Origin of the sequence: Paenirhodobacter ferrireducens, from assembly GCF_004022265.1 — a bacterium.
Classification (GTDB): domain Bacteria; phylum Pseudomonadota; class Alphaproteobacteria; order Rhodobacterales; family Rhodobacteraceae; genus Rhodobacter; species Rhodobacter ferrireducens.
On the sequence record NZ_SAVB01000024.1, the window covers coordinates 54474 to 98414 of the forward strand.

At 68.4% G+C, this 43941-nt stretch carries 47 protein-coding genes and 1 pseudogene (1 of these 48 cut by a window edge); 20 read left to right on the top strand and 28 right to left on the bottom strand.

All coding sequences use genetic code 11. The annotated features are described in order from the left end of the window. The 5 genes in view from EOW65_RS16395 to EOW65_RS16415 are tightly spaced (at most 59 nt apart) and all read right to left on the bottom strand, a layout consistent with a single transcriptional unit that may run on beyond the window. On the bottom strand, positions 1-80 hold the start of the coding sequence (locus EOW65_RS16395) for a hypothetical protein (protein ID WP_128151278.1). Its footprint begins 2119 nt before the window's first position; 80 of the gene's 2199 nt are visible here — the first part of the coding sequence; it begins with the start codon at positions 78-80; its stop codon lies beyond the left edge, outside the window. Continuing rightward, the gene (gene motA, locus EOW65_RS16400) at positions 77-946 is read right to left on the bottom strand and encodes a flagellar motor stator protein MotA (RefSeq protein WP_128151280.1); all 870 of its coding nucleotides are present in this window, start codon (positions 944-946) and stop codon (positions 77-79) included. Before motA ends, EOW65_RS16395 begins: the two co-directional genes overlap by 4 nt. A gap of 59 nt (positions 947-1005) precedes the next feature. After that, positions 1006-1590: a MotE family protein gene (locus tag EOW65_RS16405; RefSeq protein WP_128151282.1), complete on the bottom strand. Its 585-nt coding sequence runs from the start codon at positions 1588-1590 to the stop codon at positions 1006-1008. Beyond that, the gene (locus EOW65_RS16410) at positions 1587-1946 is read right to left on the bottom strand and encodes a hypothetical protein (RefSeq protein WP_128151284.1); all 360 of its coding nucleotides are present in this window, start codon (positions 1944-1946) and stop codon (positions 1587-1589) included. The genes EOW65_RS16405 and EOW65_RS16410 overlap by 4 nt, the downstream gene beginning before the upstream one ends. A 10-nt stretch (positions 1947-1956) precedes the next feature. Further along, positions 1957-2436 (bottom strand): flagellar basal body-associated FliL family protein, encoded by a 480-nt coding sequence (locus EOW65_RS16415; RefSeq protein ID WP_128151286.1) that lies wholly within the window; start codon positions 2434-2436, stop codon positions 1957-1959. Positions 2437-2558: 122 nt separating this feature from the next. Here EOW65_RS16415 and fliF point away from each other — a divergent pair, with 122 nt between their 5' ends. From fliF to fliP, 4 genes are read left to right on the top strand one after another with little or no spacing between them, the layout of a single operon-like run. Then, a complete protein-coding gene (gene fliF / locus EOW65_RS16420; RefSeq protein WP_128151288.1) occupies positions 2559-4196 on the top strand; it encodes a flagellar basal-body MS-ring/collar protein FliF in 1638 nt (545 codons plus the stop codon). Beyond that, on the top strand, positions 4196-4789 hold the full coding sequence (locus EOW65_RS16425; protein WP_128151290.1) for a flagellar biosynthesis protein: 594 nt from the start codon (positions 4196-4198) through the stop codon (positions 4787-4789). Before fliF ends, EOW65_RS16425 begins: the two co-directional genes overlap by 1 nt. Further along, positions 4782-5060 carry a FliM/FliN family flagellar motor switch protein gene (locus EOW65_RS16430; protein ID WP_113901536.1) on the top strand — a complete coding sequence of 93 codons (279 nt, stop codon included), beginning with the start codon at positions 4782-4784 and terminating at the stop codon, positions 5058-5060. Before EOW65_RS16425 ends, EOW65_RS16430 begins: the two co-directional genes overlap by 8 nt. A gap of 3 nt (positions 5061-5063) precedes the next feature. Then, positions 5064-5789: a flagellar type III secretion system pore protein FliP gene (fliP, locus tag EOW65_RS16435; RefSeq protein ID WP_128151292.1), complete on the top strand. Its 726-nt coding sequence runs from the start codon at positions 5064-5066 to the stop codon at positions 5787-5789. A 32-nt stretch (positions 5790-5821) separates the two neighbouring features. On the opposite strand, the gene msrA is transcribed toward fliP, so the two are convergent. From msrA to EOW65_RS16450, 3 genes are all read right to left on the bottom strand, one after another. Beyond that, positions 5822-6325 (bottom strand): peptide-methionine (S)-S-oxide reductase MsrA, encoded by a 504-nt coding sequence (gene msrA, locus EOW65_RS16440; protein WP_206364089.1) that lies wholly within the window; start codon positions 6323-6325, stop codon positions 5822-5824. Then, on the bottom strand, positions 6325-6768 hold the full coding sequence (msrB, locus tag EOW65_RS16445; protein WP_113901533.1) for a peptide-methionine (R)-S-oxide reductase MsrB: 444 nt from the start codon (positions 6766-6768) through the stop codon (positions 6325-6327). Before msrB ends, msrA begins: the two co-directional genes overlap by 1 nt. Positions 6769-6839: 71 nt before the next feature. Beyond that, on the bottom strand, positions 6840-10298 hold the full coding sequence (locus tag EOW65_RS16450; RefSeq protein ID WP_128151296.1) for a chromosome segregation SMC family protein: 3459 nt from the start codon (positions 10296-10298) through the stop codon (positions 6840-6842). A 185-nt stretch (positions 10299-10483) separates the two neighbouring features. Here EOW65_RS16450 and EOW65_RS16455 point away from each other — a divergent pair, with 185 nt between their 5' ends. Both EOW65_RS16455 and EOW65_RS16460 read left to right on the top strand, forming a co-directional pair. Next, positions 10484-10840 carry a CidA/LrgA family protein gene (locus tag EOW65_RS16455; RefSeq protein ID WP_128151298.1) on the top strand — a complete coding sequence of 119 codons (357 nt, stop codon included), beginning with the start codon at positions 10484-10486 and terminating at the stop codon, positions 10838-10840. Then, positions 10833-11549 (top strand): LrgB family protein, encoded by a 717-nt coding sequence (locus EOW65_RS16460; RefSeq protein WP_128151300.1) that lies wholly within the window; start codon positions 10833-10835, stop codon positions 11547-11549. The genes EOW65_RS16455 and EOW65_RS16460 overlap by 8 nt, the downstream gene beginning before the upstream one ends. Here the strand turns inward: EOW65_RS16460 and EOW65_RS16465 are convergent. From EOW65_RS16465 to ispH, 3 genes are all read right to left on the bottom strand, one after another. Beyond that, positions 11546-12220 (bottom strand): trimeric intracellular cation channel family protein, encoded by a 675-nt coding sequence (locus tag EOW65_RS16465; protein ID WP_128151302.1) that lies wholly within the window; start codon positions 12218-12220, stop codon positions 11546-11548. The genes EOW65_RS16460 and EOW65_RS16465 overlap by 4 nt on opposite strands. 38 nt (positions 12221-12258) lie before the next feature. After that, entirely contained in the window at positions 12259-12717 is a 459-nt protein-coding gene (gene rnhA / locus EOW65_RS16470) for a ribonuclease HI (protein WP_128151304.1), read from the bottom strand. 75 nt (positions 12718-12792) lie between these two features. Beyond that, complete coding sequence (ispH, locus tag EOW65_RS16475) at positions 12793-13737, bottom strand: 4-hydroxy-3-methylbut-2-enyl diphosphate reductase (protein ID WP_128151305.1); 945 nt, start codon at positions 13735-13737, stop codon at positions 12793-12795. A gap of 211 nt (positions 13738-13948) precedes the next feature. Between ispH and EOW65_RS16480 the strand changes: the two genes are divergently transcribed. Together EOW65_RS16480 and EOW65_RS16485 are read left to right on the top strand one after the other, a co-directional pair. Then, positions 13949-15592: an acyl-CoA dehydrogenase family protein gene (locus tag EOW65_RS16480; protein WP_128151307.1), complete on the top strand. Its 1644-nt coding sequence runs from the start codon at positions 13949-13951 to the stop codon at positions 15590-15592. A gap of 96 nt (positions 15593-15688) precedes the next feature. Then, positions 15689-16192, top strand: a complete 504-nt coding sequence (locus tag EOW65_RS16485) for a GNAT family N-acetyltransferase (RefSeq protein WP_128151309.1) — start codon at positions 15689-15691, stop codon at positions 16190-16192. Here EOW65_RS16485 and recO read toward each other — a convergent pair. From recO to folK, 11 genes are all read right to left on the bottom strand, one after another. Next, positions 16183-16905, bottom strand: a complete 723-nt coding sequence (gene recO / locus EOW65_RS16490) for a DNA repair protein RecO (protein ID WP_128151311.1) — start codon at positions 16903-16905, stop codon at positions 16183-16185. The genes EOW65_RS16485 and recO overlap by 10 nt on opposite strands. 114 nt (positions 16906-17019) lie before the next feature. Beyond that, the gene (locus tag EOW65_RS16495) at positions 17020-17355 is read right to left on the bottom strand and encodes a DUF1491 family protein (RefSeq protein WP_128151313.1); all 336 of its coding nucleotides are present in this window, start codon (positions 17353-17355) and stop codon (positions 17020-17022) included. Beyond that, positions 17356-18285: a GTPase Era gene (era, locus tag EOW65_RS16500; RefSeq protein WP_128151315.1), complete on the bottom strand. Its 930-nt coding sequence runs from the start codon at positions 18283-18285 to the stop codon at positions 17356-17358. It abuts the gene before it with no gap. Next, positions 18282-18938 carry a ribonuclease III gene (rnc, locus tag EOW65_RS16505; protein WP_380711126.1) on the bottom strand — a complete coding sequence of 219 codons (657 nt, stop codon included), beginning with the start codon at positions 18936-18938 and terminating at the stop codon, positions 18282-18284. The genes era and rnc overlap by 4 nt, the downstream gene beginning before the upstream one ends. Before the next feature lie 39 nt (positions 18939-18977). After that, positions 18978-19760 carry a signal peptidase I gene (gene lepB / locus EOW65_RS16510; protein ID WP_128151317.1) on the bottom strand — a complete coding sequence of 261 codons (783 nt, stop codon included), beginning with the start codon at positions 19758-19760 and terminating at the stop codon, positions 18978-18980. A 55-nt stretch (positions 19761-19815) separates the two neighbouring features. Next, positions 19816-20217 carry a holo-ACP synthase gene (gene acpS, locus EOW65_RS16515; protein WP_128151349.1) on the bottom strand — a complete coding sequence of 134 codons (402 nt, stop codon included), beginning with the start codon at positions 20215-20217 and terminating at the stop codon, positions 19816-19818. A 2-nt stretch (positions 20218-20219) separates the two neighbouring features. Continuing rightward, positions 20220-20966 (bottom strand): pyridoxine 5'-phosphate synthase, encoded by a 747-nt coding sequence (locus EOW65_RS16520; RefSeq protein ID WP_128151319.1) that lies wholly within the window; start codon positions 20964-20966, stop codon positions 20220-20222. 92 nt (positions 20967-21058) lie between these two features. Continuing rightward, positions 21059-21727, bottom strand: a complete 669-nt coding sequence (locus tag EOW65_RS16525; protein ID WP_128151321.1) for a DUF2062 domain-containing protein — start codon at positions 21725-21727, stop codon at positions 21059-21061. 61 nt (positions 21728-21788) lie between these two features. Next, entirely contained in the window at positions 21789-23906 is a 2118-nt protein-coding gene (locus EOW65_RS16530; protein ID WP_128151323.1) for a RelA/SpoT family protein, read from the bottom strand. A 31-nt stretch (positions 23907-23937) separates the two neighbouring features. Next, entirely contained in the window at positions 23938-24294 is a 357-nt protein-coding gene (rpoZ, locus tag EOW65_RS16535) for a DNA-directed RNA polymerase subunit omega (protein WP_113901516.1), read from the bottom strand. A 70-nt stretch (positions 24295-24364) separates the two neighbouring features. Beyond that, the gene (gene folK / locus EOW65_RS16540) at positions 24365-24949 is read right to left on the bottom strand and encodes a 2-amino-4-hydroxy-6-hydroxymethyldihydropteridine diphosphokinase (protein WP_128151325.1); all 585 of its coding nucleotides are present in this window, start codon (positions 24947-24949) and stop codon (positions 24365-24367) included. A gap of 140 nt (positions 24950-25089) precedes the next feature. Between folK and EOW65_RS16545 the strand changes: the two genes are divergently transcribed. Next, positions 25090-25653 (top strand): LabA-like NYN domain-containing protein, encoded by a 564-nt coding sequence (locus tag EOW65_RS16545; RefSeq protein ID WP_113901514.1) that lies wholly within the window; start codon positions 25090-25092, stop codon positions 25651-25653. Positions 25654-25771: 118 nt separating this feature from the next. On the opposite strand, the gene EOW65_RS16550 is transcribed toward EOW65_RS16545, so the two are convergent. Together EOW65_RS16550 and EOW65_RS16555 are read right to left on the bottom strand one after the other, a co-directional pair. Then, positions 25772-26881: a Hint domain-containing protein gene (locus tag EOW65_RS16550; RefSeq protein ID WP_128151327.1), complete on the bottom strand. Its 1110-nt coding sequence runs from the start codon at positions 26879-26881 to the stop codon at positions 25772-25774. Then, positions 26878-28461, bottom strand: coding sequence for a Hint domain-containing protein (locus EOW65_RS16555; protein WP_128151329.1), 1584 nt, complete (start codon positions 28459-28461; stop codon positions 26878-26880). The genes EOW65_RS16550 and EOW65_RS16555 overlap by 4 nt, the downstream gene beginning before the upstream one ends. Before the next feature lie 296 nt (positions 28462-28757). On the opposite strand from EOW65_RS16555, the gene dapE reads away from it, so the two are divergent. The 3 genes from dapE (at position 28758) to rnr (ending at position 32690) form a co-directional block, all read left to right on the top strand. Further along, on the top strand, positions 28758-29897 hold the full coding sequence (gene dapE, locus EOW65_RS16560; protein ID WP_128151331.1) for a succinyl-diaminopimelate desuccinylase: 1140 nt from the start codon (positions 28758-28760) through the stop codon (positions 29895-29897). Beyond that, positions 29894-30307 carry a GNAT family N-acetyltransferase gene (locus EOW65_RS16565; RefSeq protein ID WP_128151333.1) on the top strand — a complete coding sequence of 138 codons (414 nt, stop codon included), beginning with the start codon at positions 29894-29896 and terminating at the stop codon, positions 30305-30307. The genes dapE and EOW65_RS16565 overlap by 4 nt, the downstream gene beginning before the upstream one ends. Before the next feature lie 118 nt (positions 30308-30425). After that, positions 30426-32690, top strand: a complete 2265-nt coding sequence (gene rnr / locus EOW65_RS16570) for a ribonuclease R (RefSeq protein WP_128151335.1) — start codon at positions 30426-30428, stop codon at positions 32688-32690. Here the strand turns inward: rnr and EOW65_RS16575 are convergent. Then, entirely contained in the window at positions 32687-34270 is a 1584-nt protein-coding gene (locus tag EOW65_RS16575) for a phospholipase D-like domain-containing protein (RefSeq protein ID WP_128151337.1), read from the bottom strand. The two genes, rnr and EOW65_RS16575, sit on opposite strands and share 4 nt — an antisense overlap. 82 nt (positions 34271-34352) lie before the next feature. Continuing rightward, on the bottom strand, positions 34353-35951 hold the full coding sequence (locus tag EOW65_RS16580) for a phosphoenolpyruvate carboxykinase (RefSeq protein WP_128151339.1): 1599 nt from the start codon (positions 35949-35951) through the stop codon (positions 34353-34355). Between the two features lie 334 nt (positions 35952-36285). On the opposite strand from EOW65_RS16580, the gene EOW65_RS16585 reads away from it, so the two are divergent. Genes EOW65_RS16585 through EOW65_RS16615 form a run of 7 tightly spaced genes read left to right on the top strand, consistent with a single transcriptional unit; the run spans position 36286 to position 41654 of the window. Further along, a complete protein-coding gene (locus EOW65_RS16585) occupies positions 36286-36987 on the top strand; it encodes a response regulator transcription factor (RefSeq protein WP_113902190.1) in 702 nt (233 codons plus the stop codon). Continuing rightward, the gene (locus EOW65_RS16590; RefSeq protein WP_164880134.1) at positions 36984-38729 is read left to right on the top strand and encodes a stimulus-sensing domain-containing protein; all 1746 of its coding nucleotides are present in this window, start codon (positions 36984-36986) and stop codon (positions 38727-38729) included. The genes EOW65_RS16585 and EOW65_RS16590 overlap by 4 nt, the downstream gene beginning before the upstream one ends. 3 nt (positions 38730-38732) lie before the next feature. Further along, positions 38733-39164: an HPr kinase/phosphorylase gene (locus EOW65_RS16595; RefSeq protein ID WP_128151341.1), complete on the top strand. Its 432-nt coding sequence runs from the start codon at positions 38733-38735 to the stop codon at positions 39162-39164. A 23-nt stretch (positions 39165-39187) separates the two neighbouring features. Next, complete coding sequence (gene rapZ, locus EOW65_RS16600) at positions 39188-40078, top strand: RNase adapter RapZ (protein WP_128151353.1); 891 nt, start codon at positions 39188-39190, stop codon at positions 40076-40078. Continuing rightward, positions 40075-40476 (top strand): PTS sugar transporter subunit IIA, encoded by a 402-nt coding sequence (locus tag EOW65_RS16605; RefSeq protein ID WP_113902194.1) that lies wholly within the window; start codon positions 40075-40077, stop codon positions 40474-40476. Before rapZ ends, EOW65_RS16605 begins: the two co-directional genes overlap by 4 nt. Beyond that, complete coding sequence (locus EOW65_RS16610; RefSeq protein ID WP_113902199.1) at positions 40476-40745, top strand: HPr family phosphocarrier protein; 270 nt, start codon at positions 40476-40478, stop codon at positions 40743-40745. Before EOW65_RS16605 ends, EOW65_RS16610 begins: the two co-directional genes overlap by 1 nt. 42 nt (positions 40746-40787) lie before the next feature. After that, positions 40788-41654, top strand: coding sequence for a lysophospholipid acyltransferase family protein (locus EOW65_RS16615; RefSeq protein ID WP_240664747.1), 867 nt, complete (start codon positions 40788-40790; stop codon positions 41652-41654). 61 nt (positions 41655-41715) lie between these two features. On the opposite strand, the gene EOW65_RS16620 is transcribed toward EOW65_RS16615, so the two are convergent. Then, positions 41716-42591 carry a 3-hydroxybutyryl-CoA dehydrogenase gene (locus tag EOW65_RS16620; protein WP_128151345.1) on the bottom strand — a complete coding sequence of 292 codons (876 nt, stop codon included), beginning with the start codon at positions 42589-42591 and terminating at the stop codon, positions 41716-41718. 166 nt (positions 42592-42757) lie between these two features. Between EOW65_RS16620 and EOW65_RS16625 the strand changes: the two genes are divergently transcribed. Beyond that, positions 42758-43579, top strand: coding sequence for a DUF6473 family protein (locus tag EOW65_RS16625; protein ID WP_128151347.1), 822 nt, complete (start codon positions 42758-42760; stop codon positions 43577-43579). A gap of 223 nt (positions 43580-43802) precedes the next feature. On the opposite strand, the pseudogene EOW65_RS16630 reads toward EOW65_RS16625, so the two are convergent. After that, a pseudogene (locus EOW65_RS16630) lies at positions 43803-43941 on the bottom strand (electron transfer flavoprotein subunit alpha/FixB family protein); the annotation flags it as partial.

A 43941-nucleotide genomic window follows, 5' to 3' on the forward strand; every position in this document is an offset into this window, starting at 1 on the left:
CGCACGGTGACCTGCTGCGCGTGCGCCGTGCCCGTCGCGCAGATCAGCGCGCCGCTTGCAAGGATCAGCCCGAGCCTCATGCCGCCTCTGCCTTCACCGTCCGCAGCGCGTCTTCCAGCTCGGAAAAGCTCGGGCGGATGTGATGGGGGGTGTTCTGCCGGCCGACCTCGATGCAGATATTGGTCGCGTGGTTGTAGAGATTGGCGACCAGCACCTCGCGGATCAGCTTGTAGAAATGGCTGTCTTCCTCGATCACCGCGCCGATCCGGCTGGCGAAGGGGCCGACGAAACCATAGGCGAGAAAGACGCCGAGGAAGGTGCCGACCAGCGCGCCGCCGATCATGTGGCCGAGGATCTCGGGCGGCTGGTCGATCGCGGCCATCGTCTTGATCACGCCAAGTACCGCAGCGACGATGCCAAGCGCGGGCATCGCGTCGGCCACGGTCTGGATCGCGTGGCTCGACTGCATCGCGTGCTCGTAATTGGCCTCGAGCTGCTTGTCGAGGATCTCCTCGACCTGATGCGGGTCGTCGTAATTCATCGAGGCGGCACGCATCGTGTCGCAGATCATCTCGACCGCCTCGTGATCCTTCAGGATTTTCGGGTATTTTTGGAAAATCGACGAGCCCTGTGGCGCCTCGATATGTTCCTCGACGGCGACGGGGTTCTGCCGCACCAGCCGGATCAGCTCGAACAGCAGGCACAGCAGGTCGCGATAGTCGGCGGGCTGCCAGGTCGGGCCGCGGAACACCTTGCCGAGGTCGCGCAGCGTGTGCCTGATCGTCGCAAGGCTGTTCGACAGCAGGAACGAGCCCGCCGCGGCACCGCCGATCATGATCAGCTCGAACGGCATCGCCTTCAGGATGATGCCGATCTTGCCGCCTGCCGCGACGAAGCCGCCGAACACCATCACGAAGATGACGATCATCCCGACAATGCCGATCATTCATCTCTCTCCACAGTACGCCCGGCAGTCTTGCGCGGGGGATTGACCGATGCCGCGGTTCAGCGGCGGGGGGCGCCGGCGTTTCTGCCGGCCATGATGACGCTGATCGAATAGCCGACCTCGGGCGTCAGGTTGGCAAGGACGGCAGCCGCCGCTTCGGGCCGCATCTTGCCGAGGAAACCCGCCGCGAATTCGGGCGCCATCGTCTCGAACAGCGGCGCGGCCTCCTTCGGCTTCATGTTTTCGTAGACGGTGACCAGCCGCGCGACATCCGCGTCAGCTCCGGAATCGGCGACCGCCACGGTCTTCGACAGCGCATTCTCCGCCGCGATCAGTGTCGCGAGACGCTCGTCGATGCGCTGTTCGGCGAGCCGCAGCGCCTGCGCCCGGTCGGCGATGATCCCTTCGCGCAGGCTCAGCTTCTGGTCCCGGTCCTCGAGCGCGCGCAAAAGCGCGGCATTCGCGGCCGGATCGGGGCAGGTTGTGGCGGCCCCGCCGGTGCCGGCGTCGAGTGCCAGCGCCAGCCCGACGCCGTCGCCGATCCGCATCACCGCGGCCACTGCGAAGGTGCCGGCGATCAGCGGCAGGATGGTACGGCCCGGGCGCCAAGGGCGGCGTGGCGGGCGGGCGGCGGGTGGTTTCATTCCGCCGCCTCCATCCCCGAGCTGCGGGGCCGGCGGCGCAGCATGCGGGGGCGGTGCGCGCCGGCCTCGGCCTCGGGCAGGTCGTGCAGGGCCGCAAGCATCAGTTCGAGCCGCTCGGCGCCCTGCTCGGCGCGTTCGGTCAGGGCGGTCAACTGCTCGGCCGAGAGCGCAGCGGTGGATTGCGCGCGGTTCAGCGCCTTCGTCATGTCGTCGACCTGCGCCGAGAGCACCGCGATCGCCCCGCCCATGCCGTTCTCGAGCTGGTTGAAGCGTTTCAGCCGGCGCGACAGGACCAGGCAATAGACCGCCGCCCCAAGTGCGCCGAGCCCGGCCAGAAGATCGGCAAACAATTGCATCGGGCTTTCCTCAGTTCAGAACGAATTCCATGATCAGCAGGTCGCGCACGCGGTCCTCGCCGCACACGATCTGCACCCGCCGCAGCATCTGCGCGCGCAGGCGGATCAGCGCAGCGGGGTCTTCGATGTCGCGCAGGTCGACCGCGCGCAGATAGCCGTTGAGCACGTCGACCACCCGCGGCCGCAGCAGCTCGACATCCTTCTGATAGGCGGCGGGCACCTCGATCTGGGCCGAAAAGCGCAGGTGCCGTGCGGCCGGGTCCGACAGCGAGATCACCATCGGCTCGAGCGCCACATAGGCAATGTCCGGCAAGGCCGCAGGCGCCGTCGCTGTGTCGTGCGCCGCACCGTGACCGGCCGGCAGCAGGCCGAGGTAGAGCGCCGCAAAGCTCGCTCCGCCACCGGCGATCATCAGCACGAGGCCGAGAATCAGCGGCAGTCTTGAGCTGTGGGAAGGGGCCGCTTCCGGCTCCGTCTGTGTCTGCGCCATCGCATCACCGATTTCTTCGTCGTCCCAGCTATAGCCTTGAGACGACTAACCGATTGTTAAGGGCGATCGCGGAAAGATGCCCGGGGCGACGGGACAGACATCCGCTCGTGTGGAGGTGCGGCTTGCAACAGTTGACGACGGTATGGGGAAACCTCGACGCGCGTCGCCGCATCATCGTCCTCGGGGCCACGGCGCTTGTCTTTGCGGCGGTGCTGGCGCTGTCGGGCCTGACGGCTCGGCCGGACATGGCGCTGCTTTATGCCGGGCTCGACGGGGCGAAGGCGGGCGAGGTGATCTCGGCGCTCGAACAGCGTGCGGTGGCATACGAGGTGCGCGGCGATTCGATCTATGTCGAGGCGCCGAAGCGCGACGAGCTGCGGATGACGCTGGCCGCCGAGGGGCTGCCGGCGACCGGCGGGGCGGGCTATGAGCTGCTCGATTCGCTGTCGGGCTTCGGCACCACCTCGCAGATGTTCGATGCCGCCTATTGGCGCGCCAAGGAAGGCGAGCTGGCGCGCACCATCCTTGCCAATCCGGCGATCCGCGCGGCGCGGGTGCATATCGCGCCGCCCTCGGGCGTGTCCTTTCGCGCCCAGAATCGCCCCACGGCGTCGGTGACGGTCACCACGAACGCCGGCGGGCTTTCGCCGCCGCAGGCCAAAGCCCTGAAATACCTTGTTTCCTCGGCCGTGGCTGGAATGACGCCCGACGACGTCTCGGTGATCGACACGGCGAGCGGGCTGGTCGCCGCGGGCGACGAGAGCCCCGCCGCCTCGGGCACCGACCGGGCCGAGACGCTGCGCCGCAACATCGAGAGACTCCTCGAGGCGCGGGTCGGCTATGGCAATGCGGTGGTCGAGGTCGCGGTCGAGACGGTGACCGAGCGCGAGGCGATCACCGAGCGGCGCATCGACCCGACCAGCCGCACGGTGATCTCGACCGATACTTCCGAAAGTTCGAACAAGGCCGATGAGAGCAAGACGGGCGGCGTCTCGGTCGCCTCGAACCTGCCCGACGGGCAGGGGGCGAATGGCGGCAGCTCGCAGCGGCAGGGCAACGAGACGCGCGAGCGGACGAATTACGACCTGTCGGAAACCACGCGCGAGGTGGTGCGCAATCCCGGCGACGTCAAGCGGATCACCGTGGCGGTGCTGGTCGACGGCACCGAGGGCAAGGACGCGAACGGGCAGGTCTCGGTGGTGCCGCGCTCGGAGGACGAGATTGCCGCGCTGCGTGACCTTGTCGCCTCGGCCGTGGGGTTCGACGAAAAGCGCGGCGACGTCATCACTCTCCGCTCGATGGCCTTCCAGCCGATCGCCGAACCTGGCGCGATGGCGACGGCGGGGATGCTTGGTGGCGGGGCGCCGCTGGACCTGATGCTGCTGATCGAGATTGCGGCGCTGGTGCTGGTGGTGGTCGTGCTGGCGCTGTTCGTGGTGCGGCCGGCGCTGGCGCCGCGCATCGCCACGCAGCCGCGCTCGGGTCTGCCCGCGCCGCTGTCGGCGCAGCCGGGAGCGGCGCCCGCGCTGATCGGAGAAATCAGCGGCGACGAGGTGCCGGAGCGCGAGATGGAGCTGGTGGCGGATTTCGGCACCTCCGACCTGCCGGTGCCGATCTCGATGGCCTCGGCCTTTGGGGGGCAGACGGCCGAGCTCGAGGATGATCCGGTCGCCCGGCTGAAACGGCTGATCGGTCAGCGCCAGGCCGAATCGGTCGAGATCCTGCGCGGCTGGATGGATAAACCGCAGGAGCGTGTCTGATGAGGAATCCGGTCCGGCTGGAAACCTTCGAGACCGACGCGGGCGCGCCGCAGCCGATCGAGATTGCCCCGGCCGCATTCGAGGAGGCGCGGTTTGCCGCCTTCGAGCAGGGCTATTCTGCCGGCTGGGATGACGCGGTCGCGGCGCAGGACGGCGAGGCTGCACAGCTGCGCATGCAGCTGTGCCAGCAGCTGCAGGAGATGTCCTTCACTTTCGTCGAGGCAAGGCGCAACCTTCTGGTCGCGCTGCAGCCGCTGTTGCTCGAGATGGCGGCGAAGGTGCTGCCCGCCGCGGCGCGGGAGGCGCTGCCGCGGATCGTCGTCGAACAGCTTCTGCCGCTGGCGGGCACGGTGCTCGACCGGCCGGTGACGGTGGTCGCCTCGCCCGCAAGCCTGGCGCTGCTGCGGGCGCTGCTGCCAGCGGCGGGTCTGCCGCTGACCTTCGCCGCGGAGCCGAGCCTCGGCGACGGCCAGGCCTATCTGAAATTCCCCGATGCCGAGACGCGGATCGACCTCGATGGCGTGACCGCGGCGATCACCGCGGCGATCCGCAGCTACTTCGATGCCACCTTGCAGGAGACCGACCATGGATGACGTCCGCCAAGACCCTGCCGCGAGCCCGTTCTCGCAGATCCCGATCGAGATCACGATCTCGGTCGGCAAGGCACGCCCGCTGGTGCGCGACCTGCTGCGGATGAAGCGTGACGCGATCCTGCCGCTCGACCGCAAGGTCGAGGACCCGGTCGAGCTTTACGTCGGCGACAAGCTGATCGCGCGCGGCGAGCTGACCGAGCTCGAGGGCGATCAGGCCGGCCAGCTTGCCGTGCGCCTGACCGAGGTGGTCGACCTGCAGAACGGTCTTTGACCGATGCGCCGCGTCGCGGTTCTGGCCGCGTTCCTGTGCCTTGCCGCGCTGCCCGCTGCGGCGCAGCAGATCTCCCTCGATCTCGGCGGCAGCGACAGCCTTGCCGGCCGCTCGATGCTGATGATCGCGGGGATCACCTTGCTCAGCATCGCGCCGGGGCTGGCGATCATGGTGACCTGCTTTCCCTTCGTGGTCACCGTGCTGTCGATCCTGCGTCAGGCGATGGGGCTGCAGCAGTCGCCGCCGAACATGCTGATCGTCAGCCTCGCGCTGTTCCTGACCTGGTTCATCATGGAACCGACCTTCACCGAAAGCTGGAACGCCGGCATCAGCCCGCTCCTCGACGGCACGGTCGACCTTGCCACGGCGTTCGCGCGCGGCGTGGCGCCGTTTCGCGGCTTTATGGCCGGCAGGGTGAACCCCGACACCTTCGCCCAGCTTTCCGGCCTGCGCGACGGCATCCCCTTCGCGGGCGAGCTGAAGGCGGCGCCGCTTTCCACGCTGGTGCCGGCCTTCATGCTGTCCGAGATCACCCGGGCGTTCGAGATCGGTTTTCTCGTCTATCTGCCCTTTCTCGTCATCGACCTTGTCGTCTCGGCGATCCTGATGTCGATGGGCATGATGATGGTGCCGCCCGCCGCCGTGGCGCTGCCCTTCAAGCTCGCCTTCTTCGTGGTGGCGAATGGCTGGGTGCTGGTCTCGGGGGCGCTGGTGCGCAGCTATCTCTAGCGTCGGCGCCCGACGCTGGAGATAGCGGCTGGTCACTCGGCCGCACGCCGCGGCAGCACCCAGCCCGGCCGGATCCGGTGGCAGGTATAGCCGTTCGGGAAGCGCTCGAGGTAATCCTGATGCTCGGGTTCCGCCTGCCAGAACGGGCCGGCGGGGGCGAGCTCGGTCACCACCTTGCCCGGCCACAGGCCCGAGGCGTCGACATCCGCGATGGTGTCGAGCGCGGTCTGCTGCTGCGCCTCGGACATGTAGAAGATCGCCGAGCGGTAGGAGGGGCCTATGTCATTGCCCTGCCGGTTCGGCGTGGTCGGGTCGTGGATCTGGAAGAAGAATTCCAGCAGCCGGCGATAGCTGATCTGCGCCGGGTCGAAGGTGATCTCGATCGCCTCGGCATGGGTGCCGTGGTGGCGGTAGGTCGCGTTCGCCACGTCGCCGCCGCTATAGCCGACGCGGGTCGAGATCACCCCCGGAAGCTTGCGGATCAGATCCTGCATCCCCCAGAAGCAGCCGCCGGCAAGAAGGGCCGTCTCGGTCATCATTTCACCATGTCCAGATAGTCGCCATAGCCTTCGGCCTCCATCCGGTCGCGCGGGATGAAGCGCAGGCTGGCCGAGTTGATGCAATAGCGCAGCCCGCCGCGGTCCTGCGGCCCGTCGGGGAAGACATGACCGAGATGGCTGTCGCCGTGTTTCGAGCGCACCTCGACCCGCACCATGCCGTGGCTGAGGTCGCGATGCGCGGTGACGTGCTCGGCCTCCAGCGGGCGGGTGAAGGACGGCCAGCCGCAATGGCTGTCGAACTTGTCCTGCGAGGCGAAGAGCGGCTCGCCCGAGACCACGTCGACGTAAAGCCCGGGCTCGGTGGTGTCGGTGTATTCGCCGGTGAAGGGCCGTTCGGTGCCGCTTTCCTGCGTCACCCGGTATTGTTCGGGCGTCAGCCGGGCCAGCGCCTCGGGCGTCTTCGCATAGGTCCTGCTCATGCGGTTCCCTCCTGTTGCGGTCTGGCGCAGAAGATGGGGCGCGGGCGGCGGATGTCCAGCCCCCGCGGCTGTCAGGCCACCAGCTGCTCGGCGCGCTTGAGGTCGACCGAGACGAGCTGGCTCACGCCCTGCTCCTGCATCGTCACGCCGAACAGCCGGTCCATCCGGCTCATCGTCACCGCGTGGTGGGTGATGACGAGGAAGCGGGTGTCGGTGCGCCGTGTCATCTCGTCCATCAGGTCGCAGAACCGCGTCACGTTCGCATCGTCGAGCGGCGCGTCGACCTCGTCGAGCACGCAGATCGGCGCCGGGTTCGCCAGGAACACCGCGAAGATCAGCGCAAGCGCCGTCAGCGTCTGCTCGCCGCCCGACAGAAGGGACAGCGTCGACAGCTTCTTGCCCGGCGGCTGGCACATGATCTCCAGCCCGGCCTCGAGCGGATCGTCCGATTCGATCAGCACGAGGTTGGCCTCGCCACCGCCGAAGAGGTGGGTGAAGAGATTGCGGAAGCTCTGGTTCACCTGCTCGAAGGCGGTCAGCAGCCGCTCGCGCCCCTCGCGGTTCAGCCCCTGAATGCCCGAGCGCAGCTTGCGGATCGCCTCCTCGAGGTCGCTCTTCTCCTGCACCAGCGTGTCGTATTCGCCCTGCACCTCGCGCGCGTCTTCCTCTGCGCGCAGGTTGACGGCGCCAAGCGCCTCGCGACTGCGCTTCAGCCGGGCGACCTCGGTCTCAAGTTCCTCGGCACCGGGCATTTCCTCTGCGCCCTCGCCAAGGCTTTCGAACAGCGCCTGCGGCGATTGCTCGGTCACCTCGAGGATGCGGTCGGCGGCCTGCGACAGCGTCGCGCGGGCGGCCTCGACCCGGGCCTCGGCGCGGGCGCGGCCCTCGCGCGCCTCGCCGGCCAGCCGTTCGGCCTCGCGCTCGGCCAGTTGCGCCTCGCGCAGCGCGGCCTCGGCCGTGGCCAGACGCTCCGAGGCAGTGCCGCGGCGCTCCTCGGCGGTGTCGATCGCCTCGGACAGCTCCTCGCGCTTCGCCGCCAGCTCCTCGGGCACCTCGGCCGCTTCGGACAGCTCGTCCACCGCCTCGGCCCGGCGCGCGGCAAGTTCCGCCGACCGCTTCTCGGCGGTCTCGAGCCGGTGGCGCCAGCCGGACAGTTCCTTGGTGATCTCCTGCCGGCGCTTCAGCCGGGCCTCGCCCTCGCGGCGGATCTCGTCATGGGCCGAGCGGCGGGTCAGCATCGTCACCCGCGCCGCCTCGACCGTCATCTTCACCGCGTCGACATCGGCGCGCGCGGCATCGAGGTCCGGCAGCGCCGCCGATTGCGCCTCGGCATCGGCAAGGGCAAGCCGCGCCGAGGACGCCTCGTCGCCATGCCGTTTCATCGCCAGCCGCGCGGATTCGAGCTTGCCTGCGGCAATCGCACGCTCGGCCTCGGCCCGGCTCAGCGCGCGGCCGGCTTCGGCCAGACGCTGATCGGCGGCGCGGCGCGCCTCGCGGGCGCGGGCATCGGCGGCTGAGGCATCGGCGAGCGCGCGCGTCAGCGCCTCGTGTGCCTGCCGTGCGCCTTCGGCCCGCGCCGCGACCTCCTCGAGATCGCGTTTCAGCTCGACCAGACGGTTGAGCTGGCGCAGCCGCAGCGCCGCGGCGCTTGGTGCATCCTCGGCGCCGGCGCGGAACCCGTCCCACCGCCACAGATCGCCCGCCAGCGACACGAGCCGCTGACCGGGGGCCAGCAGCGGCTGCAACCGCGCGCCCTCGGCCGCATCCGCCACAAGGCCGATCTGGCCGATGCGGCGGGTCAGCACCTCGGGCACGCCGACATGCGAGGCCAGCGGCGCGACGCCCGCGGGCAGCGGCTGCGGCGCGTCGTAATCGGGCATAAGTCCCCAGCCCGAGGCGGCGTCTTCCCCGACCTCGGGGGCGCGCAGATCGTCGGCGAGTGCCGCACCAAGCGCCGCCTCATAGCCCGGTTCCACCTGCACCCGGTCCAGAAGCTGTTGACCGCTTGCCGCCTCGCGCTCGACCAGCCGGGCGAGCGCCGTCACCTCGGCGCGCAGCGCGCCCGCCTCGCCCTCGGCCTCCGAGCGCATGGCGCGCGCGGCCGATTCGCGGGCCTGCACCTCGGCGCGGGCCTCCTCGGCGGCGGTCAGCATCTCCTCGGCGGTCTCGGTCGCCTCCTGCGCCTCTTCCTGAGCGATCTGCGCCGCCTCGAAGGCCTCGCCCGCGCGTTCAAGCGCCTCGGCGGCTTCCTCGGCCTGACCGGCTGCGCGCGCGGCCTCGGCCTCGGCGCGGGTCGCGGTCGCACGGCTGTCGGACAGAAGCCGCTGCGCCGAGCCGTGCCGGGCGGCAAGGCGCGCCACGTCCTCGGTCATCTCGGCGAGCTGCGCCTCGCGGTCGGCCAGAACCCCCGCCGCCTCGGCCGAGGCCTCTGCCGCCGCCTCGAGCTTGTCGTCCTGGCCCTCGGCCGCCTTCAACAGCTGGCCCATCTCCCAGTCGAGCCGCTCGATCGTCTCGCCGGCGTCGCGGTTCAGCCCGGCCTCGCGCTCCATGTCGCGGTCAAGCTGGGTGATGCGCGATTTCAGCGTCTCGATGCGGGCGGCCGCCTGCGCCTCCTGATCGGAGAGCGCATCGCGCTGCAGCATCAGCCGCTGCAGGATCGCGCCGGCGATCGCCTCTTCCTCGCGCAGCGGCGGCAGCGCGTCTTCCTGCACCGCGCGCGCCTTCGCCGCGCCGCGCGCCGCGCCTTCGGCCTGCGCCGCCGCGGTCAGCCGCGCACGCAGACCCGCCTCGGCCTCCTCGCGGGCAAGGTCGGCCTCGCGCCAGCGCCGATAGAGCAGCATCCCCTCGGCCCGGCGCAGCGCCGCGCCAAGTTCGCGATAGCGCGCGGCTTGCCGCGCCTGTCGCGCAAGCGTCGCCAGCTGCCCGCCGAGCTGCTCGATCACGTCATCGACGCGCAGCAGGTTCTGTTCGGCACCATTGAGCTTCAGCTCGGCCTCGTGCCGGCGCTGATAGAGGCCCGAGATCCCCGCGGCCTCTTCCAGGATCCGCCGCCGCGCCTTCGGCTTGGCGTTGATGAGTTCGGAAATCTGCCCCTGCCGCACCAGCGCCGGCGATTGCGAGCCGGTCGAGGCATCGGCGAACAGCATCTGCACGTCGCGTGCCCGCACGTCCTTGCCGTTCACCTTGTAGGCCGAGCCCGCGTCGCGGGTGATCCGGCGCACGATCTCCAGCGTGTCGGCGTCGTTGAAGCCCGAGGGCGCCAGCCGCTCGGTGTTGTCGATGCTGAGCGAGACCTCGGCGAAGTTGCGCGCGGGCCGGGTGGCGGCGCCGGCGAAGATCACGTCCTCCATGCCGCCGCCGCGCATCGCCGAGGCGCGGTTCTCGCCCATCACCCACCGCAGCGCCTCGAGCAGGTTCGACTTGCCGCAGCCGTTCGGCCCGACGACGCCGGTCAGACCGTCGTGGATCACGAGGTCAGTCGGGTCGACGAAGCTCTTGAAGCCGTTCAGGCGCAGGCGGGAGAAGCGCAAGGCAGATCTTTCCGATTCCGTTCAGGGTGGGGCAGTTTCGGGGGCGGGGCCGGGCGAGTCAACCGCGCCCCCCACGATCTGGCGGGCACGGGCGGGGTTATCCACAAGATCTGCGCGGGTTTCGGCTTGATCCCGCCCGCGCCTCGCCTAGGCTGGGCAAAACTCTTCGCAACGAGGGAAGGCCGATGGTCCCGGCTCTGTCAATCATCCTGATCTTTCAGCTCGTGGGCGAGGTGATCTCGCGCGCGCTGCACCTGCCGCTGCCCGGGCCGGTGCTGGGCATGGTGGGGCTGGTGGTGGCGCTGCAGGTGATCCCGCCGCTCGGCGCGATCATCCGGCCCGCGGCGCAGGGGCTTCTGGCCAATCTGGCGCTGCTCTTCGTGCCGGCCGGGGTGGGGGTGGTCGCGCACCTGCCGACGATCGCCGCGCATGGGCTGGCGCTGGCGGTCTCGCTCGTCGTCTCGACGCTGCTGGCGATCACCGTGGGGGCGCTGACCTTCACCTGGGTCGCGCGGCTGGTGGGGAGCAACCCCGATGACTGACGCCGCGCTGATCTGGTCCTATCTCGCCTCGAAGCCGCTCCTGTGGCTGGCCGCGACGCTGATCGCCTATTGGGCCGGCGACCGCCTCTATCGCCTTGCCCGCTGCAACCCGATCGCCAACCCGGTGATGATCGCCGTGGTGCTGCTGGCCGTGCTGCTCTGGCTGACCGGCACGAATTACGAAAGCTATTTCGACGGCGCGCAGTTCGTGCATTTCATGCTGGGCCCGGCGACGGTGTGCCTTGCCGTGCCGCTGCAGGCGAACCTTGCAAAGATCCGCAAAGCGCTGGTGCCGATTGCGGTGGCGCTGGTCGCGGGCTCGTTCACCGCGGTGTTCTCGGCGCTGGCGATCGCCTGGGCGCTTGGCGCAGACACGGGGTTGCTGGCCACGCTCGCGCCGAAATCGGCCACTGCGCCGGTCGCCATCGGGATTTCGGAAAGCCTCGGCGGCGCGCCGACGCTGACCGCGGTGCTGGTGCTGCTGACGGGGATGATCGGGGCGATCTTCGTCACCCCGATGCTGAACGCGATCGGGCTCACCGACTGGCGCGCGCGCGGCTTTGCGACCGGGGTCGCGGCGCATGGCATCGGCACCGCCCGTGCCTTTCAGGTGAACGACACGGCGGGGGTCTTCGCCTCGATCGGGATGGGGCTCAATGCGGTGCTGACGGCCTTCCTCGCGCCGCTGGTGCTGCAGCTGTTCCTCTAGCCGCGGGTGCGGGGCGGGCGCGGCTTGTAGACCGGCAGCTTCCAGCCCCAGCGCAGCGACCCCGCCCTGAGGGCGAAGGTGACGAGACCGCAGCCGATCGCCGCGGGCAGCCCCGGCGCGCCGGCTGCCGTCAGCAGCAGCGCCGCCCCCGCGCCGGCAAAGGCACAGCTGAGATACAGCTCGCCCTGTTTCAGCGTCAGCGGCACCTCGTTGCACACGACATCGCGCATCAGCCCGCCAAACGATCCGGTGACCACCCCCATGATGAGCACGGTGACCGGCCCGTGCCCGCGCGACATCGTCACCGCGACGCCCGCCGGCACGGCGACGGCGAGCGCGCAGGCATCGAGCCACAGAAGCGCGCGATAGCGGCTTTCCAGCAGATGCGCGGTGAAGAAGACGAGCACCGCCGCCCCGGCGATCAGCACCATGTATTCGGGCCGCCCGACCCAGAACACCGGGATCCGCCCGATCAGCAGGTCGCGCAGGGTCCCGCCGCCCACCGCGGTCAGCGCCGCGATGAAGATGAAGCCCACAAGGTCAAGCTGCTGGCGCGAGGCGACGAGCGCGCCCGTCAGCGCGAAGACGAAGACCGAGACGTAGTCGAGCGCGATGCCAACGGGCAGCGTCGTCAGATAGTCGATGACCGGATGCTGATCCCCGGGGGTCATGGCGGCGCCTCGCTGCGGTGTCGCCTGATGCTAGCGGGTTATTTGCCGCCTTTATAGGGGGCCATGCCGGCGCGGGCGAGCTCGTCGGCGCGCTCGTTCTCGGCATGGCCGGCGTGACCCTTGATCCATTTCCAGGTCACCTTGTGGCGCGCCTGCGCCGCATCGAGGCGCTGCCACAGATCGACGTTCTTCACCGGCTTGCGGTCCGCCGTATTCCAGCCGTTGCGCTTCCAGCCATGGATCCAGCCGGTCACCCCGTTCTTCACATAGGCCGAGTCGGTGGTGATGGTGATCGCCACCTCGCGCGTCAGCGCCTCGAGCGCGCTGATCGCCGCCAGCAATTCCATCCGGTTGTTGGTGGTCATCGCCTCGCCGCCGTTCAGCTCGCGCTCCTTGGCGACGCTCTCACCCTCCATCGCGCGCATCAGCACACCCCAGCCGCCCGGCCCCGGGTTGCCCGAGCAGGCGCCGTCGGTCCATGCAAAGAACTCGGCCATGTCTTCCAATCGCTCCAAATATCCCGGGGTGCGGGGCAGCGCGCCCCGCATCTGTCCGCTCCGTTTGCCCCGCCCTCAGGCGGTGCGCAACACCCGCGGCACCTTGAACTCGATGTCCTCGCGCGCGGTCTCGACCCGCTCGACGGTCAGCGCATAGTGCTCGGCGAAGGCGTCGATCACCTCGTTCACCAGCACCTCTGGGGCCGAGGCGCCCGCGGTCACGCCGACTGCCCGGATGCCCTCGAGCGCGCGCCAGTCGATGTCGCTCGCGCGCTGCACCAGCTGGCTGTAGGCACAGCCCTCGGCACGGCCCACCTCGACCAGACGGCGCGAGTTCGAGGAATTCGGCGCGCCGATCACCAGCAGCGCGTCGATCTTCGGCGCGATCGCCTTCACCGCCGCCTGCCGGTTCGTCGTGGCATAGCAGATGTCTTCCTTCGCCGGCCCGACGATCGCCGGGAAGCGCGCCTTCAGCGCCGCGACGATCTCGGTGGTGTCGTCGACCGAGAGCGTCGTCTGGGTGATGAAGGCAAGTCGCGCCGGATCGCGCGGGTCGAGATGCGCGACATCGGCCACGGTCTCGACCAGCAGCACCTCGCCCTCGGGCAGCTGCCCCATCGTGCCCAGCACCTCGGGATGGCCGGCATGGCCGATCATCACCATCTGCAGCCCGGCCTCGTGATGACGCTCGGCCTCGATATGCACCTTGCTGACCAGCGGGCAGGTGGCATCGACCCAGATCATCTCGCGCCGCTGTGCCTCGGCCGGCACCGATTTCGGCACGCCATGCGCCGAGAAGATCACTGGCCGGTCGGCGGGCACCTCGTCCAGCTCCTCGACGAAGACCGCGCCCTTGTCGCGCAGCCCGTCGACGACGAACTTGTTGTGCACGATCTCGTGGCGCACATAGACCGGCGCCCCCCATTTCTCGAGCGCCATCTCGACGATCTTGATCGCCCGGTCGACGCCGGCGCAAAAGCCGCGCGGCGCGGCGAGGTAGAGGGTCAGGGCTGGCTTCATCGCGCTCTCCTTGGTCTACCCCTGACCTAATGCGCGCCGCCCGCTGCGTCCAGCCCGGGCGGCGCGGCAGCGAAAAGGCGAAAATCTCCGCGACATATTCGGTCCAAACATGCTGCGTGTGCGAATTTTTATTGCGCTGCGGTTGCAAAATGCCTAAGCACGGGACCAACGCAAGACGAGGCGCCGATTCCGGGCGCAAGATGGGGCTGACATGACCACGACGACTGTTCTTCCTGACCTGCTCGCTCTGACCGAGGCGGCGCTGCCCGAGCTCGCCACGCTGCTGTCCGAGGCCACCACCAATCTGCGCGCGAAGGTGAGCCATCAGGGCAAGGTCTCGGGATCGGCGCTCGAGCGCGAGCAGTTCGCCGCCCATGCGCTGGCCTGGCTGGCCACCTATGAACAGTCGCTGGTGCAGCTGCGGGCCTGGGCCGGCCGCGTCGCCGAGGCGGGCGGTTTCGGCGAGATGGAAGGGCTGCTGCTGCAGATCGGCTTCGGCGAATACCTGAACCAGATCGCCGGCGGCATCCCGATGAGCCAGGGCGAGGTGGCGCGTCTGCGCGACCTCGGGCTGAGCTGGACGCCGTCCGACGCCGCCGCGAAACTGATGGCCGAGGGCAACAGCCCCGCCGCCCGCACGGCCCTTGTCGCGCTGATGCGCGACAATCAGGGCCGGGCGCTTTTCGGTGCCTCGGGCCTTGATGAAGATCTCGAGATGATCCGCGAGCAGTTCCACCGCTATGCCGAGGAACGGGTGATCCCGAACGCGCATGAGTGGCACCTGAAGGACGAGCTCATTCCGATGGAAATCATCGAGGAGCTTGCCGAACTTGGCGTCTTCGGCCTGACCATCCCCGAGGAATACGGCGGGCTCGGTCTGTCGAAGGCCTCGATGGTGGTCGTCACCGAAGAGCTTTCGCGCGGCTACATCGGTGTCGGCTCGCTCGGCACGCGCTCGGAAATCGCGGCCGAGCTGATCCTGTGCGGCGGCACCGAGGAGCAGAAGAAGAAATGGCTGCCCGCGCTCGCGAGCGGCGAGATCCTGTCGACCGCGGTCTTCACCGAACCGAACACCGGCTCGGACCTCGGCTCGCTGCGCACCCGCGCGGTGCGCGAGGGCGACGACTGGGTCATCACGGGCAACAAGACTTGGATCACCCATGCGCAGCGCACCCATGTGATGACGCTTCTGGCCCGCACCGAGCCCGAGACCAGCGACTGGCGCGGGCTGAGCATGTTCCTGGCCGAAAAGACCCCGGGCACCGACGACAACCCCTTCCCGACGCCGGGCATGACCGGCGGCGAGATCGAGGTGCTGGGCTATCGCGGCATGAAGGAATACGAGCTCGGTTTCGACGGCTTCCGGGTGAAGGGTGAGAACCTTCTCGGTGGCGAGACCGGGCGCGGCTTCAAGCAGCTGATGGAGACCTTCGAATCGGCCCGCATCCAGACCGCGGCGCGCGCCGTCGGCGTGGCGCAGGCGGCCTGCGAGATCGGCATGCAATATGCGATCGACCGCAAGCAGTTCGGCAAGTCGCTGATCGAGTTCCCGCGGGTCTCGGGCAAGCTGGCGATGATGGCGGTCGAGATCATGATCGCGCGCCAGTTCACCTATTTCTCGGCCTGGCAGAAGGACCACGGCCGGCGTTGCGACCTCGAGGCGGGGATGGCGAAGCTGCTGGGCGCCCGTGTCGCCTGGGCGGCGGCCGACAACGCGCTGCAGATCCATGGCGGCAACGGCTTCGCGCTCGAATACACGATCTCGCGGATCCTGTGCGACGCGCGCATCCTGAACATCTTCGAGGGCGCGGCCGAGATCCAGGCGCAGGTCATCGCCCGTCGCCTGCTCGGCTGAGGCACGACATAACAGGGAGGGAAACGGGGCCTTCGGGCCCCGTTTTTCATTGCATCGCGGGTTTCTTTGCGCTCACTGGCGGCAAAGGAGATTGCGATGATCCGTGACGCCATTGCCGACGATGCCGAGGCCCTTGCGGCGATCTACAACGACGCCGTGCGCAACACGACGGCGATCTGGAACGATGTCGAGGTCGATGCCGCGAACCGCATCGCCTGGATGAATGCGCGGCAGGGGGCGGGGCTGCCCGTCCTCGTGCTCGAGGAGGCGGGCGAGGTCACGGGCTATGCGAGCTATGGCCCGTTCCGCGCCTTCGATGGCTATCGCGAGACGGTCGAGCATTCGGTCTACATCCGGTCCGACCGGCGCGGCGGAGGCCGGGGCCGGGCACTGATGACGCAGCTGATCGCCTTCGCCCGCGCCGAGGGGCTGCATGTGATGGTGGCGGCGATCGAGGCGGGCAATGCGGCCTCGATCGCGCTGCACGAGCAGCTCGGCTTCCGCGCCGTCGGCACGATGCCTGAGGTCGGGCAGAAATTCGGCCGCTGGCTGGATCTGGCGCTGTTGCAGCTGGTGCTCGACGACCGCACTCAGCCCTGACGGGCAAGCGCCGCGATCAGCCGGGCGCGGGCGGCGGGCAGCGCGCGGCTGCCGTGCTCGGCCGCGAAGCGGTCGAGGAAATGGCCGGTGAGGCGCAGCCCCTCCGTGACCTCCACCCAGCTTGCCGGCCCCTGACCGAGCAGACAGGCGGGCAGCGGCAGCAGCCGCGGCGCCCAGTCCCCGGCGCCCGCCCGGCTGACGGCGCGGCCGCTGCGGGGGCTGACGAAAGCCAGATCCTCGCGCGAGCCGGTGACGGCGCAGCGGCCGAGGTCGAGCCCGTAGCCGAGCTCGTCGAGCAGCTGCATTTCCCAGCGGAGATAATCGAGCGGCCAGCCCGGCATCGCATCGCCGATCACCGCGAAAAGCGGCTCGGTGGCGGCAAAAAGCGCGGGGTGGGGGGCGCGTTCGGGCAGGGCGAAGGCAAGCATTGCGCAGGTGGCGGACAGTCCCGCAAGCGCCAGCCGGTCACGCATCGCCCCCGCGCGCGAGGCGAGCGGCTCGACGGTGAAGGTGCCGAGCTGGTCCTCAAGCCGGGCGCGCCAGCGCAGGGCGACGGACGAGCCGGGCTGCAGCGTCGCCGCCATCTTCCGCGAGGCGCCGCCGCGCACCACGCCCGCGTGCCGGCCATGACCCGCCGTGAACACCTCGATCAGCGCCGAGGTCTCGCCCTGCGGGCGGGTCGAGAGAATGGTGCCGTGGTCTTGCCAGTCCATGCGGGGTTCCGGGGCGGGGTTTCCGGGCGGAGAGGCCGGGGGGCCGTCTGCCCCCCGGACCCCCCGAAGGTATTTCCGGCAAGGAGAAAGGGGAAGGGGCCTCCGGGCGGGCGCTCAGTCGCTGAGGCCTTCCTCGTCAAGCAGGGTGCGGCCGTCGCGGCTTTCGATCTCGATCACCCACAGATCGGGGTCGAAGCCGCGCTGGCGGCGGATCGAGGCGTCGACCTCGGCCTCCGGCCCCTCGGCCAGCACGACCCATTTGCGCGCGCCGGTCGTCAGATCGAAGCTGCGCTGCCACAGCGTCGCGCGGCCATCGAGGGTGGCGCATTTCACCATCACCGCGCCGGCATGCGGCTCGCCATGCGCGGTGACATAGGCCGGGATATTGGCAATCTCCAGCCGCCGCAGATAGGCCCGCACCCAGAAATCCGAGGTCAGGCGGAGCGTCATTCAGTCGCCGTCCTTGAAGTCGAGCCCCATCTCGGAATAGCGCTCGGCCTCGTCGAGCCAGTTCGGGCGCACCTTGACCTGCAGGAAGAGATGCACCGGCCGGCCGAGGAATTCGGCAAGATCGGCGCGGGCCGCGGTGGAGATCGCCTTGATCGTCTCGCCGCCCTTGCCGAGCACGATGCCCTTGTGGCCCTCGCGCGCGACATAGATCAGCTGGTCGATGCGGGTGGAGCCGTCCTTGCGGTCCTCCCATTTCTCGGTCTCGACGGTGAGCTGATAGGGCAGCTCCTCGTGCAGGCGCAGGGTCAGTTTCTCGCGCGTGACCTCGGCGGCGATCTGGCGCATCGGCAGGTCGGCGATCTGGTCCTCGGGGTAGAACCACGGGCCTTCGGGCAGCTCGCCCGCCAGCCATTCGCGCAGGTCGTCGACGCCATAGCCGCGCTCGGCCGAGATCATGAAGGTCTTGACGAAGGGGAAAGCCTCGTTCGCGGCCTGCGCCAGTTCAAGCAGGCGCTCGGCCTTGACCTTGTCGATCTTGTTGATCGCGAGCGCGACGGGCTGTTCGCCGGCGCGTTCCTTCAGCGCCTCGATGATCGCGCGGGTGCCGTCGGTCAGGCCGCGATGCGCCTCGATCAGCAGCACGATGATGTCGGCATCCGAGGCGCCGCCCCAGGCCGCGGTCACCATTGCCCGGTCGAGCCGGCGGCGCGGGCGGAAGATGCCGGGAGTGTCGACGAAGACGATCTGCGTCTCGCCCTGCATGCACACGCCGCGGATGCGGGCACGCGTCGTCTGCACCTTGTGGGTGACGATCGAGACCTTGGCGCCGACCATGCGGTTGAGCAGGGTCGACTTGCCGGCGTTCGGCTCGCCGATCAGGGCGACGAAGCCCGCGCGGGTGTGCTCGGGATGCGGGGTGTCTTCGGTCATGTGGTGCCCTCCAGGCGGGTCAGCAGCGTCTTGGCGGCGGATTGTTCGGCCAGTCGTTTCGAGCCGGCCTTGGCGCGCTCGCTTTCGCCCGAGGCAAGATGCACCTCGATGGTGAAGACCGGGGCGTGGTCGGGGCCGCTGCGCGACACCGTTTCATACCCCGGCGGCGGCAGGCCACGGGCCTGCGCCCATTCCTGCAGTGCGGTCTTGGCGTCGCGGGCATCTTCCTCGACGGCCTCGACGCGCTTGCCCCAGAGCCGCAACACGAGCTTGCGTGCCACTTCGAAGCCCGCGTCGAGGTGCACGGCGGCGATCACCGCCTCCATCGCGTCGCCGAGGAGCGCCTCCTTGCGGCGGCCGCCCGACATCATTTCCGACCGGCCGAGCTTCAGCACCGCTCCGAGGTCGATCTGGCGGGCGACATCGGCGCAGGTTTCCTTGCGCACCAGCGCGTTGAAGCGCGGCGCCAGCTGGCCTTCCGAGGCATCGCGGTCGGCCTTGAACAGCGCCTCGGCGATGCTGAGTCCAAGCACGCGGTCACCCAGAAACTCGAGCCGCTGGTTGTCGGGGCGCGTGGCCGAGCCGATCGAGCTGTGGGTGAGCGCGCGAACGAGAAGCTCGGGCTTCGCGAAGCGGTGCCCGAGTCTGTCCATGAATGCCTCGATGTCGGAGCCGACCTTCACGCCCTCACCTCAGTCGATCGCCTTGAAGAACCGATCCGGACGCCAGGTCCAGAAGTAGAAGAGCGATTTGCCGGCCGAGGAGAACATCACCCGGTCGGCGCGGCCGATCAGGTATTCCGCCGGCACGAAACCAAGCCCGCCGGCAGCGGCCGGGAAGCGGCTGTCCTCGGAATTGTCGCGGTTGTCGCCCATGAAGAAATACTGACCCTCGGGCACGGTGAAGACCGGGGTGTCATCGGCCACCCAATTGTCCGAGATGTTCAGGATGTCGTGGCTGACCCCATTCGGCAGGGTCTCGGTCTGGCGCGCCTTCAGGCAGGTGCCGCCGATCCCGACCGGGTCGTTCTCGCAGCGCGGCATCAGCTGCTGCGGGCCCTGCGGCGCCTTCACCTCAGCGAAGGTGCCGGCATCGGCGAGCTGCACCGGTTCGCCGTTGATGTGCAGCACGCCCTGCACCATCTGGATCTTGTCACCGGGCAGGCCGATCAGCCGCTTGATGAAGTCGACGTTCTTCGTCGGGTGACGGAAGACGACGACATCGCCGCGCTCGGGCTCGCGCGCGAAGATCCGGCCCGAGATCGGGCAGGCGGAGAACGGGCAGGAATGGCTCGAATAGCCATAGGCCATCTTGTTCACGAAGAGGAAGTCGCCGATCAGCAGCGTGTCCTTCATCGAACCCGAGGGAATCCAGAACGGCTGGAAGAACAGGGTGCGGAACACCCCCGCGATCACCAGTGCCCAGACGATGGTTTTCACCGTCTCGACGATGCCGCCTTCGGATTTCTTGGCCATTCCCTGCCCCGCTTGTGAAAAGTCCCGCCTTCCTAGGCTTGCGGGGATACCCAAGTCAAGGAAGGGGTCGTGCCTCGATCACCACGAAGGCCTGCGCCCAGGGGGCGTCGTCAGTCAATGTGACGTGAACGATCGCCTCGTGCCCGGGCGGGGTCATCGCGGCAAGCCGCTCGGCGGCCCAGCCGGTCAGATGCATCACCGGCTGCCCGGTGGGCAGATTCGTCACCGCCATGTCGCGCCACGAGATCCCCATCCGCAGCCCGGTGCCAAGCGCCTTCGAACAGGCCTCCTTCGCCGCCCAGCGTTTGGCATAAGTGCCGGCAGTGTCGGCACGCCGCTCGGCCTTGGCGATCTCGGTCTCGGTGAAGACGCGGGTACGAAACCGATCGCCGAAACGCGCGAGCGCCGCGGCGATGCGGTCGATATTGGCGAGGTCGGAGCCGATGCCGAGGATCACGCTCACTCGCCCCGGGCTGCGTCCATCAGGGCGCGCATCTGCCCGATCGCGCCCTCGAGGCCGATGAACACCGCCTCGCCGATCAGGAAATGGCCGATGTTCAGCTCGCGGATCTCGGGCATCGCGGCGACCGGGCCGACCGTCTCGAAGGTCAGGCCATGGCCCGCGTGCACCTCGAGACCGAGTGAATGGGCATAGGCCGCGCCCGCCGCCAGCGCCTCGAGCTCGAGATCGCGCTCGGCGAAGCGGCCGGCAGAGTGCAGGTCGCAGTAATGGCCGGTGTGCAGCTCGATCACCGCCGCGCCGATCTGCGCCGAGGCCTCGATCTGTGCCGGGTCATGGCCGATGAACATCGAGACGCGGATCCCCGCCTCGTTCAGCGTGCCGACATACTCGGTCAGCCGCGGCAGATCGGCCACCACGTCGAGCCCGCCCTCGGTCGTCACCTCCTGCCGCTTCTCGGGCACGAGGCAGCAGGCATGCGGCGCGGTGGCGAGCGCGATCGCCTGCATCTCGTCTGTCGGTGCCATCTCGAAATTGAGCGGGATCCCGAGCCCGGCCTTCAGCGCGGCAATGTCGCTGTCGCGGATGTGGCGGCGATCCTCACGCAGGTGGGCGGTGATGCCGTCCGCGCCTGCCGCCTCGGCCAGAAGGGCCGCGCGCAGCGGGTCGGGATAGGCGGCGCCGCGGGCGTTGCGCAGGGTGGCGACGTGGTCGATGTTGACGCCAAGGCGAAGCGAGTGGGGCATGGAATCCTCCGGTCAGTGCGGCGAGAGTATGTGCGCAAGCCCGGGCGGAAGGGAAGGGGTCGCGCCATGTCCGAGGGGCTGTCGTGCGGGGCTCAGCCCTCGCCCGGCGGTGGGGCATTGCCGTCCTTGCGGCGCGGGCTGATCTTGGCGCGGATCTTCGTCAGCCGTTCCTTCAGCCGGGTGCGGCGGCGGTTCTGATAGGCGGTGACGATCGGCAGGGCGATGAAATAGCACACCAGCCCGGCGGCGATGCCGGGCAGCAGCCCGCCCACCAGATAGGGCAGGAAGATCCCGTCGAAGAAATTCGCCAGCCCCTGCCACTGCGTCGGCTCGTGGGTGAAGAAGGCCACGAGGTTGTGGTGCAGGTCCTGGAAGGCATGGCCGAAGGTCTCGAACAGCCCCTCGGTCTGGACCGGGGCGAGATGCCGGCCAAGCATCCAGTGGCCGAGCTTGATCGAGACCAGCGCGATCAGCGGGAAGGTCAGCGGGTTGCCGATCAGCGTGCCAAAGAGCGCGGCGATGACATTGCCGCGCACCAGCCAGGCAAGCACCACCGCGCCGCCAAGGTGAAAGCCGAAGAGTGGCGTGAAGGAGATCAGCACGCCCGCGAAGATGCCGCGCGCGATCCGCTCGGGCCGGTCGGGCAGGCGGTTCAGCCGGTGCTTGATGTAGTGGAAGGCACGGGTCCAGCCGCCGCGCGGCCAGACCGCCTCGCGCAGCGCCTGCAGGAAGGGACGTTTGTTGCGCCGCTTGAAAACCACCGTCGTCCTTCTCCCCCGTGCCGGGGGCCGTTCCCTCCGTCCGCGGTGCCCTTGGGCCCGCTCAGGGCTTGCGCGAGATGTCGCGCCACCGCTCCACCTGCGACACATCCGTCTCTGCCTCGAGCGCGGTGAGCAGCATGTGCAGGTGTTCCACGTCCCTTAGCTCGACTTCCACGACAAGTGAGTAAAAGTCCGGCTTGCGGTCGATGAAATGCAGATCCGAGATATTGGCCTTCTGCTGCCCGATCAAGGTGCAGATATGGCCAAGCACGCCGGCATCGTTCGAGATCGTGATCTTCAGCGAGGCGGTATAGGCGGGCGGATGCTGGCCGGGCTGCCAGTGCAGGTCGACCCAGCGTTCGGGTTCTTCCTCGAATTCCTCGAGCGCGGGGCAGTCGATCGCGTGGATCACCACGCCCTGGCCGCGATAGGTGATGCCGACGATGCGCTCGCCGGGCAGCGGCTGGCAGCAATCAGCGCGGCGGAAGCTCTGGTCGGCGCCAAGGCCGATCACCGCGCGGGTCGGTTCGACCGTCTCGGGGCCGTGCTGGGCGAGTTCCGGATAGAGCGTCTCGACCACTTCGCGCGCGGTGAACTCGGCCGAGCCGAGGCGGGCGAGCAGTTCGATCTCGTCGACCATGCCGAGGGTCTTCGCCGCGGTGCGCAGCGCCTTGTCGGACACCTTGCGGCCGACATGTTCGAAGGCGACGCGGGCGAGCTCGGCGCCGAGCTTGACGAAGCGCGAGCGGTCTTCCTCGCGCAGGCTCTTGCGGATCGCGGCGCGGGCGCGGCCGGTGCCGACGATGTCGAGCCAAGTCGCCTGTGGGCGCTGGCCGGCGGCGGTGATGATGTCGACCGACTGGCCGTTCTTCAGCCGGGTCCAGAGCGGCACGCGGATGCCGTCGACCTTGGCGCCGACGCAGGAATTGCCGATCCGGGTATGGATCGCATAGGCGAAGTCGATCGGGGTCGCCCCCTTCGGCAGCCGGATCACATCGCCCTTGGGCGTGAAGCAGAACACCTGGTCGGAATACATCTCGAGCTTGACGTTCTCGAGGAATTCCTCGTGATCGCCCTCTGCGAAGCGTTCGGTCAGCGAGGACAGCCATTTCGCCGGATCGACGGCGAAGGGGTTCTCGGCGGGCTCGCCGTCGCGATAGGACCAGTGCGCGGCGACGCCGGCCTCGGCCACCTCGTGCATCTGCCGGGTGCGGATCTGCACCTCGACGCGCTTGCCGTCGCGCCCCGTCACCGTGGTGTGGATCGAGCGATAGCCGTTCGTCTTCGGCTGGGAGATGTAATCCTTGAACCGGCCCGGCACGGCGCGCCAGCGCTGGTGGATCAGCCCGACGACGCGATAGCAGTCCTCGACATTCTCGGTGATGACGCGGAAGCCGTAGATGTCGGACAGGCGCGAGAAGGCAAGCTGCTTCTCCTCCATCTTGCGCCAGATCGAATAGGGCCGCTTCGCGCGACCGAAGACGTCGGCCTCGATCCCGGCCTTGTCCATCAGCGTGCGGATGTCATGCGTGATCTTCGAGATCACGTCGCCCGATTCCTTCTGCAGCAAGACGAAGCGGCGGATGATCGAGGTGCGGGCCTCGGGGTTCAGCACCTTGAAGGCAAGGTCCTCAAGCTCCTCGCGCATCCACTGCATGCCCATGCGGCCGGCAAGCGGGGCGAAGATCTCCATCGTCTCGCGCGCCTTCTGCGCCTGCTTCTCGGCGCGCATCGACTTGATCGTGCGCATGTTGTGCAGCCGGTCGGCGAGCTTCACCAGCAGCACGCGGATGTCCTTCGACATCGCCATCAGGAGCTTGCGAAAATTCTCCGCCTGCTTCGAGGCGTTCGAGGACAGCTGCAGGTTGGTGAGCTTGGTGACGCCATCGACGAGTTCGGCGATCTCGTGGCCGAACAGGCCCTCGACCTCGGTATAGGTCGAACGGGTATCCTCGATCGTGTCGTGCAGCAGCGCGGTGACGATCGTCGCGTCATCCAGCCGCTGCTCTGTCAGGATCGCGGCGACGGCGACGGGATGGGTGAAGTAGGATTCCCCCGACTGCCGGAACTGACCGTCGTGCATCTTCATGCCATAGGCATAGGCCCGGCGGATCAGCTCGGCATCGGTATGCGGGTTATAGTTGCGGACAAGCGCGATCAGGTCTTCGACGTCGATCATTCGCGCATCCGCCTCCCGCCGGTCGTGCGATTCAGTCGCGACCCTGCGCGTCCATCAGGGCGCGAAGCATGCGCTCTTCGTCCATATCGTCGGCGCGCGGACGGTCGGGGGTTTCGCCCGACATCAGCATCGCCATCGAATCCTCTTCGGGTTCGTCGACCTCGATCTGGGTCTGATGCGACTCGATCAGGCGTTCGCGCAGATCCTCGGCGGACTGCGTCTCTTCGGCGATCTCGCGGAGGGCGACCACCGGGTTCTTGTCGTTGTCGCGGTCCACCGTCAGCGGCGAGCCGGCAGCGATTTCGCGTGCCCGATGCGCCGCGAGCATCACCAGCTCGAAGCGGTTCGGAACCTTGTCAACGCAATCTTCAACCGTCACGCGGGCCATTGGCATCTCCAATCGGACTTGGGAGGTGTGAAGCGCCTATTTAGGCGCAATATCTGGGCTTGACAAGCGCTCAATCCGGCGCCCCCACTGGCTCGAGCGGCACGAGTGCGGCTTTTTCCGCCTCGGGCAGGGCTGCGGCCATTTCCGCCACGCTCTGGCCAGTCGCGGGGTGGCGCCAGGCGGGCGCAATCTCGGCGAGAGGAATCAGCACGAAACCACGGTCCTGCAGGCGCGGGTGCGGCAAGATCAGCTCGGAGGGCGTCTCGCGCATCTGCCGCTCGAGCGGCAGTGCGCGCCAGGCGGCCTGGCTCTCGGCGTCGGGCAGCACGGTCTGGCCGGCGGCGATCAGGTCGAGGTCGATCCTGCGTGCCTGCCAGCGCTCGCTGCGGACCCGGCCGAGCTCTTCTTCGATCGCATGGAGCCGCGCCAGAACCTCGGTGGGCGCGGCCTCGGCCGACACCACGGCGCAGGCGTTGACGTAGTCGGGGCCCGAGCCCGCCGGGAAGGCGGGCGAGCGGTAGAACCGGCTCACGGCCGCAAGCATAAGCCCTTGTTCCGGCATTCTTTCCAGCGCTGCCGCCAGGGTCTGCGCGGGCAGTCCGGCGGCCGACGGAAGATTCGCTCCGAGGGCAATCAGGAATGTGTTATTGGCCATAAATACAGATATCCTTGCCCACGGCCGATTGCTATGCAGTTCTGTCAGGAACTGTGCGCAGCGGCGTATTGGGGATATTCTTCCTCGCGTCAACCACTCACACGACGCCTACCGCTGCGCAAAGACGAAAGGAAGTGTTGATGTTTTACAAGGACGAGCGGCTTGCGCTGTTCATTGATGGTTCGAACCTCTACGCGGCAGCCAAGGCGCTCGGGTTTGACATCGACTACAAGCTGCTTCGGCAGGAATTCGAACGGCGTGGCAAGCTGGTGCGGGCCTTCTATTACACGGCCCTGCTGGAAAATGAGGAATATTCACCGATCCGTCCGCTGGTCGACTGGCTGCATTACAATGGCTACGCGATGGTGACGAAGCCGGCGAAGGAATACACCGACTCGATGGGCCGGCGGAAGGTCAAGGGCAACATGGACATCGAGCTCGCGGTGAACGCGATGGAACTCGCGCCGCGCCTCGACCATGCCGTGCTGTTCTCGGGCGACGGCGATTTCCGTCCGCTCGTCGAAGCGCTGCAGCGGATGGGCGTGCGGGTGTCGGTCGTTTCGACGATCCGCAGCCAGCCGCCGATGATCGCCGACGAGCTGCGCCGCCAGGCCGATAATTTCATCGAGCTCGACGCGCTGCGCGAAGTGATCGGCCGCCCGCCGCGCGAGGCCCGCGAACCCGAGGCCGCCGCCGAGGCGTAAGCCGGACCCGACGGGGCCGTCGCGCCCCACTCTTCCGCGCGGGCCCGGCCGGAATGGCTGTGACAAGATCCGGAAAGGGGGGCTTCGGCTCCCCTTTTCTGCCAGGCGGGGCGCCGGCTCAGGCCGCCCGCGGCCCGCGGCCTTGCGTGCGCGCCATCGTCAGCGCCTGCGCCTCGTGTGGCGCCAGTTCGCGCCGCACCGGTGTGGCATGCACCGGCAGCGTGCCGGCCTCGGCCAGCGTGGCGAGGGCGGTGGTGCGGGCGAGAGCCGGCTGCCGCGCCAGCCGCCCGGCGCTGAGGCTTTCGAGCCGGCAGCCGTCGGCGATCAGCAGGTGATGGCGTTCAAGCATGATCCCCTGCCAGCCCAGCACGCAGGGCCGGTCGGGTTGCTGCGCGCTGCAGCCATCGACCAGATGCTGCGCGGCGATCAGCACCTCTTCCTCGCCGAAGAGATAATCGACCGCGGGGCCGGCCAGTGCGACGCGGTGCTGCGGCAAAAGCCAGAGGTCGGTGCGCTCGGCAAAACTCGGCGCGCTCAGCCGCACCGGGCGCAGCGCGCCAAGCGCGGGCAGCATCACCCGTCCCGACCAGAGCACCGGCTGCGGCCCGGCATCGACGGTCTCGACCAGATCGCCCGGGCGCAGGCTGCCCGCCGGGCGCAGCCCCCCGGGGGTGGCAATGGGTGTGGCGGGGGCGAAGCAGGCGCCGGGTCCGACCGGCTGCAGGTGATCGCCGATCGCCAGCCAGTCGACCCGCGGCCCGGGGAGCGCGCCTTGCGCCCCGGCGACGAGGGCGGCCACCTCGGGGCGGCGCGGCGGCAGGGGGGTGGTGCCCGCGCGCTGGCGCAGCGTCGCCTGATCGAGCGCCTCGAGCGTCAGCAGGCTGGTGTCGGTGGCGCCGTCCCAACTCCAGATCAGCCGCATCCGTCCGCCGGCAAGGCATTCCTCGGTGACATCGATCGACAGCGCGTGAAAGGCCGTGCCGCGCCGCTCGATCAGGGCAAGCTGGTGCTCGGCGCCGATGCCGATCGACAGGAACAGCCCGTCGCGACCGAGCGGCGGCAGGTGCAGCAGCGGCAGGGGCGCCTCCTCGCCGCGCAGCAGGGTGAATTCAAGCATCAGGCTGCCGCGCGGCCAGAGCTCGGGCAGCGCCCGATGCGCCAGCGCGATCGCGCCTTCGCCCGGCAGCTGCGCCCGCAGCCAGCCGCCCGGCTCGCCCCGCCCGGTCATGCCGCACGCCCCTGCAGCAGCCGCGCCTCATAGGCGCGCAGGCTGCGCCGGGCGGCCGGGCCATAGCCCGCGCCGGTTTCCGGGTCGAGCTCGGGGAAGAGGGCGCAGATCTCGGCCTGCACCGCGGCCTCCATCGCGCCCAGCACCTGCGGCCCGGGCAGGAAGCTTTCGCTCGCCATGCCTTCGGAGAACAGGATGTGGTGGCGGTCGAACAGCAGGTGGACATAGTCGACCGTGCCGCCCTCGACCACCCGCACGGCTTGGCCGTCGACCAGATCCTTCGCCGCGACCAGCACCTCAGCCTCGCCGAACAGCAGTTCGGCAGCCGGGGCGCGCAGCAGCACCCGGTGCTGCGGCGAGACCATCAGCGGCTGCACCGCGCCATGGGCGCCCGCCTCGAAACGGATCGGGGCGAAACGGCCCTCGGCCGGCACGCGCCGCCGCCCGACCCATCGCAGCGGCTGCGGCCCGGCGTCCTGGGTCAGCACCAGATCGCCCGGCACCAGCGTCTCGACCGCGCGCGGCCCCTCGGGCGTCGCGACGCAGGTGCCGGCGACGAAGCAGGGCACGACATGGACGGTGACGAAGCCCACGTCCGTGTGCCCGTCCGAACTCGTCACCTCGTAGGTGAAGTTGACGGTCTCTTCCTCGGGGTCGGCATGGACCGTCAGCGTGCCGTCCGCGTTCAGCGTCACGCGCTCGCCCGAGGCAAGCTGCACGGTGTCGCCCGGCTGCACCGCAACGCCGTTGATCTCGGTGATCGTCAGCGTGCCATGGGTCCGGTTCACGTCGTTGCCGAGCACGTCGATCGTCTTGTCGCCGCCCGGCGCGACGTTGATCTCGTCATCGACGGCGACCAGCACGGTCTGGATCGAATCCCCCGCGATCAGCAGGTTCGAATCGTAATTCGCATCGCCCGCGTCGGCGATGCCGATGCGGATCGAGTTCAGCGCGCCGACGTTCACCGGGAAGGTCAGCGTCATCGTCACGGTGAAGCCGTCCATCTCGGTGTTGTAGGCGTCGTTGGTGTTCGAGATGTAGAGGTTCTCGTTGTTGGCGCCGTTCACGTTGTTGACCGAGGTGGCCGCGGTCGAGAGGTTCACCTCGACCGGCGCGCCGTTCACCCAGACCCCCACCACGTCGTTGTAGATCGAGTTCACGTATTCCGGGTATTCGTCTGAGGCGAAGGTGAAGCTGATCGTCATCAGATCGCCCGTTGGCACGAAATCGACGTCGAGCCAGGCCGCATCATAGGTGCGCGTACCGGCGAGCGCGTTGAACCCGGCATTGTTGTCGATGCCAGTGGTGTTGGTCGAGGTGTTGGTTGCGGTGTTCGGGTCCGACGAGAACCAGCCGCCACTGTTGGTGAAATCCGCGGCATTGCCGGTCGACAGGATCACCCCGGTGTCGGACGGCGTCGCCTCGGGCGAGATCGAATCGCCCTTGGTGTAGATCGCGGAGGAGTTCTTCGCGCCGGTATAGGAGGCATCCACCACCGTCACGCCGTCGCCAAAGATCGTCTGCGCCATCTGCATCGCAGTGGCGGAGGTGTTGTAGCCCAGCTCTGCCGCTCGTGCCATGCCGTCCCCGCAAATGTGGGAGGCAGCGCAAACGCCGCACCGGAAACATGCGTCCGGCCGTGGTGTCGGGCCGTTTCGGCCTCGGTGTCATGGGGGCGCCTTGGCCCTGCTCGTTGCCCTGCCTCGGGTCATAATTATTGCACTCAGCCTAAGTCCGACTCTCGCCATGAGAAAACCTTTTTCTTTCAAGGGGCCCGCGGGGGGCGCCCCGGGTGTCTGCGGTGCAACAGTGCCGCCGCGGTTGTGCTTGCATCCGGCCGGGGCTAAGCCTGAGGCGCCATGAGAAGGAGCCCGCGATGCCGCTCGACCCCGTGAAACTCACCGCCGATCTGATCCGCTGCCCCTCGGTCACGCCGGGCGAGGGCGGCGCGCTCGTGCTGCTGGCAGAGGTGCTGAGCCGGGCCGGCTTCGCCTGCACCCGCGTCGATCGCAACGGCATCGCCAATCTCTTTGCCCGCTGGGGCGCGAAGGGGGCGAAGACATTCGGCTTCAACGGCCATACCGACGTGGTGCCGGTGGGCGACGCCGCGGCCTGGACGCATGACCCCTTCGGCGGCGAGATCCACGACGGCGTGCTCTGGGGGCGCGGCGCCACCGACATGAAATCGGGCGTCGCCGCCTTCGTCGCCGCCGCGGTCGATCTGGTGACCGAGGCGCCGCCCGAGGGCGCGGTGATTTTGGCGATCACCGGCGACGAGGAGGGGGCGGGGCGCGACGGCACCCGGGCGCTTCTCGACTGGATGGCCGCGACCGGCGAGGCGATGTCGGTGTGCCTGGTGGGCGAGCCGACCTGCCCCGAGGTGATGGGCGAGATGATGAAGATCGGCCGGCGCGGCTCGATGACCTTCTACATCGAGGCGACGGGGGTGCAGGGGCATGCCGCCTATCCGCACCGGGCGAAGAACCCGCTCCATGCGCTGATCGACCTGCTCGGGCAGATGACCGGCGCGCCGCTCGACACCGGCACCGCGCATTTCGACCCCTCGACGCTGCAGGTCACCACGATCGACTGCGGCAACCCGGCGAACAACGTGATCCCGGCGAAGGCGCGCGCCACCGTCAACATCCGCTTCAACGACGCCCACAGCGCGGCCAGCCTGATCGCCTGGGGCGAGGGGCTGGCGGCCGAAGTCAGCGCCGCGACCGGCGTCAGCTTCGCGATGAACCCCGAGGTCTCGGGCGAGAGCTTCCTCACCCCGCCCGGCGCGTTCGTCGCGCTGGTCGCCCGCGCGGTCGAGGCCGAGACCGGGGTGAAGCCCGTGCTCTCCACCTCGGGCGGCACCTCGGACGCGCGCTTCGTCAAGGACCATTGCCCGGTCCTCGAATTCGGCCTCGTCGGACGCACGATGCACCAGGTCGACGAACGGATCGAGGTCGCGCAGATCGAGACCCTCAAGCGCGTCTATGCCCGCGCGCTGCGGGAGTATTTCGCATGATCCTCACCGAGACCGACGATCTCGCCGCCTGCCACGCCCTGCGCCGCGCCGTGTTCATCGAGGAACAGGGGATCGCAGAGGCCGAGGAATGGGACGACCTCGACGGGCAGGCTGTCCACCTTCTTGCGCGCGAGGGCGACACCCCCCTCGGCACCGCGCGGCTTTTCGTCGAGGGGCCGGAGGGCCGCATCGGCCGGGTCTGCGTGGCGAAACCCGCGCGCGGCACCGGCCTTGGCGCGGCGCTGATCCGCGAGGGCTGTGCGCGCCTCGCCGCGGCGGGCTGCACCCGCATCCTTCTGGGCGCACAATGCTACGCCATCCCCTTCTACGAGAAACTCGGCTTCACCGCTTTCGGCCCGGACTACGACGATGCCGGCATCCCGCACCGCGAGATGGAGCGCCGCCTCTGACCCGGCCCGGGACCACTCCCGCCCCCCCCCTTTCATCTTGCCCGAAATACCTCGGGGTGCGGGGCGGCGCCCCGCTTCCCCGCGTGACGGCACCGCGCGCCCGTGCTAGGTCAGGGGCATGACCCAGACACCCACCCGTGAACAGATCCTCGCCTGGCTTGCCGACCATCCCGATGCCGGCGCCAAGCGCGACATTGCCCGCGCCTTCGGCCTGAAGGGCGCGGAGAAGATCGAGCTGAAACGCCTGCTCAGGCAAATGGCCGAAGAGGGCGTGATCGAGCGCCGCCGGCGCAGCTTCCACGACAGCACGCGGCTGCCGCCGGTCACCGTGCTGCAGGTGCTGGCGCCCGACGCCGCGGGCGATCTCTGGGCGAAACCGCTCGAATGGGGCGGCGAGGGCGAGGCGCCGCGCTGTCTCGTGCTGCCGGCGAAGGGCGAGCCCGCGCTTGGTGCGGGCGACCGCATCCTTGCCCGCATCGCCGCGGTCGAGGGCGACGATCACGCCTACGAGGCGCGTCCGATCCGCAAGATCGGCACCACCCAGCACCGCATCGTCGGCATCTTCCGCAAGGGCGCCGAGGGCGGGCGGATCGTGCCGATCGACAAGGGCGAGACCAAGGAATGGGTCGTGCCGGCGGGCGCCACCAATGACGCGCGCGACGGTGAGCTGGTCGAGGCGGAACAGTCCGGCCCGAAGGGGCGGCTCGGCCTGCCGAAGGCGCGGGTGCTCGAGCGGCTGGGCGATCCGGCCGCGCCGCGCGCCGTTTCGCTGATCGCGATCCACCAGCACGGCATCCCCGACGACTTCCCCGACGAGGTGATGGCCGAGGCCGATGCCGAGACGCCCGCGGGCTTCGAGGGCCGCGAGGACCTGACCGGCCTGCCCTTCGTCACCATCGACCCGGCCGACGCGCGCGACCGCGACGATGCCTGCCTTGCGCTGCGCGACGAGGATCCGGCGAACGAGGGCGGGTTCCTGCTCTGGGTCGCGATCGCGGACGTCGCGCATTACGTCCGCCCGGGCTCGGCGCTCGACCGCGAGGCGCGCCGGCGCGGCAACTCGACCTATTTCCCCGACCGCGTCGTGCCGATGCTGCCCGACCGGCTCTCGGGCGATCTGTGCTCGCTGCACGAGGACGTGCCGCGCGCGGTGCTGGCGGTGCGGATGAAGGTCGGCTCTTCGGGGCAGAAGATCTCGCATCGCTTCACCCGTGGCATCATCCGTTCGGTGGGGTCGCTCGAATATGCGCAGGTGCAGGCCGCCCACGAGGGCCGCCCCGACGCGAAGACCGAGCCGCTGGTGCAGGAGGTCATTGCGCCGCTTTACGAGTGCTATGCCGCGCTTGCCCGGGCGCGGGCGGCGCGCCAGCCGCTCGACCTCGATCTGCCCGAACGACAGATCGTGATCGGCGAGGATGGCAAGGTTGCCTCGGTGCGGTTCAAGGAGCGCATCGATGCGCACCGGCTGATCGAGGAATTCATGGTGCTTGCGAATGTCGCCGCGGCCGAGGAGCTGGAGCGGCTGCGCCGGCCGCTTCTCTACCGCGTGCACGAGGAGCCGAGCCCCGACAAGATCGAGGCCCTGCGCGAAGTGGCGCAGGCCTCGGGCTTCACGCTGGCCAAGGGCCAGGTGCTGAAGACCGCGCATCTGAACCGGCTGCTGTCGCAGGCCGAGGGCAGCGAGTTCGACGAGCTCGTCAACATCTCGACGCTGCGGGCGATGACGCAGGCCTATTACGCGCCGCACAACCTTGGCCACTTCGGGCTGGCGCTGCGCTCCTACGCGCATTTCACCTCGCCCATTCGCCGCTATTCGGACCTGATCGTGCACCGCGCGCTGATCTCGGGCCATGGCTGGGGCAAGGACGGGCTCAGCCCCGCCGACATCGACACGCTCGAGGAGACGGCGCAGCATATCTCCGAGACCGAGCGCCGCTCGATGGCGGCCGAGCGCGACACCACCGACCGCTATCTTGCGGCCTATCTGAGCGACCGCGTCGGCAGCGAGTTCGGCGGCCGGATCTCGGGCGTGCAGAAGTTCGGCCTGTTCGTGAAGCTCGACGAGACCGGCGCCGACGGTCTGGTGCCGGTGCGCTCGATCGGGCGCGAGTTCTTCCACTTCGACCCCGAGGCGCAGCAGCTGATCGGCGCCGAGACCGGCACGGTGATCGGCATCGGTCAGCGGGTGCGGGTGCGTCTGGCCGAGGCGGTGCCGCTGACCGGCGGGCTCGAGCTTGAACTCCTCGAGGTCGAGGGCGCGACCCTGCCCGGGCCCGGCAAGGGGGGGCGCAAGCCGTTCCGCCCGGGGAGGAAGAGCGCGGCGCTGAAGGCGAAGGAGCGTGGCGTCGCACGCAAGGTCAAGCGCACGCGCAAGCCGCGCTAGAGCATCCACTCGATCGGCAGGCGCTTGGCGATGGCAAGCGCCAGCCGCGCGCCCAGCGTGGCGCCGGGTTCGGCGCTGCGCTCCGCTTCGCCCGGGCGCGACCAGCGCAAGCCGCCGCTCGGCGCAAGGGTCACGCGCCAGGCCCGTTCGGGCACGAAATCGTCGAAGGAATCGGTGATCGCCTCGGCGATCGCCGGGGCGTCGATCACCACGCCGAGCTCGGTGTTCAGCCGCATCGAGCGCGGGTCGAAGTTGAACGAGCCGATGAACACCCGCGCCCGGTCGACGGCGAAGACCTTGGCGTGCAGTTTGTTGCGCGAGAAGGGCGAGGTGCCTTTCAGCCGGCGGGCGAGGAAATCAGTGGCGGGGCGACGCTTCTCGGCGTCGGGGGCGTATTCCCACAGCTCGACCCCGCGGCGCAGCAGCGGTGCGCGCCGGTGGGCATAGCCCGAATGCACCAGCGGCACGTCCGAGGCGGCAAAGGAATTGGTCAGGATCCGCACCCGGATGCCGTCTTGCGCATAGCGCGCGAGCGTCTTCACCCCGCTGCGGGTCGGCACCAGATAGGGCGAGATCAGCACGAGGTCGCGCTTCGGCGTGCCAAGCGCACGGATCAGGTGGCGCCAGAGCATGCGTCGGCTGCCGATCCGGCCGACGATCTTCTCGGGCGGGTCGAAGACGAGCTCGGCGCGGGCGAAGGTGAAGGGCGCGTCGGGGGCAAGGATGCGGCCCTCGGCATGGGCCCGGCCAAGCGCCGCGACATAGGCGGCGGCGTCGGGGGTGGTCAGGCGGGCGGCCTCGGCCGCAAGCCGCGCCGCGGCCCGGGCGGGGGCGGGCGGCGTCAGCAGTACGGTCGACGGGATCGAGGGCGGGGCGTTCCAGTACAGGTCGAACTGCCGCGCCACCTCAGTCACCACTGGCCCGGCCACCGCCACATCAAGATCCATGTAGAGTCCGCCCGGCGCGAAGCGGTTGAAGTAGTCGTCGCCGATGTTGCGCCCGCCGAGGATGGCGACGGTGCCGTCGACCACCATCGCCTTGTTGTGCATGCGCCGGTTCAGTCGGTGGAAGTCGGCGAGATAGCCAAGCACGCGCATCCGGCGCAGCGGGAAGGGGTTGAAGAGCCGCACCTCGACATTCGGCAAGGTGTCGAGCGTGGCGAGGATCTCGTCCATGCCGGCGGTGCCATTGTCGTCGATCAGCACGCGCACCCGCACTCCGCGCGCGGCGGCCATGCGCAACGCGCCCAGCATCAGCGCCCCGGCGGTGTCGTCCTGCCAGATGTAATATTGCAGCTCGATCGTGCTTTCGGCGGCAGCGATCAGCTCGAGCCGGGCGGCGAGCGCATCGACCGGGTCGATCAGCAGATGCACCGCGTTCAGCCCCGGATGCGCCGCCAGCCGGGCGGCGAAGGCTGTGGCCAGCCGCCCGCCTGCCGGCGGCGGCAGGGCGAAGCCCGGTGCGAAGGGGCCCTTCGGCCGCGGATGGCTGAGCCGCGCGCCGAGCAGCGTGCCACTCGCCGAGACGAGCGCCGCGGCAAGCGCGATCAGCAGCAGAAGGGGCAGGCCGTGCAGATGCATGCGCTCACTCTGGCCCGTCGCGCCGGCAAAGCAAAGGGGCCGGGAAATCCCGGCCCCTTCGGGTCACTGTCCGTTATGGCTTTCAGCCGATCGCGGCGGCTTTCACGTCTTCGTCGACGTAGGGCATGTACTGCTCGAAGTTCGCCTTGAACATGCCGACCAGCTTGTCGGCCTGCGCGTCGAAGGCGGCCTTGTCGGCCCAGGTGTCGCGCGGGTTCAGCAGGGTCGAGTCGACGCCCGGCACCGAGACCGGAACCTCGAAGCCGAACTTCTCGGACTTGCGGAACTCGACGCCATGCAGCGAGCCGTCGAGCGCGGCGGTCAGCAGCGCGCGGGTGGCCTTGATCGGCATGCGCTTGCCGGTGCCGAAGGCGCCGCCGGTCCAGCCGGTGTTCACCAGCCAGCACGAGGCGCCGTGCTCGCGGATCTTCGCCTGCAGCAGCTTGCCGTAGACTTCGGGGCGACGCGGCATGAAGGGCGCGCCGAAGCAGGTCGAGAAGGTCGGCAGCGGCTCGGTCACGCCCACTTCGGTGCCCGGGGTCTTTGAGGTGAAGCCCGACAGGAAGTGATACATCGCCTGCGCCGGCGTCAGTCGCGCGATCGGCGGCAGCACGCCATAGGCGTCGCAGGTCAGCATGATGACGTTCTTCGGGTGACCGCCCATCGAGCTTTCCGAGGCATTCGAGATGTAATGCAGCGGATAGGCGCAGCGCATGTTGTCGGTCAGCGAGTTGTCGAAGAAGTCGAGTTCCAGCGTCTCCGGATCGAAGACCATGTTCTCGACGACGGTGCCGAACATCGAGCAGGTCGCATAGATTTCCGGCTCGGCCTCCTTCGAGAGGTTGATCGTCTTGGCGTAGCAGCCGCCCTCGAAGTTGAAGACGCCCTTTTCCGACCAGCCGTGCTCGTCGTCGCCGATCAGCGTGCGCGACGGGTCGGCCGAGAGCGTGGTCTTGCCGGTGCCCGAGAGACCGAAGAAGACGGCGGCGTCATCGGGGTTGCCGATCGCGTGGTTGGCCGAGCAGTGCATCGCCATGATGCCCTTGCCGGGCAGGATGTAGTTGAGGAGCGTGAACACGCCCTTCTTGTTCTCGCCGGCATAGGCGGTGTTGCCGATCAGGATGATCTTCTTGTCGAAGTTCAGCGCAATGACGGTTTCCGAACGGCAGCCGTGACGCTCCGGGTTGGCCTTGAAGCCCGGGCAGTTGATGATCGTCCATTCCGGCGCGAAGGTGTCGAGCTCGCTGCGCTCGGGGCGGCGCAGCATGGTGCGCAGGAACAGGCCGTGCCAGGCGAGTTCGGCCACGAGACGCACGTCGAGACGGTGTTCCGGGTCGGCGCCGCCGAACAGGTCCTCGACGAAGAAATCCTTGCCCTTCATGTACTCGATCATGTCGGCGTAGAGCACGTCGAACTTGGCCGGGTCCATCGGCTTGTTGTTTTCCCACCAGATCGAGTCTTCGACCGAGGCGGTGCGGACAACGAACTTGTCCTTCGGAGAACGGCCGGTGTGGACGCCCGTCGAGCAGTAGAATGCACCGCCCTTGCCGAGGGTGCCCTCGCCGCGTTTCAGGGCCGCTTCGATCAGAGCGGGCTCCAGCAGGTTGTAATAGACATTGCCCAGACCATTGATGCCCTGGTCTTCCAGGCGTTTCGCCGGGTTCACACGTCCGATGATCATCTGTAGCTCCCGATGCCGTCGCGCGGCGTTCATTGGGTTCCTCCCGGCATTCCAGGCCAAATGGAATACCGATCCGGGCAGGAAGCCCGCCACGGATGCGCCCCTATAACATGACGTTTCGGTGATGGAACAGAATGCTTTGACGCAGTTAGCGCAACCAAGGCGATGTTTAGCGCAACCAGCACGGGAAGGTGAGGCAATTTCGCCAGACCTTGGTTTTTTTGCGCCGAGATGATTCGCGCAGACCGTCTGATTCGCACATACAGAGTTGATTCCAAGGGCCGGAAAGCGGACAATGCCGGTAATTATATAAGAGCAGTAGAGGGTACAGGACATGTCGAGGATCGCGCTGGTCGACGACGATCGCAACATTCTGACTTCCGTTTCGATGACGCTGGAAGCCGAGGGCTACGAGGTCGAGACCTACAACGACGGGCAGGCGGCACTCGATGCCTTCAGCAAGCGGCTGCCGGATATGGCCGTGCTCGACATCAAGATGCCGCGAATGGACGGGATGGAACTGCTGCAGCGGCTGCGCCAGAAAACCACGATGCCGGTGATCTTCCTGACCTCGAAGGACGATGAGATCGACGAGGTGCTCGGCCTGCGCATGGGGGCGGACGACTATGTCAAAAAGCCCTTCAGCCAGCGCCTTCTGGTCGAGCGGATCCGGGCGCTGCTGCGCCGCCAGGAGGTGATCGCCTCGGGCGAGGCGCCGGCGACCGACGAGAACAAGGTCATCACCCGCGGCAGCCTGACGATGGATCCGCTGCGCCACTCGGTGTCCTGGAGGGGGCGCGAGGTCACACTCACCGTGACCGAGTTCCTGCTGCTGCAGGCGCTGGCGCAGCGCCCGGGCTTCGTCAAGTCGCGTGATCAGCTGATGGACGTGGCCTATGACGACCAAGTCTATGTCGACGACCGCACCATCGACAGCCACATCAAGCGGCTGCGCAAGAAGATGCGCAGTGTCGATGACGAGTTCTCGGCGATCGAGACGCTGTACGGCATCGGCTACCGCTACAACGAAGAATGACGTTTTCCGGACAGATGGGGACGGAGCGGGCGAGCGTGACGGGCAGGAAGCGATCCGGAGCGGAGGTTCTCCTTGGCGAGGACTGGGTCGGCCCCGAGAGCGTGGTCGACGAGGATCTCACACGCGGTCGGGCCCGGCGCAGCCTGATTTCGCTCAACCGCTCGCCGCTGGCGCGCAAGATCATCACCTTCAACCTGCTCGCCATGCTGGTGATGGTGGCGGGGGTGCTCTACCTCAACCCGTTCCGCGACAGCCTGGTGTTCCAGCGCGAGAGCGCGATCGTCAGCGAGGCCGAGCTGATCGCCGATGTGTTTGAGGCGCGGATGCCGGTCGCGGCGCCGGTGAACCTTGCCGCCGGGGACGGCATCGACGTCGCCGATGTGATGCGCGGGATCGAGCTGCCCGAGGGCGCGGCGATCTATGTCTTCGACATGAGCGGTAACCTGCTTGCGGATTCCGACGAGGTCGGCACCGCGCCGCAGGAGCGGGTGACGGGGCTTGGCATCGATCAGCGCTCGACAATGATCACCGACATGCTGAACCGGGGCTGGGAGTGGATCTCGGGACTGGTGCGAAGCGGCGGTCCGCGCGCACCGCAAACGGTCGACACCCGCGCGATGGTGGAAAAGCTGGTGCCGCAGGTGCGCGACGGCGCGACGGTGATGGCGACGAACCGCGACGGCGGCGGCGCGACGATCTTCTCGGTTGCCACCGGGCTCTATCAGAACGGGCGGATGGTGGGCATGGTCGCCATGACCTCGGCCGCCGGCGAGATCGACAAGCTCGTGCGGATCGAGCGCGAGCAGGTGCTGCAGATGTTCGTGGTGGCGATCATCGTCTCGATCGGGCTGAGCCTGGTGCTGGCCTCGACGATCGCCAATCCGCTGGCCGATCTGGCCCGCGCCGCCGAGATCGGCCGCGACCGCAACGCCCGCAAGATGCAACCCGGCCGGGTGCGCATTCCCGACCTGACGGCGCGGCCCGACGAGATCGGCCGGCTCTCGGGGGCGCTGCGCGGCATGGTCGCGGCGCTTTATGACCGGATCGATGCGAACGAGCAGTTCGCCGCGGACGTCGCGCACGAGATCAAGAACCCGCTTGCTTCGCTGCGCTCGGCCGTGGCCTCGCTGCAGGTAGTCAAGCGCGAGGATCAGCGCGCCAGGCTGCTCGAGGTGATCGATCAGGATGTGAGCCGCCTCGACCGGCTGGTCAGCGACATCTCCAACGCCTCGCGGCTCGACAGCGAGCTGGTGAAGGAGGAGGAGGAGCGCTTCGACCTGATGAAGATGGTCGGCAATCTGACCGAATATCTTGGCCAGCAGGCTGCCGAGAAGGGCGTCGATTTCATCTCCGACCTGCCGAAGGAGCCGATCTTCATCACCGGGCTCGAGGGCCGCCTGGCGCAGGTCTTTGTCAATCTGATCACCAACGCGATCAGCTTCTGCGAGGAGGGCGACGCGGTCCGGGTCTGGGCGCGGCGGCGCGAGAACCGGGTGCTGGTGGTGGTCGAGGATACCGGTCCGGGCATCCCCGAGGAAGCGCTGACCAAGGTCTTCCGGCGCTTCTATTCGCAGCGCCCGCCGGGGCAGTTCGGCGACCATTCCGGCCTTGGTCTTGCGATCTCGAAGCAGATCGTCGAGGCGCATGGCGGCGTGATCTGGGCCGAGAACATCCGCCCGACCGACGCCGACCCCGGCTCCGAACCGCTTGGGGCGCGCTTCGTCGTCGGCCTGCCGGTGTGAGCCGTGGCCGCGCCGGCCGCTGCCAACATCCATGCGACGGCGGTCGCGCTTGATGCCGGGCGCGGCGTGCTGATCCTGGGCCCCTCGGGGGCGGGGAAGTCCGCGCTCGCGCTGCGGCTGATGGCCCTGGGGGCGCACCTCGTCGCCGATGACCGGGTCGATCTGCGGCACGAGGCGGGGGCGCTGCTTGCCGCGGCGCCGGCGGCGCTCTTCGGGCTGATCGAGGCGCGCGGCGCCGGCATCCTGCGCGCCACGGCGCTGGCGTCTGCCCGCATCGCCCTGGTCGTTGACCTGAGCGAGAGCGAAACCGAGCGACTGCCGCCGATGCGCCACAGCGAGATTCTGGGTGTGTCCCTGCCCCTTGTGCTGCGACTGCAAGATGGCCATCTTGAGGCGGCAATTCTGCAGTGGCTCAGGGGCGGGAGACAGGCGTGAGCGCAGAGCTCTCAACGGAGCAGATGGCGACCAGGGTCGTGCTGGTGACCGGACCGTCGGGGGCCGGTCGCTCGACCGCGATCGCCGCGCTCGAGGATCTGGGCTACGAGACCATCGACAACCTGCCGCTCAGCCTGGTGCCGCGCCTGCTCGACGGGCCGCTGCTGCGGCCGCTGGTGCTGGGCATCGACGTGCGCAACCGCGACTTCTCGGTCACCGCGCTGATCGAGCTCATCGACCGGCTGACCCGCGCCCCGGCACTGCGTCTCGAGGTGCTCTATCTCGACGCGAGCCCCGATGTGCTGGTGCGCCGCTATTCCGAGACCCGCCGTCGCCATCCGCTTGCTCCCGAGGATGCCCCGCTCGAGGGGATCACTCTCGAGGTCGATCTGCTGGCGCCGATCCGGGCCCGCGCCGATGTGCTGATCGATACCTCGGCGATGAGCCCGCACGAGCTGCGGGCAGAACTGGCGCGCTGGTTCGACCTGGGCAAGATCGCCCGGCTCGCCGTGTCGCTGCACAGCTTCAGCTACAAGCGCGGCGTGCCCCGCGGGCTCGACATGATGTTCGACTGCCGCTTCCTGTCGAACCCGCACTGGGTGCCGGCGCTGCGCCCGCTGACCGGGCTCGATCCGGCGGTCGCGGCCCATGTCGCGGCCGATCCGCGCTTTGATCCCTTCATCACGAAGGTGCGCGATCTCTTGCTTTTCCTGCTGCCGGCCCATGTTGAGGAAGGCAAGAGCCACCTTGCCGTGGGCTTCGGCTGCACCGGCGGTCAGCACCGCTCGGTTGCCGTGACGGAAAACATCGCCCGAGCCCTTGCAGAGGCTGGCTGGCAAGTGTCTAAACGGCACAGGGAACTGGAACGGCGGGCTCTGGCCCAGCCGGGGGTGAAAGAGGCAGGCGGCGCGTGATCGGGATCGTGATCGTGGCACATGGTGGTTTGGCGCGCGAGTATCTCGCGGCGGTCGAGCATGTCGTGGGACCGCAGGAGGGAATCCGCGCCATCACCATCGAGGACGAGCACGACCGCGCCGCGAAGCAGGCCGAGATCCGTGCCGCGGCCGATGCCGTCGACACCGGCGACGGGGTGGTGGTGGTGACCGACATGTTCGGCGGCTCGCCCTCGAACCTCAGCCTGCTGGCCTGCGAGGCCTGCGAGCGGGAAATCGTCTACGGTGCCAATCTGCCGCTGTTGATCAAGCTGGCGAAATCGCGCAGCCTCGGCGTCCATGCGGCGGTCGAGGCGGCGCTCGATGCCGGCCGCAAGTACATCAACAGCTATTCGGCATACGGAATGGGCGGCAAGTGATCATCAAACGGGTTCTGAAGATCGTCAACGAGAAGGGGTTGCATGCGCGTGCCTCGGCCAAGTTCGTCGAGGTGGTGGAGCGGTTCGACGCCCGCGCCGAGGTCGAGAAGGACGGGATGGGCGTCTCGGGCGATTCGATCATGGGGCTTTTGATGTTGGCAGCCTCGCGCGGAACATCTATTGAGGTTTCGACCAGCGGGGACGAAGCCGAGGCTCTGGCCGATGCGCTGCAGGCCCTGGTGGCCGACCGCTTCGGCGAGGACAGCTGAGGCAGGCTCGCACACCCCGCGTTGCGCAAAGAGGGTCCTGTGTTGGACGAACATGCAGGCACCGTTCCGGTGCAGACCCCGGCCGAGGTGGCGCCCTATGACAAGGGCCGTCTGTCCTACGCCGGAACTTTCACCAATCCCTGGAAGGCGAACACGATCCGCGCGATCGAGTGGATGACGGCGAAGTGGAAACTCCTGCGCCTGATCCGCGAGTTCGAGCGGCGCGGCGCCCCCTTCGGTCAGCCGTTCTGGCCGCAGGCGCTCGACATCATGGGGATCGAGGTGACCACCCCCGCCGAGCAGATCGCGCGCATTCCGAAGGACGGCCCGCTCGTCGTGGTGGCGAACCACCCGCACGGGCTCGTCGACGGGATGGTGCTCGCCTATCTGATCGGCCAGGTGCGCACCGATTACAAGATCCTGACCCGCTCGCTCCTGACCGGCATCCCCGAGATCGCCGAGTTCATGCTGCCGGTGCCCTTCCCGCATGAGCCGAACGCGCAGGAAGAAAGCCTGAAGATGCGCGCCGAATGCATGGCGACGCTGAAGGCGGGCGGTGTGATCGTGCTGTTCCCGGCGGGGCAGGTGGCGCATTCCGACACCTATTTCGGCACGCCCGTCGAGCAGGACTGGAACCCCTTCACCGCGAAGATGGTGGCGCGCTCGGGCGCGCAGGTGCTGCCGATCCATTTCCCCGGCCGCAACTCGCAAGCCTATCAGATCGCCAACAAGCTCAGCGCGACGCTGCGCCAGGGGCTGCTGCTCTATGAAATCCGCCGCGCGCTGAACAAGCGCCAGTCGCCGGTGATCGGCGCGCCGTTCTCGGCGGCCGAGCTGAAGGAGCCGCTGAAGGACCCGCGCCGCTGGCTGGCCGAGATGCGCGAGCACACGCTCAACCTGCGCGGCTGACCTTTCCACCCATGAGAAAGGCCCCGGAAATCCGGGGCCTTCGCGTTTCTCGGGGCGGGGCTCAGCGCGTCGGCACCGGGGTCTCGCCGCGGTAGTCGTAGAAGCCGCGGCCGGTCTTGCGGCCGAGCCAGCCGGCCTCGACGTATTTCACCAGCAGCGGGCAGGGGCGATACTTGGTGTCCGCCAGCCCGTCGTGCAGGACGTGCATGATCGCGAGGCAGGTGTCGAGACCGATGAAGTCGGCCAGTTCCAGCGGTCCCATCGGGTGGTTCGCACCGAGCTTCATCGCCATGTCGATCGACTGCACGTTGCCCACGCCTTCGTAAAGCGTGTAGACCGCCTCGTTGATCATCGGGATCAGGATGCGGTTCACGATGAAGGCCGGGAAGTCCTCGGCCGAGGCCGCGGTCTTGCCGAGCTTGGCGACGATCGCCAGCATCGTCTGATAGGTCTCGTCATCGGTGGCAATGCCGCGGATCAGCTCGACGAGCTTCATCACCGGAACCGGGTTCATGAAATGCACGCCCATGAAGCGCTCGGGCCGGTCGGTCTTCGAGGCGAGTCGGGTGATCGAGATCGACGAGGTGTTCGAGGCGAGGATCGTCGTCGGCTTCAGATGCGGCACCAGGGTCTTGAAGATCTGGTTCTTCACGTCCTCGCGTTCGGTCGCGGCCTCGATCACCAGGTCGGTCTGACCAAGATCGGTCAGCGTCAGCGTGGTGGTGATGCGGGCAAGGGTGGCGGCCTTGTCCTCGGCGGTGATCTTCGCGCGCGAGACCTGGCGGTCCAGGTTCTTCTCGATGGTGGCCATCGCCTTGTCGAGGCTGTCCTGCGCGATGTCGTTCAGCAGGACATTGTAACCCGCGAGGGCGAAGACATGGGCAATGCCGTTGCCCATCTGGCCTGCGCCAACGATACCTACGGTTTCGATCGTCATGTCGGTTCCTTCCCGATTACTCGCGGTCAATATGCTGCAGCGCAGCAACGGGCGCAAGGGGGATCCCCCCGGCGCGTCCTGCGCTGACCATGCCGGTCCGTCTTAGCCCTTTCGCAAGAGTTTGGGCGCAGCTTGTCCCGAACCGAGTCGAAAACCGAGGTGGGCCATGGCTTTCGAATATGCGGGGGATGGGGCCCTCGACTATTTCCCCTGTCGCTACGGGCGCTCGAAACTGCTGTTCCGCGGGCCACGTCGGCAGCTGGTGCCGCCCTTCGTCTCGGCGCTTGGCGGCTCCGAAACCTATGGCAAGTTCGTCGAGGAGCCCTGGCCGGCGTTGCTCGAGGAGCGGCTGGGAATTCCTGTGGTGAACTTCGGCTATCTCAACGCCGGCGTCGATGTCTTCCTGGGCGAGCCGCAACTCGCCGAACTCACGCGGCTGTCGCGGCTGCGCATTGTGCAGCTGACCGGGGCGCAGAACCTGACGAACCGGTTCTATGCGGTGCATCCGCGCCGCAACGACCGCTTCCTGCGGGCCTCGGGGCTGATGCGCTCGGTCTTCTCCGAGATCGACTTCACCGAGTTCAACTTCACCCGCCACATGCTGTCGGTGCTGATGGCACAGGGGCCCGAGCGCTACGAGCTGCTGGTGACGGAGCTGCGCCAGACCTGGGTGGCGCGGATGACGGCGCTGCTCGAACGGCTCGAGGGGGCGAAGCTGCTCCTGTGGCTCACCGACTGGCGCGACCCGCTGCAGGGCGATCCGCTCGGTCCGGAGCCGCTTTTCGTGACGCAGGAGATGGTCGACCGGATCGCGCCGCTGGCGCAGGTTCTGGTGCGGGTGCAGCCCTCGAGCATGGCGCGTTCGGCGGGGACGGCGGGCATGCATTTCGCCCCGCTCGAGGAGCCTGCGGCCGCCACGATGCCCGGCCCGCTGGTGCATCGGGAGGTCGCCGAGGCGCTGGCCCCGGTCGTCGGGCGGATGCTCTGAAGGTCTGGTCCGAAACAAAGAAGCCTCCCCTTTCGGGAAGGCTTGTTGGTTCGCGACAGGCAGGGGGCGCTGCCCCCCCTCGGCTTCGCCTCCCCCCCGGAGTATTTCAGCCAAGAAAAAGCAAGGGGCGCCCCGATCGGAGCGCCCCCTGGTTTCATCTTGCCGCAAATACCTCGGGGGCCGAGGCATTGCCTCGGCGGGGCAGCGCCCCCGCCCGGCGGGGTCACAGCTTCGCGGTCATTTCCGGGACGGCCTGGAACAGGTCGGCGACCAGACCGAAATCGGCGACCTGGAAGATCGGCGCCTCTTCGTCCTTGTTGATCGCGACGATGATCTTGCTGTCCTTCATGCCCGCAAGGTGC

What these genes read in the sequence shown, in the direction of transcription:
- motA (WP_128151280.1), bottom strand. Translation starts at nt 946, where the DNA reads ATGATCGGCATTGTCGGGATGATCGTCATCTTCGTGATGGTGTTCGGC.
- EOW65_RS16405 (WP_128151282.1), bottom strand. Translation starts at nt 1,590, where the DNA reads ATGAAACCACCCGCCGCCCGCCCGCCACGCCGCCCTTGGCGCCCGGGC.
- EOW65_RS16410 (WP_128151284.1), bottom strand. Translation starts at nt 1,946, where the DNA reads ATGCAATTGTTTGCCGATCTTCTGGCCGGGCTCGGCGCACTTGGGGCG.
- EOW65_RS16415 (WP_128151286.1), bottom strand. Translation starts at nt 2,436, where the DNA reads ATGGCGCAGACACAGACGGAGCCGGAAGCGGCCCCTTCCCACAGCTCA.
- EOW65_RS16425 (WP_128151290.1), top strand. Translation starts at nt 4,196, where the DNA reads ATGAGGAATCCGGTCCGGCTGGAAACCTTCGAGACCGACGCGGGCGCG.
- EOW65_RS16430 (WP_113901536.1), top strand. Translation starts at nt 4,782, where the DNA reads ATGGATGACGTCCGCCAAGACCCTGCCGCGAGCCCGTTCTCGCAGATC.
- fliP (WP_128151292.1), top strand. Translation starts at nt 5,064, where the DNA reads ATGCGCCGCGTCGCGGTTCTGGCCGCGTTCCTGTGCCTTGCCGCGCTG.
- msrA (WP_206364089.1), bottom strand. Translation starts at nt 6,325, where the DNA reads ATGACCGAGACGGCCCTTCTTGCCGGCGGCTGCTTCTGGGGGATGCAG.
- msrB (WP_113901533.1), bottom strand. Translation starts at nt 6,768, where the DNA reads ATGAGCAGGACCTATGCGAAGACGCCCGAGGCGCTGGCCCGGCTGACG.
- EOW65_RS16455 (WP_128151298.1), top strand. Translation starts at nt 10,484, where the DNA reads ATGGTCCCGGCTCTGTCAATCATCCTGATCTTTCAGCTCGTGGGCGAG.
- EOW65_RS16460 (WP_128151300.1), top strand. Translation starts at nt 10,833, where the DNA reads ATGACTGACGCCGCGCTGATCTGGTCCTATCTCGCCTCGAAGCCGCTC.
- EOW65_RS16465 (WP_128151302.1), bottom strand. Translation starts at nt 12,220, where the DNA reads ATGACCCCCGGGGATCAGCATCCGGTCATCGACTATCTGACGACGCTG.
- rnhA (WP_128151304.1), bottom strand. Translation starts at nt 12,717, where the DNA reads ATGGCCGAGTTCTTTGCATGGACCGACGGCGCCTGCTCGGGCAACCCG.
- ispH (WP_128151305.1), bottom strand. Translation starts at nt 13,737, where the DNA reads ATGAAGCCAGCCCTGACCCTCTACCTCGCCGCGCCGCGCGGCTTTTGC.
- EOW65_RS16480 (WP_128151307.1), top strand. Translation starts at nt 13,949, where the DNA reads ATGACCACGACGACTGTTCTTCCTGACCTGCTCGCTCTGACCGAGGCG.
- EOW65_RS16485 (WP_128151309.1), top strand. Translation starts at nt 15,689, where the DNA reads ATGATCCGTGACGCCATTGCCGACGATGCCGAGGCCCTTGCGGCGATC.
- recO (WP_128151311.1), bottom strand. Translation starts at nt 16,905, where the DNA reads ATGGACTGGCAAGACCACGGCACCATTCTCTCGACCCGCCCGCAGGGC.
- EOW65_RS16495 (WP_128151313.1), bottom strand. Translation starts at nt 17,355, where the DNA reads ATGACGCTCCGCCTGACCTCGGATTTCTGGGTGCGGGCCTATCTGCGG.
- era (WP_128151315.1), bottom strand. Translation starts at nt 18,285, where the DNA reads ATGACCGAAGACACCCCGCATCCCGAGCACACCCGCGCGGGCTTCGTC.
- rnc (WP_380711126.1), bottom strand. Translation starts at nt 18,938, where the DNA reads ATGGACAGACTCGGGCACCGCTTCGCGAAGCCCGAGCTTCTCGTTCGC.
- lepB (WP_128151317.1), bottom strand. Translation starts at nt 19,760, where the DNA reads ATGGCCAAGAAATCCGAAGGCGGCATCGTCGAGACGGTGAAAACCATC.
- EOW65_RS16520 (WP_128151319.1), bottom strand. Translation starts at nt 20,966, where the DNA reads ATGCCCCACTCGCTTCGCCTTGGCGTCAACATCGACCACGTCGCCACC.
- EOW65_RS16530 (WP_128151323.1), bottom strand. Translation starts at nt 23,906, where the DNA reads ATGATCGACGTCGAAGACCTGATCGCGCTTGTCCGCAACTATAACCCG.
- rpoZ (WP_113901516.1), bottom strand. Translation starts at nt 24,294, where the DNA reads ATGGCCCGCGTGACGGTTGAAGATTGCGTTGACAAGGTTCCGAACCGC.
- folK (WP_128151325.1), bottom strand. Translation starts at nt 24,949, where the DNA reads ATGGCCAATAACACATTCCTGATTGCCCTCGGAGCGAATCTTCCGTCG.
- EOW65_RS16545 (WP_113901514.1), top strand. Translation starts at nt 25,090, where the DNA reads ATGTTTTACAAGGACGAGCGGCTTGCGCTGTTCATTGATGGTTCGAAC.
- EOW65_RS16550 (WP_128151327.1), bottom strand. Translation starts at nt 26,881, where the DNA reads ATGACCGGGCGGGGCGAGCCGGGCGGCTGGCTGCGGGCGCAGCTGCCG.
- EOW65_RS16555 (WP_128151329.1), bottom strand. Translation starts at nt 28,461, where the DNA reads ATGGCACGAGCGGCAGAGCTGGGCTACAACACCTCCGCCACTGCGATG.
- dapE (WP_128151331.1), top strand. Translation starts at nt 28,758, where the DNA reads ATGCCGCTCGACCCCGTGAAACTCACCGCCGATCTGATCCGCTGCCCC.
- EOW65_RS16565 (WP_128151333.1), top strand. Translation starts at nt 29,894, where the DNA reads ATGATCCTCACCGAGACCGACGATCTCGCCGCCTGCCACGCCCTGCGC.
- rnr (WP_128151335.1), top strand. Translation starts at nt 30,426, where the DNA reads ATGACCCAGACACCCACCCGTGAACAGATCCTCGCCTGGCTTGCCGAC.
- EOW65_RS16575 (WP_128151337.1), bottom strand. Translation starts at nt 34,270, where the DNA reads ATGCATCTGCACGGCCTGCCCCTTCTGCTGCTGATCGCGCTTGCCGCG.
- EOW65_RS16580 (WP_128151339.1), bottom strand. Translation starts at nt 35,951, where the DNA reads ATGATCATCGGACGTGTGAACCCGGCGAAACGCCTGGAAGACCAGGGC.
- EOW65_RS16585 (WP_113902190.1), top strand. Translation starts at nt 36,286, where the DNA reads ATGTCGAGGATCGCGCTGGTCGACGACGATCGCAACATTCTGACTTCC.
- EOW65_RS16590 (WP_164880134.1), top strand. Translation starts at nt 36,984, where the DNA reads ATGACGTTTTCCGGACAGATGGGGACGGAGCGGGCGAGCGTGACGGGC.
- rapZ (WP_128151353.1), top strand. Translation starts at nt 39,188, where the DNA reads ATGGCGACCAGGGTCGTGCTGGTGACCGGACCGTCGGGGGCCGGTCGC.
- EOW65_RS16620 (WP_128151345.1), bottom strand. Translation starts at nt 42,591, where the DNA reads ATGACGATCGAAACCGTAGGTATCGTTGGCGCAGGCCAGATGGGCAAC.
- EOW65_RS16625 (WP_128151347.1), top strand. Translation starts at nt 42,758, where the DNA reads ATGGCTTTCGAATATGCGGGGGATGGGGCCCTCGACTATTTCCCCTGT.